Annotated in this window: 42 protein-coding genes and 1 tRNA gene; 23 read left to right on the forward strand and 20 right to left on the reverse strand. The window is 68.2% G+C overall.

Features of this window, described 5'->3' with window-relative positions; translation table 11 throughout:
* Positions 1-937 (reverse strand): BaiN/RdsA family NAD(P)/FAD-dependent oxidoreductase (locus tag CCS01_RS04405; RefSeq protein ID WP_104517614.1); only part of this gene is annotated, 937 nt, incomplete at its 3' end.
* Positions 938-1,031: 94 nt separating this feature from the next.
* Between CCS01_RS04405 and CCS01_RS04410 the strand changes: the two genes are divergently transcribed.
* The 4 genes from CCS01_RS04410 (at position 1,032) to CCS01_RS04425 (ending at position 4,247) form a co-directional block, all read left to right on the forward strand.
* Positions 1,032-2,351: a chloride channel protein gene (locus CCS01_RS04410; protein ID WP_104517615.1), complete on the forward strand. Its 1,320-nt coding sequence runs from the start codon at positions 1,032-1,034 to the stop codon at positions 2,349-2,351.
* 82 nt (positions 2,352-2,433) lie between these two features.
* Positions 2,434-2,706 carry a type II toxin-antitoxin system Phd/YefM family antitoxin gene (locus tag CCS01_RS04415; protein WP_104517616.1) on the forward strand — a complete coding sequence of 91 codons (273 nt, stop codon included), beginning with the start codon at positions 2,434-2,436 and terminating at the stop codon, positions 2,704-2,706.
* 144 nt (positions 2,707-2,850) lie between these two features.
* On the forward strand, positions 2,851-3,417 hold the full coding sequence (gene efp / locus CCS01_RS04420) for an elongation factor P (RefSeq protein ID WP_104517617.1): 567 nt from the start codon (positions 2,851-2,853) through the stop codon (positions 3,415-3,417).
* Positions 3,417-4,247 carry an inositol monophosphatase family protein gene (locus CCS01_RS04425; protein WP_193540102.1) on the forward strand — a complete coding sequence of 277 codons (831 nt, stop codon included), beginning with the start codon at positions 3,417-3,419 and terminating at the stop codon, positions 4,245-4,247. The genes efp and CCS01_RS04425 overlap by 1 nt, the downstream gene beginning before the upstream one ends.
* Positions 4,248-4,641: 394 nt before the next feature.
* On the opposite strand, the gene CCS01_RS04430 is transcribed toward CCS01_RS04425, so the two are convergent.
* The 3 genes from CCS01_RS04430 to CCS01_RS04445 form a co-directional block, all read right to left on the reverse strand.
* On the reverse strand, positions 4,642-5,778 hold the full coding sequence (locus CCS01_RS04430) for an alpha/beta fold hydrolase (RefSeq protein ID WP_104517618.1): 1,137 nt from the start codon (positions 5,776-5,778) through the stop codon (positions 4,642-4,644).
* Between the two features lie 158 nt (positions 5,779-5,936).
* Positions 5,937-8,378, reverse strand: a complete 2,442-nt coding sequence (locus CCS01_RS04440; protein ID WP_239992001.1) for a plasma-membrane proton-efflux P-type ATPase — start codon at positions 8,376-8,378, stop codon at positions 5,937-5,939.
* A 70-nt stretch (positions 8,379-8,448) separates the two neighbouring features.
* Positions 8,449-8,781 (reverse strand): hypothetical protein, encoded by a 333-nt coding sequence (locus CCS01_RS04445; protein WP_104517621.1) that lies wholly within the window; start codon positions 8,779-8,781, stop codon positions 8,449-8,451.
* Positions 8,782-9,472: 691 nt separating this feature from the next.
* On the opposite strand from CCS01_RS04445, the gene CCS01_RS04455 reads away from it, so the two are divergent.
* From CCS01_RS04455 to CCS01_RS34985, 5 genes are all read left to right on the forward strand, one after another.
* On the forward strand, positions 9,473-9,985 hold the full coding sequence (locus tag CCS01_RS04455; RefSeq protein ID WP_104517623.1) for an O-acetyl-ADP-ribose deacetylase: 513 nt from the start codon (positions 9,473-9,475) through the stop codon (positions 9,983-9,985).
* A gap of 1,472 nt (positions 9,986-11,457) precedes the next feature.
* Entirely contained in the window at positions 11,458-12,459 is a 1,002-nt protein-coding gene (locus CCS01_RS04460; protein ID WP_204848138.1) for a hypothetical protein, read from the forward strand.
* A gap of 46 nt (positions 12,460-12,505) precedes the next feature.
* Positions 12,506-13,612: an AAA family ATPase gene (locus CCS01_RS04465; RefSeq protein WP_104517624.1), complete on the forward strand. Its 1,107-nt coding sequence runs from the start codon at positions 12,506-12,508 to the stop codon at positions 13,610-13,612.
* The gene (locus CCS01_RS04470) at positions 13,605-14,978 is read left to right on the forward strand and encodes a vWA domain-containing protein (RefSeq protein WP_104517625.1); all 1,374 of its coding nucleotides are present in this window, start codon (positions 13,605-13,607) and stop codon (positions 14,976-14,978) included. Before CCS01_RS04465 ends, CCS01_RS04470 begins: the two co-directional genes overlap by 8 nt.
* Positions 14,979-15,445: 467 nt before the next feature.
* Positions 15,446-15,673: a hypothetical protein gene (locus tag CCS01_RS34985; RefSeq protein WP_104517653.1), complete on the forward strand. Its 228-nt coding sequence runs from the start codon at positions 15,446-15,448 to the stop codon at positions 15,671-15,673.
* A 7-nt stretch (positions 15,674-15,680) separates the two neighbouring features.
* On the opposite strand, the gene CCS01_RS04480 is transcribed toward CCS01_RS34985, so the two are convergent.
* On the reverse strand, positions 15,681-15,917 hold the full coding sequence (locus CCS01_RS04480; RefSeq protein WP_104517626.1) for a hypothetical protein: 237 nt from the start codon (positions 15,915-15,917) through the stop codon (positions 15,681-15,683).
* Between the two features lie 157 nt (positions 15,918-16,074).
* Positions 16,075-16,461, reverse strand: a complete 387-nt coding sequence (locus CCS01_RS04485) for a hypothetical protein (protein ID WP_104517627.1) — start codon at positions 16,459-16,461, stop codon at positions 16,075-16,077.
* A gap of 197 nt (positions 16,462-16,658) precedes the next feature.
* Between CCS01_RS04485 and CCS01_RS04490 the strand changes: the two genes are divergently transcribed.
* From CCS01_RS04490 to CCS01_RS04505, 4 genes are all read left to right on the forward strand, one after another.
* Positions 16,659-17,309 carry a S24 family peptidase gene (locus CCS01_RS04490; RefSeq protein WP_104517628.1) on the forward strand — a complete coding sequence of 217 codons (651 nt, stop codon included), beginning with the start codon at positions 16,659-16,661 and terminating at the stop codon, positions 17,307-17,309.
* Positions 17,310-17,410: 101 nt separating this feature from the next.
* Positions 17,411-18,139, forward strand: coding sequence for a DUF1194 domain-containing protein (locus CCS01_RS04495; RefSeq protein ID WP_158258229.1), 729 nt, complete (start codon positions 17,411-17,413; stop codon positions 18,137-18,139).
* Positions 18,140-18,155: 16 nt separating this feature from the next.
* On the forward strand, positions 18,156-19,151 hold the full coding sequence (locus CCS01_RS04500) for a glutathione S-transferase family protein (protein ID WP_104517630.1): 996 nt from the start codon (positions 18,156-18,158) through the stop codon (positions 19,149-19,151).
* A gap of 445 nt (positions 19,152-19,596) precedes the next feature.
* Positions 19,597-20,229, forward strand: a complete 633-nt coding sequence (locus CCS01_RS04505; RefSeq protein WP_104517631.1) for a biliverdin-producing heme oxygenase — start codon at positions 19,597-19,599, stop codon at positions 20,227-20,229.
* A 622-nt stretch (positions 20,230-20,851) separates the two neighbouring features.
* Here CCS01_RS04505 and panB read toward each other — a convergent pair.
* Positions 20,852-21,679 carry a 3-methyl-2-oxobutanoate hydroxymethyltransferase gene (gene panB, locus CCS01_RS04510; RefSeq protein WP_456307585.1) on the reverse strand — a complete coding sequence of 276 codons (828 nt, stop codon included), beginning with the start codon at positions 21,677-21,679 and terminating at the stop codon, positions 20,852-20,854.
* Between the two features lie 25 nt (positions 21,680-21,704).
* Positions 21,705-22,769 carry an Ldh family oxidoreductase gene (locus CCS01_RS04515; protein WP_158258230.1) on the reverse strand — a complete coding sequence of 355 codons (1,065 nt, stop codon included), beginning with the start codon at positions 22,767-22,769 and terminating at the stop codon, positions 21,705-21,707.
* 196 nt (positions 22,770-22,965) lie between these two features.
* On the opposite strand from CCS01_RS04515, the gene CCS01_RS04520 reads away from it, so the two are divergent.
* The 3 genes from CCS01_RS04520 to CCS01_RS04530 all read left to right on the forward strand — a co-directional run bounded on the left by CCS01_RS04520 (position 22,966) and on the right by CCS01_RS04530 (position 25,890).
* Entirely contained in the window at positions 22,966-23,790 is an 825-nt protein-coding gene (locus CCS01_RS04520; RefSeq protein ID WP_158258231.1) for a nitroreductase family protein, read from the forward strand.
* Entirely contained in the window at positions 23,783-24,412 is a 630-nt protein-coding gene (locus tag CCS01_RS04525; protein ID WP_239992002.1) for an NUDIX hydrolase, read from the forward strand. The genes CCS01_RS04520 and CCS01_RS04525 overlap by 8 nt, the downstream gene beginning before the upstream one ends.
* An 83-nt stretch (positions 24,413-24,495) precedes the next feature.
* Positions 24,496-25,890 (forward strand): amidase, encoded by a 1,395-nt coding sequence (locus CCS01_RS04530; RefSeq protein WP_104517634.1) that lies wholly within the window; start codon positions 24,496-24,498, stop codon positions 25,888-25,890.
* Between the two features lie 133 nt (positions 25,891-26,023).
* Here CCS01_RS04530 and CCS01_RS04535 read toward each other — a convergent pair whose 3' ends face one another.
* On the reverse strand, positions 26,024-27,667 hold the full coding sequence (locus CCS01_RS04535; RefSeq protein WP_104517635.1) for a long-chain fatty acid--CoA ligase: 1,644 nt from the start codon (positions 27,665-27,667) through the stop codon (positions 26,024-26,026).
* A gap of 206 nt (positions 27,668-27,873) precedes the next feature.
* Between CCS01_RS04535 and CCS01_RS04540 the strand changes: the two genes are divergently transcribed.
* Positions 27,874-29,949, forward strand: coding sequence for a CaiB/BaiF CoA-transferase family protein (locus CCS01_RS04540; RefSeq protein WP_158258232.1), 2,076 nt, complete (start codon positions 27,874-27,876; stop codon positions 29,947-29,949).
* Between the two features lie 646 nt (positions 29,950-30,595).
* On the opposite strand, the gene CCS01_RS04545 is transcribed toward CCS01_RS04540, so the two are convergent.
* Entirely contained in the window at positions 30,596-31,018 is a 423-nt protein-coding gene (locus CCS01_RS04545) for a response regulator (protein ID WP_104517637.1), read from the reverse strand.
* 173 nt (positions 31,019-31,191) lie between these two features.
* Between CCS01_RS04545 and CCS01_RS04550 the strand changes: the two genes are divergently transcribed.
* Positions 31,192-31,812 carry a LuxR C-terminal-related transcriptional regulator gene (locus tag CCS01_RS04550; protein ID WP_104517638.1) on the forward strand — a complete coding sequence of 207 codons (621 nt, stop codon included), beginning with the start codon at positions 31,192-31,194 and terminating at the stop codon, positions 31,810-31,812.
* Positions 31,813-32,631: 819 nt separating this feature from the next.
* Here the strand turns inward: CCS01_RS04550 and CCS01_RS04555 are convergent.
* Entirely contained in the window at positions 32,632-32,913 is a 282-nt protein-coding gene (locus CCS01_RS04555) for a hypothetical protein (protein ID WP_104517639.1), read from the reverse strand.
* A 130-nt stretch (positions 32,914-33,043) separates the two neighbouring features.
* On the opposite strand from CCS01_RS04555, the gene CCS01_RS04560 reads away from it, so the two are divergent.
* Entirely contained in the window at positions 33,044-33,550 is a 507-nt protein-coding gene (locus CCS01_RS04560; protein ID WP_104517640.1) for a Spy/CpxP family protein refolding chaperone, read from the forward strand.
* Between the two features lie 209 nt (positions 33,551-33,759).
* Here CCS01_RS04560 and CCS01_RS04565 read toward each other — a convergent pair whose 3' ends face one another.
* Positions 33,760-34,956, reverse strand: coding sequence for an LLM class flavin-dependent oxidoreductase (locus CCS01_RS04565; protein ID WP_104517641.1), 1,197 nt, complete (start codon positions 34,954-34,956; stop codon positions 33,760-33,762).
* Between the two features lie 923 nt (positions 34,957-35,879).
* On the opposite strand from CCS01_RS04565, the gene CCS01_RS04570 reads away from it, so the two are divergent.
* The 3 genes from CCS01_RS04570 (at position 35,880) to CCS01_RS04580 (ending at position 40,766) form a co-directional block, all read left to right on the forward strand.
* On the forward strand, positions 35,880-38,159 hold the full coding sequence (locus CCS01_RS04570; RefSeq protein WP_104517642.1) for an ATP-binding protein: 2,280 nt from the start codon (positions 35,880-35,882) through the stop codon (positions 38,157-38,159).
* 512 nt (positions 38,160-38,671) lie between these two features.
* Positions 38,672-39,055, forward strand: a complete 384-nt coding sequence (locus tag CCS01_RS04575) for a DUF6394 family protein (protein WP_104517643.1) — start codon at positions 38,672-38,674, stop codon at positions 39,053-39,055.
* A 1-nt stretch (position 39,056) separates the two neighbouring features.
* Positions 39,057-40,766, forward strand: a complete 1,710-nt coding sequence (locus tag CCS01_RS04580; protein WP_104517644.1) for a potassium channel family protein — start codon at positions 39,057-39,059, stop codon at positions 40,764-40,766.
* 12 nt (positions 40,767-40,778) lie between these two features.
* Here CCS01_RS04580 and CCS01_RS04585 read toward each other — a convergent pair whose 3' ends face one another.
* The 6 genes from CCS01_RS04585 to CCS01_RS04610 all read right to left on the reverse strand — a co-directional run bounded on the left by CCS01_RS04585 (position 40,779) and on the right by CCS01_RS04610 (position 47,591).
* Positions 40,779-41,810 (reverse strand): acyltransferase family protein, encoded by a 1,032-nt coding sequence (locus tag CCS01_RS04585; protein WP_158258233.1) that lies wholly within the window; start codon positions 41,808-41,810, stop codon positions 40,779-40,781.
* Between the two features lie 39 nt (positions 41,811-41,849).
* Positions 41,850-43,577 carry an adenylate/guanylate cyclase domain-containing protein gene (locus CCS01_RS04590; protein ID WP_104517646.1) on the reverse strand — a complete coding sequence of 576 codons (1,728 nt, stop codon included), beginning with the start codon at positions 43,575-43,577 and terminating at the stop codon, positions 41,850-41,852.
* Positions 43,577-44,272 (reverse strand): Crp/Fnr family transcriptional regulator, encoded by a 696-nt coding sequence (locus CCS01_RS04595; protein ID WP_104517647.1) that lies wholly within the window; start codon positions 44,270-44,272, stop codon positions 43,577-43,579. The genes CCS01_RS04590 and CCS01_RS04595 overlap by 1 nt, the downstream gene beginning before the upstream one ends.
* A gap of 356 nt (positions 44,273-44,628) precedes the next feature.
* Positions 44,629-45,216, reverse strand: a complete 588-nt coding sequence (locus CCS01_RS04600) for a hypothetical protein (RefSeq protein ID WP_204848139.1) — start codon at positions 45,214-45,216, stop codon at positions 44,629-44,631.
* A 1,244-nt stretch (positions 45,217-46,460) separates the two neighbouring features.
* Positions 46,461-46,534: transfer RNA gene (locus CCS01_RS04605), tRNA-Arg, on the reverse strand.
* A 49-nt stretch (positions 46,535-46,583) separates the two neighbouring features.
* A complete protein-coding gene (locus tag CCS01_RS04610; RefSeq protein ID WP_104517648.1) occupies positions 46,584-47,591 on the reverse strand; it encodes an aldo/keto reductase in 1,008 nt (335 codons plus the stop codon).
* A 46-nt stretch (positions 47,592-47,637) separates the two neighbouring features.
* On the opposite strand from CCS01_RS04610, the gene CCS01_RS04615 reads away from it, so the two are divergent.
* Positions 47,638-48,195 (forward strand): chromate transporter, encoded by a 558-nt coding sequence (locus CCS01_RS04615; protein WP_104517649.1) that lies wholly within the window; start codon positions 47,638-47,640, stop codon positions 48,193-48,195.
* A 107-nt stretch (positions 48,196-48,302) separates the two neighbouring features.
* Here the strand turns inward: CCS01_RS04615 and CCS01_RS04620 are convergent, their stop codons facing one another.
* Together CCS01_RS04620 and CCS01_RS34550 are read right to left on the reverse strand one after the other, a co-directional pair.
* Positions 48,303-48,602: a DUF2934 domain-containing protein gene (locus CCS01_RS04620; protein WP_104517650.1), complete on the reverse strand. Its 300-nt coding sequence runs from the start codon at positions 48,600-48,602 to the stop codon at positions 48,303-48,305.
* 82 nt (positions 48,603-48,684) lie between these two features.
* Positions 48,685-48,957: hypothetical protein (locus CCS01_RS34550; protein WP_204848140.1), on the reverse strand; the 273-nt coding region annotated here is incomplete at its 5' end.

Raw genomic sequence — 48,957 nt, forward strand, 5'->3', positions numbered from 1 at the left:
CCACCGCCGCCAGCGTCCGGTCGGGCACATCCGCAAGCCGCCGCCCGCCCGCCTCGCCGATCCAGGCGGCGGCCAGGCGGGCCGGCAGCGCCTCGGCCAGCACCGTGCGCAGTTCCGCCTTCGGCCGCGTGCGCTTCCGCTCCAGCAAAAACGCCGCCGCGTTCTGTCCGGGCAGCAGGTCCAGCGTCACCGGCCCCTCCTGCCAGTAGGACGAAACCTGCAGCACCGCCGGCCCCGACAGGCCGCGATGCGTAAAAAGCGTCGCCTCGCGGAATGCCCGCTTGCCAACCGACGCCACCGTATCCAGCGACACGCCGCTCAGCGGTTGCATCAGCGCCAGCGTGTCGTCGCCGAAGGTCAGCGGCACCAGCCCCGGCCGGACCGCCGTCAGCCGCAGCCCGAACTGCCGCGCCACGTCATAGGCCAGCCCGGTGGCGCCCAGCTTCGGGATCGACAGCCCGCCGGTCGCCAGCACCAGGCTGCCCGCCGCGAACGCGCCGTGGTCGGTCTCCACCCGGAACCGCTCCGCGCCGCCGATGGCCGTCACCTGGTGCGCCAGGCGCAGATCCACGCCGGCGGCGGCGCACTCGGCCAGCAGCATAGAGACGACCTGCCGTGCCGAGCCGTCGCAGAACAGCTGTCCCAGCGTCTTCTCGTGGAACGCAATGCCATGCTTCCGCACCAGCGCCACGAAATCCGCCGGCCGGTACCGGCTCAACGCCGATCGGCTGAAGTGGGGGTTGTCGGAGAGGAAGCGATCCGGCACGCAGCCGGTGTTGGTGAAGTTGCACCGCCCGCCGCCGGAGATCAGGATCTTGCGCCCCGCCTCCGGCGCATGGTCCAGCAGCAGCACCCGCCGCCCGCGCTGCCCGGCGCGGACCGCGCACATCAGCCCCGCGGCGCCGGCACCCAGGATGATCACGTCGAATTGGCTCATGCGCGGCGTGTAGCAGGCGGGGCGCGGCCAACATAAGTGCGGCAGCCCCCAGACCGGAGGCCCCCGTTCTGCCCGCCGTCCCCGCATCGGCCGCATGAGCTTCACCTGGCACAGAACTGCCGGCTTCTGGCTGGCCCTGCTGCTGACCGGCGTGGGCACCGGCTTCGCCACGGCCGCGCTGACGGAGATCCTGAAGCTGACGCAGCATGCGCTGTGGGGCGGCCCGGGGCTGGACCTGCTGCAGGGCGCCGCCCGCGCGCCGCACTGGATGCACATGGCGGCGCTGACCGGGGCAGGGGTGGTCACCGGCCTCGGGCAGTTGCTGCTGACCCGCCTATCCAGCGGCAACAGCATCGACATCAGCGCCGCCATCTGGTTCCACGCCGGGCGGCTGCCGAAGCTGCGCACCCTGGCCAGCGCCACGCTCTCGGTGATCATCGTCGGCATGGGCACCGCGCTGGGGCGGGAGGGCGCGCCGAAGCAGGCCGGCGCGGTCCTCGGCAACCAGGCGGCCGACTGGCTGCGCCTGACCGACCAGGAGCGCCGCCTGCTGGTCGCCTGCGGCGCCGGCGCCGGCATGGCCGCGGCCTACAGCGTGCCGCTCGGCGGCGCCCTGTTCGCGCTGGAGGTGCTGCGCGGCGTGCTGGCACTGCGCTACGTGCTGCCGGCGGTGGTGACGTCGCTGGCGGCCACCGTAATTTCCCGCGCCCTGATGGGCACCCCGCCGACCTATGTGATACCGGCCTATCCCGATTCGACGTCGATCCTCGCCTGGGCGCTGCTGGCCGGGCCGCTCGTCGGCCTCGCCTCCGTTCTGTTCGTTCGCCTCGTCGCCCGGGCCGATCGGCATAAGCCGCGGGGATGGCTGCGGGTGGTGGTGCCGGTGGGGACGCTGGCAATCCTGGGGGCGGTGTCGATCCCGTTCCCGCAACTGCTCGGCAACGGCCGCGACGTGGCGGAATTGGCGCTGACTGGCGACCTGGCCGCGCCGCTGCTGCTGGCGCTGCTCGGGCTGCGGCCGGCGGCCACGCTGCTGTGCCTGGGCAGCGGCGCCCCGGGCGGCCTGTTCACGCCGACGCTGGCGACGGGGGCGCTGCTGGGCGGCGTGCTCGGCCTGCCGTGGATGTTGGTCTGGCCCGGCGTGCCACCCGGGATGTTTGCCCTGCTCGGCGCCACCGCCCTGGTCGCCGCCACCACCCAGGGGCCGATCTCGGCGACGGTGCTGATGATGGAGATGACAGGGTACGCCCGCGCCGCGGTGCTGCCGATGCTGGTGATGGTGGCGGCGGCGACGCTGATGGCGCGTAGCGTCGAGTTCCGCTCGATCTACGACGCCCGCCTGACCGATGCCGAGGTCGCCGCCCGCCAGCGCGCCCGCGCCCATCCCGAGGAGGGCGTCGCCGGGGCGTCGTGATCGCGGGCACGTGGCCTGGCCGCCAGTTGGATCAGGTGTCCGGCCGGGCTAAAGAGCGGGTCGCGGGACAGGACAGAAAATCATGGCTGCCAGCGAAACCATCGGCATTTCGGCATTCAAGGCCCGGTGCGCCGTCATTTTCGACCGCCTTGCCCGCCGCGAACTGGAACAGGTCATCATCACCCGGCGCGGTCGGCCGGTCGCGGTGCTGACGCCACCCAAGCCGGCAGCGGAGGCAGTGCGCGACATCTATGGCTTCATGCGCGGGTCGGTCACCATTCCCGAAGGCTTCGACCTGACCGAACCGGTGCTCGACGAACCGCTCGACGCGGCCGAGGGCATCCTGCACCGATAGCCGATCATCGCCTGTGCGCAGGCCGGCCATGTCGGCGTGATCCCCTTCTGACCGGGCCAATCCACGCCCCGGGCCGCGCCAGCCTTGCCCGCGCTGCCACCACGGTCTAGAAGCCCGCACTTTCTCACAGATCGGATTGAACTCATGAAGCAGCAGGCGAACCTGATCCGCGCCGGCCAGGTGATCGAGCACGAAGGCCGCCGCTGGACGGTGCTGAAGCAGCAGATCATCACCCCCGGCAAGGGCGGCGCCTTCATCCAGGTCGAGATGCGTGACCTGAAGTCGGGCAACAAGACCAACGAGCGCTGGCGCACCGCCGATACCGTCGAGCGGCTGACCACCGAGGAAAAGGAATACACCTATTCCTACACCGACGGCACCAACCTGGTGCTGATGGACCCGGAGACCTTTGAGGAAGCCCACATCCCGACCGAGCTGCTGGGCGACGCCGCGCCGTTCCTGCAGGACCAGATGACCATCACCGTCGACCTGGTGGAAGGCGAGCCGGTGGCGCTGCACATCCCCGCCACCGTGGTGCTGGAAATCGCCGAGGCCGATCCGGTGGTGAAGGGCCAGACCGCGTCCTCGTCGTACAAGCCGGCGGTGCTGTCGAACGGCGTGAAGACCCTGGTGCCGCCGTTCATCGAGGCCGGCGAGCGGATCGTGGTCCGCACCGAGGACGGCAGCTACGTGGAGCGGGCCAAGGGCTGATGGCATTCCGCCTCTCCCCCCACCTGACCGTCATGGCCAATGCCGCCCATAAGGCCGGGCGGCGGCTGCTGCGTGACTTCGCCGAGGTCGAGCAGCTGCAGGTCAGCGTCAAAGGCCCCTCTGACTTCGTCTCCCAGGCCGACATGCGGGCCGAGCAGACGCTGAAGGAGGAACTGGCCAAGGCGCGCCCCGGCTATGCCTTCCTGATGGAGGAATCCGGCGCCTCCGGGTCCGAGAACTGGACCTGGCGCTGGGTGGTCGATCCGCTGGACGGGACGACCAACTTTCTGCACGGCATGCCGCACTGGGCGATCAGCATCGGCCTGGAGCGCCGCCTGGCCGACGGCACGGTCGAGGTCCATGCCGGGCTGGTGTACGCGCCGGCGGTGGACGAGATGTTCTGGGCGGAAAAGGGCACCGGCGCGTTCATGAACGAACGCCGGCTGCGGGTCTCCGCCCGGCGTGAGATCCACGAGGCGGTGTTCGCCACCGGCATTCCGTTCGCCGCCGCCTCGGCGGCCCGGCGAAACGCGTTCAGCCGCACGCTGGCGGCGCTGATGCCGCAGGTCGCCGGCATCCGCCGCTTCGGCGCCGCGTCGCTGGACCTCGCCTGGGTGGCGCACGGGCGGTTCGACGGCTACTGGGAGCTTAGCATCAAGCCGTGGGACATCTGCGCCGGCCTGATCCTGGTGAAGGAAGCCGGCGGCTATGCCACCGACGTCGAGCAGGGCGATCCGCTGGAAACCGGCAACGTGGTGGCCGCCAACCCGCACCTGCACGCCAAATTGCGGGAGGTCGCGGCCGAGGGCATGTCCCGCGCCGGCGCCTGAGCGCGGTCGTCGCACTATCGTCATGGCCGGGCGTGTCCCGGCCATCTGCGCTTCGACGGCGGGGGGTGGATGGCCGGGACACGCCCTACGGGATGCACACATCTCTGAAACAACCCGGAAACGGCCGCAAAATCAGGGGCTTGACCGGCCGGCGGGAGCGTTCCTACATCGTCATGGCCCGGCTTGTCCGGGCCACCTATTCCAGCACTTGTGCCGCGACAGGTGGCCCGGACAAGCCGGGCCATGACGGAGGGGCAATGGCCACGGCGGACCGTTTCCAAGATCTGTGCATCCCAGAGGGACACGCCCGGCCATGACGGTGAGGGAAGAAGCCCTTCCTCCGCCACTCCGCTTATCCTGACACGCCCGGCCATGACGGTGAAGTAACGCCCCCTCAACCTCCCCGCATCCCCCCATCCTGCGCCGCCAGCCAGCGAGCCACCCGCGGCCAGTGGTTCTTCAGCGTGCCGGCGCCCATGAACAGCCCGATATGCCCGCCCGGCACCGTCTCCTGCACGATGCGGTCCGGCGGCGTGCCGATGTGGCGGGCGGCGTGCAGCACCTGCTCCGGCGTGGTGATGTCGTCCGCCGCGCCGGCCAGCAGGTAGGTGGGGCAGGTGATCGCGCGCAAGTTCAGCCTCCGGCCCAGCGCGACGAACCGCCCCTTGGCCAACTGGTTCTCCTTGAACAGCTTGGTGATCGCCTGCAGGTACCACCGGCCCGGCAGGTCGAGCGGGTTCTCGTACCAGCTTTCGAACGTTTCCTCCTTCTTCACGTAGGCCGGATCGTCGATGTGCTCATACAGCTCGATGTGGTCCTGGATGTAGTGCTGCTCGGGATGCATGTTCTTCCATCCCTGCAGCATGAACGCGCCCTTCATCAGGCCGCCGCCCAGCGCCACCAGTTCCTCGTAGAACGAGATCGGATGCTCGTGCACCATGCGCTTGATCGGCCCGTTGCCGGCGTCGGTGTCGATCGGTGACCCGGCCAGCACCAGGGCGTTGACCTTCTCCGGGAACCGCGCCGCGATCATTGCCGACACCCAGCCGCCCTGGCACAGGCCGACCAGGTTGACCCGGCCGCCCAGATCGTCGATCGCCACCACCATCTCGGCCAGGTAGTTGTCGATCTCCAGGTCCTTCATGTCGTCGGTCGCGGACTTCCAGTCGGTCAGCACGACGTGCCCGAGGCCGTTGCCCAGCAGCGTCTCCACCAGGCTCTGGCCCTTGTGATAGTCGGCGATCATCGCGGTATGGCCGGCGTAGGGCGCGTCGACCAGCGTCGGGATGCCGCCCGGCGTGCCGTACTCGCGCAGCACCATGGTCCGCAGGTCCAGGCGCACGCGGTTGGGCGTCGCCAGCTTCGGCCGCAGTTCCGCCTGGATCTTGATTTCCTCGTCCAGGAACCTGACGTTCCTGGCATACAGTTCCGTCCCTTCCTCGATCATCGCCGTCGCCAGCGCCATCGGCCAGAAGGCCGGCACGCTCAGCAGCGAGACGTCAGAGGATTTGACCGACGATTTGTGGGACATGCAGGCTCCTGTCACTCCAATGAAAATGCGGTCTCGCCGGCGCCGGTCATCTCTCTATCGTCATGGCCGGGCGTGTCCCGGCCATCCGCCCCCCAACCGTCGCAGCGCAGATGGCCGGGACACGCCCGGCCATGACGGTGAGGCAACGGACCGGCCGGTCACGCGGCAACGTGGCTTTCGACCCGCCGCAGGTTATGCGCCGCGTGGTCCTCCAGCAGCCGGTAGGTGGCGATCTTGACGGCGCTCGCCACGCAGAACGAGACCAGCGTATAGGCCCACACCAGCAGCGCCGGCACCCAGCCGGTCGGCGTCATGAACAGGCCGTAGACCACCACCAGCGTGCCGATCACCTGGGTCGCCTCGCACGGCACCACCAGCTTCCAGGCCGGCCACGGGCGCTGCCACACCGCGCCCTTGTTGCGCGTCAGGTAGATCGTCATGTGGCCGGAGACCAGCAGCTTCAGGAAGATCAGCGCCTGCACCATCGGCAGCGGCAATGCCAGGTAGTCGCGCACGATCCAGAACAGCCCGAAGCTCTCGATCACGCCATAGACGCCCAGCACCGAGGCGATGGTCAGCACCCGCTGCATGTCCCAGCGCACCGGGCGCCCGGCAAACGGCGCATTGTCATAGGCGATCATCATGATCGGCAGGTCGTTCAGCAGCGCCAGCAGCACGACCATGATCGCCGTGACGGGATAGAAATTGAAGATCAGGATGCTCGCGGTCATGAACAGCAGCAGCCGGATCGTTTCGGCAATGCGGTAGATGGCGTAGCTGGTCATGCGCTCGAAGATGCGCCGCGCCTCCTCGACCGCGGTGGTGATCACCGACAAGCCGGGCGCGGTCAGCACCAGGTCCGCCGCCGCCCGCGCCGCGTCGGTGGCGCCGGAGACCGCGATGCCGACATCGGCCTGCTTCAGCGCCGGCGCGTCGTTCACCCCGTCGCCGGTCATGCCGACGATGTGGCCGGCATCCTGCAGCGCCTTGACGATTTCGAACTTGTGCTCGGGGAAGACCCGCGCGAACCCGTCGGCCGCCAGGATCGCCGGCAGCCGCCCGGATGCCACACCGTCGTTGAACACCTCGTCGGCGACGACGATGTTCCGGCCCAGTTTCAGTTCGCCGGCGATCTGCCGGGCGATCGCCTCGTGGTCGCCGGTGACCATCTTGATGTTCATGCCCATGGCGCGCGCCGTGGCGATGGTTTCGGCGCTGTCCGCCCGCGGCGGGTCGAACAGTGGCAGCAGTCCGAGGAAGCGCCAGCGTCCCGCCTCGTCCCGCCGCGCGACGCCCAGGGTGCGGTAGCCTTTGGCGGCGTCCCGGTCGACGCCGGCGGCGATCCTGGCACGCTCGGCCGCATCCGGGGCGCACAGATCGGCGATGACCTGCGGCGCGCCTTTGGCGACGGTGAAGCGGCGGCCGTCCTGCTCGATCCCGGCTTCCGCCCGCTTGGCCACCGGATCGAACGGCTGGAATGATCTCGTTACATAATTCCCCGGCACGGCGGGGGCGGCGGCGATGATGGCGGCGTCGATCGCATCCGGCGCGTCGCGGCGCGAGGCCAGCACGGCAGCCAGCAGCAGGTCGTCGCGCGCCACGCCCGGCGCCGGATCGGGCGCGCCCAGCGTCAGTTCGTTGCGAGTCAGCGTGCCGGTCTTGTCGCTGCACAGGATGTCCATCCCGGCCATTTCCTCGATCGACACCAACTTCGAAACGATCGCCTTGAACTTCGTCAGCCGCTCGGCGCCGATGGCCATCGTCACCGACAGCACTGCCGGCAGGGCGACCGGGATCGAGGCGATGGTCAGGATCAGCGCGAATTCCAGGGTCTCGAACAGCGGGTCGCGGCGGAACATCGCCGCCAGGCCGATCAGCAGGACGAGGCCGATGGTGATGAGGATCAGGAAGTTGCCGATGCGCAGGACGGCGCGCTGGAAGTGGGACACCGTGCTGGCCTTCTGCACCAGCCCGGCGGTCTTGCCGAAATACGTGTTCATGCCGGTGGCGGTGACCACGCCGGTCATCTCGCCCTGCCGCGCGATCGATCCGGAATAGGCGGCATCGCCGATCTTCTTGTCCACCGGCAGCGATTCGCCGGTCAGCGCCGACTGGTCGACGCTGAGGTAGTCGCCCTCGGCCAGCGTCACGTCGGCCGGCACGATGTTGCCCAGCTTGATCCGCACCACGTCGCCGGGAACCAGCAGCCTGGCCTCGATATCCTGCCACGCGCCGTCGCGCCGCACCCGCGCCTTCAGCGCCAGGCGCTGTTTCAGCAGCATGATCGCGTTGTCGGCCTTGAACTCCTGCCAGAAGCCGATGCCGGCGTTGATGAACAGCATCGTCAGGATGATGCTCAGGTCGGCCCAGTGGCCCAGCACCGCCGACAGCGCCGCGGCGATCTCGATCATCCACGGGATCGGCCCCCAGAAGAAACGAGCGAGACGTTCCAGCGCGCTGACGTGGTGCTCGGCCAGGGCGTTCTCGCCGAACTGGTGGAGCCGCTTTTCAGCTTCGGCCCCGGTCAGGCCGTCGGTGCCCTCGGGTGCGCGGGGCTGGATCGATTGTGACGTGAGATCGGGGGTAAGCTGGTCCTGCACCGTATCACCCTTTGCCAGTTTGATGCCTGCAAGATACGACTCGCGCTGCCCGGTGGCGTCCGGGCGTGGTTCAGTCCGTGTTCCCGAATCGTCTCGCATAGGGATCGGGATGGCTGCCGGTCTCGATCCACGTCATCAGGTCCTCGCTCATGCCGACAAGATCGTCGGCCATCAGGATGACCTCCGCCTTGATCGACTGCCGCAGGCCCGGGCCCTCCTGCCGGAGCGCGCGAACCTGCTTGTCGAGTGCCGCGAAGCGCCGCTCCAGTTCCGCCAGGGCGGCCGTTGCCTGCACCTTTTCCGCTGGCGGCGCAAGACTCATTGCGCGCCTGATCCCTTCGATACGGTCACGCAGTGTCGCCAGCCGCTTGTCGAGCGCCGGGTGCAAGGAGGTCTCAACCATGGTACGTCTCCTCTGTCTTGATGACCGGGTGACCGTGGCGGGCGCGGACCGGCAGGGCCGCCATCCCGGCGCAGCCGCGAAAGTTGCCGCCCGCTGGCTGGCGATGCCGGCGGTCAGCCCGTTCCCGCGATGTGGCATGATGTGCCTCCCGCTGCTGGCTGGCGCCGACTATCCGCGTTTGCCGGACACAAGGGTTGAGCAAGATCAACTCGCTGCATGAACAATCGGCCATGTTCTGATAACGGGCGCGGCGGAAAGCGGAGGCGCGCGGTCGTCGCCGTATCGTCATGGCCGTGCGCGGTCCCCATCGCTGTCAGGATCAGGCGGTGGCTGGAGGAGAATTTCGCGCGATGGCCGTTCTCTCTCCGTCATGGCCGGGCGCGTCCCGGCCATCTGCGCACGAACGGTTGGGGGGTGGATGGCCGGGACACGCCCGGCCATGGCGGTGGGGCAACGGGCCACCCCTGGACGGTTCCCCTGGGCGGCTTCCCCTGGACGGTTCCCCTGGGCGGCTTCCCCTGGGCGGTTCCCCTGGGCGGCTTCCCCTGGGCGGTTCCCCTGGGCGGCTTCCCCTGGACGGCTTCCCCTGGGCGGCTCCCCCCCGGGCAGCCTTGTATCGCCCCCGGACCGGGTCCACGATCGCCCCAATAGCCGGCCCTGCCGGCGGGAGAGTGGCCAGCGGGAGAACGCAATGTCACGCATCAGTGTCCAGCAGGCGGATATAACCACTCTCGCCGTTGATGCCATCGTCAACGCCGCCAACCAGTCGCTGCTGGGCGGCGGCGGCGTTGACGGCGCCATCCACCGCGCCGCCGGCCCCGATCTGCTGGCCGAGTGCCGCACCCTGGGCGGTTGCCCGACCGGCGAGGCCCGCATCACCAGGGGCTACCGCCTGCCGGCCCGCTACGTCATCCACGCCGTCGGCCCGCGCTACCGCGACGGCCGGCACGGCGAGGCGGGATTGCTGGCGTCCTGCTACCGCCGCAGCCTGGAGCTCGCCATCGCGCATGGCGTGAAGACGATCGCCTTTCCGGCGATCAGTTGCGGCATCTACGGCTACCCGATCCCGGAGGCGGCGCGGATCGCCGTGGACACTGTCTCGGCCGTGCTGGCTGAAGACTGCACCATACGGCAGGTCGTCTTCGCCTGTTTCGGCGCCGATGTCCGCGCCGCGTTCGAGGCCGCGCTGGTGCCGCCGGGCTGACGGCTGGTTGTTCCGCACCGGCGCCGGTCGTCTCTCTATCGTCATGGCCGGGCCGCGGCGCTTTGGCGTGAGCCGCGGATCGGCCGTGGGGTGTGGTGCCGACCGGGATGGGGTGGGGATGTGTTTGCCACCGCAATCAAGCGGACACCGAGTTCCACGGGGTTTGCACGGAGTTTCACGAAGTTGTCCGGGGCGCCCGCAACATGGTCGCCCTTGTGGCGGCGTCCGATGATTTCAGGCGCTTCGCGCGAAGCGCTGTACCCACTTTCTCTGCGGAACTCCGTGCGAACACCGTGTAACTCCGTGTTCGCTTGATTACCGCCGGTGAAACCAGCACCGGCCATGACAGTATGGGCCACGGCTGCGGCCGATCGTTTCCGGGGTCTGTGAATCCGGTAGGGCGTGTCCCGGCCATCTGCGCTTCGACAGTTGGGGGGGGTTGGCGGAGGCCACGCCCTGCCATGATGGCTACGGCGGTCGTGCATCTCCGGAACAATCTGGCTTCGAGGCACCAGAACAGGGACGCATCGCATGTCATCCTTGTCCCCGTACCGCTCGCCGGAGGTTCAGTCTCCATTCCCGTGGCCTGTCTGGTTGAGCGGCATCGGGATCGGCCGTCGTTTTCGCTGGCTTGAGGCGGCGCCGGTGTGTCGATGGCCGATCGGATTTCAACACGGTGTTAGCTAGCCGGCGCGCCGGCACCACGATGGCGGAAAATGGGCGAAGGGTCCGTTGCCCCTCCGTCATGGCCGGGCGTGTCCCGGCCATCCACCCCCCGCCGTTCGTGCGCAGATGGCCGGGACACGCCCGGCCATGACGATAGAGAGACGATGGCGCCTGCTGGTCCGCATTTTCATAGGAGAAAGCGCGGAGGGCCCGCAGGGCCACGGAGTTGGTGCGACCAGGTTGGCTTGTCGCCCGGCCCGGTCCGGTCTCCGTGGCCCTTCGGGCCCTCCGCGCTTTCTCCGTGTTGAAAATCACGGCCGGATCAACAGGCACGGACGTTTCCGGATGGCGGGCGGCACCAAAGCCTCGAGGACGGACTCTATTGCCGCGGGACAGGCTGATGCAGTGAACAAGCGTTGTGAAAACTCATGCCGAAGATGTACAGCCGCCGTAGGCCATGACGAGGGGCCGGGGACCCCCGCTTCGCACGCCAATCGCCCCTTCGCCCTTCACGCGCTTCGTTATTTCACCGCCGACAAGTTGTCGGCGGCCGCAATGTTTGCCGGGGTGACGTACAATATCCCGAGACTGTCCGCGCCGCTCGACACGAGCGCGCAACGATGTCAATCCGGCTTGCCAAGTGTAAACCGATAATTACAAACAAAAAAATGAGTATCCAATTGTCATTTATTTGGCATCATCCTTGCGGCTTCGCCGTTTGCATCCACGTGACGGCGTGGCGCTGCGCTTCTTGCGGGATTGAGCGGACAATGATGCAAGGCACAATGGTAGACCGGCTGGTCGGAATGACACCTGTCGATACGATGCACCCGTTGACGCATCATGAAATCCTCGGCCTGATCGAGCCGTTCGCCCGCGACGGCCGGCATGTCGACCTGGCAAGCAGCGACCGGATCAAGCGCTGCCTGGTGTTCAAGCCCATCGACCACGCCGGCGAGGACGGCCAGCAGGCCGGCATCCGCGAAATACTGCAGCTTGATAACCCACGGTCGGGACATTACCGCCTGACACGGAACCTCACGCTTCCGAGCGGCCTGAAGGCGACGCTGCGGATCGAAGGCCCGCAGCCGCGCGACCTGCTCGCCCACATCGCCACCGTCCCGCCGCACCGGCATTTCCGGTCGGCATCCGGCGTTACGATTGCCGTCAGTTACCGTCTGGCGCCGGCCTCCAAGACCGCCGGCAACGACCCGCCGCCGATGCAGATGGTGTTCACCGGCGGCGAGGCCCGGATCGAGGGCCTCAACCTGACCCTGAACGACACGACCGTGAAGCGCTATCCCGCCAGCATCGAAATCGTCCCTGAAGCCGGCTATGCTTACGAACTGCCCGAGGATTTACTTGCCGTTCTGGGCCGGGACTGGGGCCTGCTTCGCCGGCGCCGGGCGGCCTGGATCGGCAGCGTGCAGGCCCGCGGCAAGACCCTCGACCGCAGCCGGCAGATCGAGGGCAAACTGGAACGGCTGGTCGTGCACCTGGCGACAACGCTCACCGGTCCACCCAGCCAGTTCCACGAGACGCGGCTGCGGGCCCGCTGGGGCGTGGCGCTCCGGCGCGCGACCCCGCTGCTGATTTTCGCCACGCTGATCGCCGGCGCCGGCAGCCTGTGCTTCGTGCACATCCCGGACGGCTCGATCATGCGGTTCGTAACCATGTTCACGCCGGGCGTGCTGATGCTGGGCGCCTTCACCAGGCGCGAAATTCCGTCGATCGAAATTCCCCCGCTACCCCGGCGATCCAAGGCGGCGACATGGCGCCGGCCGTTGGCTGTTCATCAGGCGCCTTGACCATCCCGGACCACCGGCCCGGCCAGAACAACAACAGGATGACCGAATGCTGAGTAACCCGATGAACATTCCGCCGATCTCGATCTCCGGCGCCAAGGCCGCCCTGGTCGAGCAATACGCCGATCCGGTCCTGCGGCGGCGCGCCTCGATGCTGTGGGGGACGAGGGGCGTCGGCAAGTCCTCGATCGTGCGCCAGGTCGCGGCGCAGTACGACGTTCCCCTGATCGACCTGCGCCTGACCACGATCGAGCCGGTCGACATCCGCGGCGCCATCTACGCCGACGACGCGCTGGCGAAGACCGTGTGGTTCCCGCCGGAATTCCTGCCCACGCCGGACCAGCCGCAGGGCATCCTGTTCCTGGATGAGCTGACCGCGGCGGATCAGCGGCTGCAGATCTCGGCCTATTCGCTGATCCTCGACCGTCGCGTCGGCAACTACCAGCTGCCGGACGGCTGGCAGGTGGTGGCCGCCGGCAACGCCAGCTTCCATGGCGCGATCAGCCACGACATGGGCACGGCGCTGGCCGACCGCATGTTTCATTTCAACGTGGAAACGGTGATCGAGGCGTTCCTGGCCTACGCCATCGAAATGGATTTTGCGCCCGAGGTGATGGCCTACCTGAAGATCCGCCCCGACAAACTGGACGACACCCACGCGCAGCTCGCCAACGAGCACCTGATCGGCGCCAGCCCGCGCGGGTGGGAGGATGTTTCGAATGTACTGAAGTCCGGCCTGTCCGATTCCGCCAAGCGCGTGTTCGTCCAGGGCCGCATCGGCGCCGCCAACGCCGCCGAGTTCTTCGGCGTGCTGCGCGAGATCCAGGCCGGCGCCGACGTCATGCGCCTGCTCGCCGCCGCGCCCGGCGCCGAAACCGCCGCGCTGCTGCCGCGCACGCTGGACGGGCTGTACGGCATGACCTATGGCCTCGTCGCCGCCGCCACCGACCCCCAAACCCTGGCGCGGGCGCTGGCGATCATCGAGCAACTGCCCGACATCCGCGGCCTGATCCCGCTGCCGGTGCGCGAGACGCAGACACTGGCAATGGAACTGCTGATGCAGAAGGCGCTGGCATGCGGGCTGGAGACCGCGATCCTCGACAGCGCGTCGTTCCGACGCTATAACGAAAGCCGCCAGGAAGCGCAGTATGCCTGACACCGGCGCGCTCTATCAGCATCGCGCCACGCGTGCGATCCAGCGCATGGTAGAGTTCGCGCCGTCCACCGGCGGCCTCGCGCTATGGATCCGGCACGAGGACTCGCCCGCCACCGAGGGGGCCGCGCCGGCCTGGACCGACGGCACCACCATCTACTACGCCCCCGCGTTCGAGGACCTGTCGCTGGCGGAGCAGACCGGCGTGGTGGCGCACGAGGTGTTGCACGTCGCCTTGCGGCATCCGCAACGTTTTCTCGATTTGCGGCGCCTGTTGGGCGACGTCGACCTGCGGCTGTTCAATATTTGCGCGGATGCCATCGTCAACAGCACGCTCGGGCATCTCAGCTGGCTGTCGTTGCCGCCGAAAGCGGTTCAACTGAACCATTTGCTTGCCACCGCGCTGGACGTGCGGGAGACGGTCGAGGTGTCGCTGCTGCACTGGGACGTCGAGCGGCTGTATCGCGCGGTTGACGACCGCCGGATGCCGGACGAGGACAAGCCGCAGAAGGGCGCCAGCAGCAAGCAATCGGGCGGCAAGTCCAGCAGCGCGCAGTCAGACGACCAGGCGACGCAGCAGGGGGCCTCCGACCAGCAGTCCTCCGACCGCACGCGTGAGGACGGCGCGCGCTCGGCGAAGGCTCGGTCGCTTGGCGCGTCGAGCCATGCCGATCTGGCCCCAAGTGAAGAAGCGCAGGGGTCACCGGAGGCCGAGGCCGAACAGGCGCGCGAGCAGAGCGAACGGCTGCTGCGCGGCCATGCCAGCGACGGCGCCTTTTCCATGCTGCGGGCCCTGATCGCCGATCTGCCGCAGAGCCGCACGCCGTGGGAGCAGGTGTTGCGCACCCGCCTGGCGCGGGCGCTGGCGCGCAAGCCGGCGGTTTCCTGGTCGCGGCCGACCCGCTCCTACATCGCCAACCAGGGCCGTGCCGGCGCCGATCGGCGGCTGCCGTTCGAACCGGGGTTCAGCCCGACGAAGGCGGTGCCGCGGCTGGTTGTCATCGTTGATGTCTCGGGCTCGATCAGCACGCATTTGCTGGAACGGTTCTGCGGGGAGATCGAGGCGATCGCGCGGCGGCAGGAGGCCGGCCTTGCGCTGATCATCGGCGACGAGCGGGTGCGGCGGGTGGAGGTCTTCCCGCCCGGCCGGATCGACCTGCGCAAGATCGACTTCCACGGCGGCGGCGGCACCGACTTCACGCCGTTGCTGGAGGAAGCCGAGAAGCATCGGCCGGATATCGCGGTGGTGCTGACCGACCTGGAGGGGCCGGCGCGTCACCGTCCCCGCTGGCCGGTGATCTGGGCGGTCCCGAAGGCGTATGCGGATGCCGACCCGCCGTTCGGGCGGAAGTTGGTTCTCGACGAGTAGCCGGGCGGTGCGGCCGGGCAGGCGTCATGCAACGAGCCGCAGAAAGGTTGAGACAAACGCGCCGGATCGGCAGCGATAGCCGGCGGGGCAGGGGTGTCCTCTCCGGGACAACAAGCGTCCCCCCGAGCGGTGGATAGCCGGGACACGCCCCATAGGCGCTAACTTAGGCGACGGGACACGGCGCACCGTCCTGTCGTCATGGCGGCTACCCGGGACAAGAGCCAGGGCACAGGCTCCGGGCCGCCATCCCCGCCTTGCGTTGCTGGTATCGGCAAAAGGCGTGGATGGTGGGTCTGCGCCCACCATGACGGGGTAGCAACGGCCGTGCCGTTCGTCGCCAAAGTCAGCGCCCATGCGACGCCTCCGCGGCATTCAGCCGCACCGTCCCGGGAGCCGGATGCCGCGACGGCGTGGCCGTACCGGCACCCGGGGTTGCCCTGCGCCGGCGTTTGGCCGAGGTTCGCGTCATGTGGAACCAGCCGTACCTCGAAACCTGCTGCCGCGCGGCCTTGCACCGGTTACACCTGTGCGGGGCGGCAGGGCGGCCGCCCGGACTGGCCGATGACCCGTGCCTCGTCAGGCTCGCGGCCATGGGGCTGTGCCGGCGCCGTCCGGATGGACGCTTCGCCATCACCCCGGACGGAACGGCACGCCATGCGACGGAGATCCTGGGAACCGCCGCGGACACGCCGTGACGCCGGGTCAGGACAGCGGCGCCGTGACCACCGTTTCCACGTCGGCCAGCGTCACGCACAGGATGCGGGCGCCGTCGGCGGCGGTGACCATGATCAGGTCGCCCGGCGTCAGCATGTCGGCGGCGTCGGCCAGGTAATTGTTGCCGCTGATCGCCTCCAGCCGATCCTTGCCGGACTTGTAGTGCCAGAGCGTGAAGCCGTTTGCATAAGCCAGAACCGACAGGTTGCGGACGGCGAAGGCCATGGGAACGATCCTTCCACAAAAAAAGCCGCCGCCCGGACGGGCAGCGGCTGCGCAGGTTTGGGGGGAGACGAATGTCAGTGGACGCACCTCGCCCGCTGACATCAGAACATTACGTGAATCCCAACAGGAGAGTCAATGATATTTTTCCTAAAATGCCTCAGGTAGCGACAATCCCCTTGATCCGAAGCGGCCACGCGAGGCGCTCAAGCGCCTCGATCCACAACCCATAGTCGTGACGCTCCGCCGCGATCGCGGAACTGGGCGGCGTCTGCCGCTCGCCCCACAGCCGCAGCACCCGGGCATGGGCGAGGTCGATCCGCCGCTGGCGATACAAGGTATCGAGACACTTGATGACGTCGTCGGGCTCGCAGGGCCGCGGCAACCGTCCCTCATTGGTCGAATGGCGGGCGCCCTCGCGGCGGGCGATCAACGCCGCCATCGTCCATAGCCAGGCATCTTCGGCGCTGGCGAAGGGTTGGCTGAGCGGTCCCGGGCAGGCATGATGGCGAAGCGCGGTACAGGCTTGGCGAGCGGCAAGTGGCATGAACAATGATCCCAATAACGTGATAGCGCCGTGTGGCGGATATCGCCAATGTAACCATAGGTTGCATACAAATGCAAGAAGAATGGTGGATTTTCCTATTTCATTTGGCAGTCATTCCTAGAATAATGCCCCGCGGCTGAGACGCCGCCCCGCCCCAGGCGTCCCCCGGGGCGCCATCGAACTACCGGAGCCGCTTGATGAAACACGAGGATGTCTGGCGCGCGATCGACACGCTGGCCGCGGAGAATGGTCTCTCCGCGTCGGGCCTGGCGAAGCGCTCCGGGCTGGACGCCACCACCTTCAACCCGTCCAAGCGGCGGATGCCGGATGGCCGCGCCCGCTGGCCCAGCACCGAAAGCGTCGCCAAGGTGCTGGACGCGACCGGCGCCTCGCTGGAAAGCTTCACCGCGCTGGTTTCCGGCGCCCGGGCGCTGGCCAGCACCGCCCCGCCCCGCGGCGTCGCCCGCCGCATCCCGCTGATCGGCCTGGCGCAGGCCGGCGGCGACGGCTACTTCGACGACGGCGGCTATCCCGTCGGCGGCGGCTGGGATGAGGTCAGCCTGCCCGAGGTGGCCGATACCAACGCCTATGCGCTGGAGATCAGCGGCGATTCGATGGAGCCGGTGTTTCGCGACGGCGACCAGGTGATCGTCTCGCCCGCCGCCCCGATCCGCCGCGGCGACCGCGTCGTGGTCCGCACCCTGGCCGGGGAGGTTATGGCCAAGCAGCTGGCCCGCCGCTCCGCCCGCCGGGTCGAGCTCAAGAGCCTGAACCCCGAGCATCCCGACTACAGCTTCGACCTGACCGAGGTGGCGTGGATCCACCGCATCGTCTGGGCCAGCCAGTAGCGTAACGTTACCGCACGGCATACCAGCGAATTTCCTTTGACGTGAAGACCTCCACAGCGTCAGATCGGAGGCTGGAGGGCCGTGCGATGGGTCGGATAGGCTTGGCGTCGGTTTTTGTGCTGCTGGCGGCGTTACTCGCGGTGACGCCGGTCCGTGCGGAAGACGTGGACGTGGCGCTGGTGCTGGTCAGCGACGTCTCCCGCAGCATCGATGACAGCGAGTTCAAGCTGGAGAAGGACGGCTACAGCAACGCCTTGACCAACGACAAGGTGCTGGAGGCCATCAAGGACGGCCCCATCGGCAAGATCGCCGTCGCCTATGTCGAGTTCGCCAGCAGCTTCGAGGTCCGCACCGTGCTGGATTGGACGGTGATCAAGGACCGGGCGACCGCCAAGGCTTTCGTCGACAACCTGACCACGGCGCCGCGCTCGTTCTGGGGCCGCACCGCGATCAGCGCCGGCATCGATCAGGCGGTGCAGCTCCTGGCCGAGAGCGGGCTGACGGCGACGCGGCGCGTCATCGACGTCTGCGGCGACGGCACCAACAATGCCGGGCGCGAGGCGGCGGACGCCCGCGACGACGCGGTGAAGGCCGGCATCACCATCAACGGCCTGGCCATCATCAACGACCATCCGGTGTCCTGGACCTTCGCCCATGTCCAGCCGCCGGGCGGGCTGGCCAAGTACTACCGTGAGAATGTCGCCGGCGGCCCTGGCAATTTCGTCCTGGAAGTGCATGACTTCCACAGCTTCGGCGAGGCCATGACTCGCAAGCTGGTGGATGAGATCGCCAGCGTCCCGGTCGGGGCCAGGTTCGCGACCGAACGATGAGCCTTGGAGACCATCGATGGGATTGCTGATCAACGGTGAGTGGCAGGAGCACGAGTCGGACATCACCAGGGACGGTCATTTCGAACGGCAGGAAAGCGCCTTCCGGGACTGGGTGACCCCCGACGGCCGCCCCGGGCCGACCGGCCAGGACGGATTCCGCGCCATGGCGGGGCGCTATCACCTGTATGTCTCCCTCGCCTGTCCCTGGGCGCACCGGACGCTGATCGTGCGGGCGCTGAAGGGCCTGCAGGACATCGTCTCGATCTCGGTGACGCACTGGCTGATGGGGGACCAGGGCTGGACCTTCGCGCCCGGCGACGGCGTCATCCCCGACCCGCTGTACAACTGCCGCTACCTGCACGAGCTGTACAGCCGCGCCGACGAGCAATACTCCGGCCGCGCGACGGTGCCGATCCTGTGGGACCATCATACACAGACCATCGTCAACAACGAGTCCGCGGACATCATGCGGATGCTGGGCAGCGCCTTCGACATGGTCGGCGCCAGGCCAGGCGACTTCTACCCGCAGGCGTTGCGGGAGGAGATCGATGCGGTCAACCACCGCGTCTATGAGACGCTGAACAACGGGGTGTACAAGGCCGGCTTCGCCACCACGCAGCATGCCTACGAAGCCGCGGTGGCCCCGCTGTTCGAGACCCTGGACTGGCTGGAGGAACGCCTGGCCCGGTCGCGCTTCCTGTGCGGCGATACGCTGACCGAGGCGGACATCCGGCTGTTCACCACGCTGGTGCGCTTCGATACCGTCTATTTCGGCCACTTCAAGTGCAACATCCGGCGGATCGTCGACTACCGCCACCTGTGGGCCTACACGCGCGACATCTACCAGATCCCGGGCATCGCCGAGACGGTCGATTTCGGCCATATCAAGCGGCACTATTACCTCAGCCACCGCCGCATCAACCCGACCGGGATCGTGCCGGTTGGCCCGGCGATCAACTTCGACGCCCCGTCGGAGCGAGTGCGCGGGGTGGACGACCTGATCGTGTTCTGAGGTCCTGCAACCATGCCCGGCCGGGGCGCCTGGGCTTGGCAGGCGCCGTGAGTCGTCGCACTGGTAAGGAAATACGGTTCCGCAGGGTCCTCGCCCTATCGTCATGGCCCATGCGTATCAGGATAAGACGACGGCCGGAGAAGGATTGGGCGCCGCGGCCGTTCTCTCTCCGTCATGGCCGGGCGTGTCCCGGCCATCTACCCCGCGCCGTCGAAGCGCGGATGGCCGGGACAGCCGCCCGGCCATGACGGAGAGGCACCGATCTCGCCCGTTTTCATCCATCGTAGTGCCCGCACGCGGGCCGGGGGACCGCTACCGGTCGCCGGCCTGCGTCGCTTGTTCCATCCGTGATGAAGTTGCGGTATGGTGACAGCCACCACGGCCGCAGTCCCGCAAGCGCCGGTCGCGGATCGCAGACCAGCCTTCGGACAGGAACCGCTTTCTGATGGATCACGCTGCATCGGCCGCCTCGGGGGATCCCGCATCCGCCCCCGGCGGCCTGCGTACCGCCTTGCGCCTGGCGACGCTGCCGGCCCACACCCGGTTGCACGGCCATCCCGGCCTGGGCGCCGTCCAGGCCGGAACGATCGGCCGCGGCGCCTATCGGGCGCTGCTGTCGCGCCTCTACGGCTTCCACGTCCCGTTTGAAGCCGCCGCGGGCATCGAGCCCGAGCGCAGCCGCTGGCTGGCAGCCGACTTGCAGACGCTCGGGCTGGATGAGGCTGCGGTCGCCGCCTTGCCGCGGTGCGGGTATGTGCCTCGCCTGGAGACGGAAGCGCGCCGGCTGGGCGCGGCGTACGTCGTCGAGGGCTCGACGCTCGGCGGGCGGGAACTGGCGAAGCGGCTGGATCACCTGTTCGGCCCGGGCGCGATCGAAGGCCGCCGCTTCTTCAGCGGGCGTGCCACCGATACCGGGCGGGCGTGGCGGGCTTTCGTCGAGCGCCTGGAGCGGACCGGGACTGATGAAGCGACCAGCGCGGCGGTGATCGCCGCCGCCCAGGAGACTTTCGCGGCGTTCGAGCGCTGGGTTGAAGACTGGGACGGGGCCGACCGGCAGCGCCGGCAAGCCGCCTTGTAGTTGGCCAACCGGCGGTGCCCAGTCCGTTACTCCACCGTCATGGCCGGACGTGTCCCGGCCATCCACCCCCCAACCGTCGAAGCGCAGATGGCCGGGACACGCCCGCACTGGCGCTAAAATAGCGTGGCGGCGGCACGATGCTTGCCATTCCGTCATGGCCCGGCTTGTCCGGGCCACCTATTCCAGCACTGTGCCGCGACAGGTGGCCCGGACAAGCCCTACGGGATGCACACATCCCGGAAACGAGTTGGAAATGACCGTAAAATCAAATGCTTGCCTGGGCGCCGAGAGCGTTCCCCCATCGTCATGGCCCGGCTTGTCCGGGCCACCTATTCCAGCACTTGTGCCGCGACAGGTGGCCCGGACAAGCCGGGCCATGACGAAAGGGAAACGCCGCGGCGGACCGTTTCCGAGATGTGTGCATTGCGTAGGGACAAGCCGGGCCATGACGAGGAGGCAACAGCCAGCCCTATTTTAACGCCAATGGGGACACGCCCGGCCATGACGGTGAGGGAGAAGACCTTGCTCCGCCAGTCCGCTTATCCTGATACGCATGGGGCGTGTCCCGGCCATGACGGTAAGAGAATGGCCGCGACGCCGAATCCTTCTCCAACTCCAGCGGTTATGACCCCTTCGGCTTGAAGCGATACACCTCCGCCTCCCCCGGGAACGCCGCCGCCCGGACGTCCGCGGCGTAGCGGGCCACGGCGTCGTTGATGGTCGTGCGGATGTCGGCATAGCGGCGGACGAATTTCGGCGTCCATTCGAACAGGCCCAGCATGTCGTCGGTGACGAGAACCTGGCCGTCACAGGCGGCCGAGGCACCAATGCCGACCGTGGGGGCGCGCACCCCGGCGGTGATCTCCCGGGCCAGGGTCTCCGCCACGCCTTCCAGGACGATCGAGAAGCAGCCCGCTTCGTCGGCGGCGCGGGCCTCGGCGATGACGCGGGCGCGTTCCTCGTCGCTGCGGCCCTTGGCACGGAAGCCGCCATCGACGTGCACCGCCTGCGGGCGCAGGCCGACATGGCCCATCACCGGCACGCCGCGCTCGACCAGGAAGGCGATGGTGGGGGCCAGCGCCTCGCCGGCCTCGATCTTCACCGCCTGGCAGCCGGTTTCCTTCAGCACCCGCACGGAGGCCAGGTAGGCCTGCTCGGGCGACGCCTCGAAGCTGCCGAACGGCAGGTCAACCACGACCAGCGCATGTGACGAGGCGCGCACCACCGCTTGGCCATGCAGGATCATCATGTCCAGCGTCACCGCCGTCGGCGTCGGCAGGCCGTGCACCACCATGCCCAGGCTGTCGCCGACCAGCAGCAGATCGACGTGCGGATCGAGCAGCGCCGCCATCGGGGCGGTGTAGGCCGTCAGGCAGACGATCTTCTCGCGGCCTTTCAGCGCGCGGATGTCCGGCACGGTCATGCGCCGCGAGGCGACCTGTTTAGACACGGCTCTGGTTCTCCTGTGACGCGGCCTAGTCCAGCAGCCAGGGCGCCGCCGCCGCCTGGGCGATCTGCCGCACCTGGTTCAGCAGGCCCGGGCCAACCGGGATCCCGTCCCTTCTGCGAGCCTCGGCATACTGCCGCTGCGGATCGCCCGCAACCATCACCGGCCGGGCCGGGTCCATCGGCGTGGTCGCCCGCAGCGCGCCCAGGAATGCGGCGACGTCGGCCTGGAAGTCGCCGGACTCGCGGAAGATGGACGGATCGATGGCCATGAAGAAGTGGCCGATATCCATGCCGATGGGCTTCTTCGTGTGCATCGGGTCAGTGACCAGCGTCGCGCCCGACAGGCAGGATGCCAGGATGTTGACCATCACCGCCAGGCCGTAGCCCTTGTATGACGAATTCTCCGGCGAGCCGCCCAGCGAAGTCAGGAACCCGCCCTTCTGCTTCGCCACCAGCGGATCGTTCGACGGCCGGCCCTCGGAATCCAGCAGCCAGCCATCGGGCGCGGGCAGGCCCTCGTTCGCCTTGTTGCGGATGCGGCCGGCGGCCACGGTGGTGGTCGCCATGTCCAGCAGGAACGGCACGCCGTCGGCGCTGGGCGCCGCGAACGACCACGGATCGGTGCCGAGCCGCGCCTGCTTGCCGAACGTCGGCGCCACCTGGATGCCGGAGGCCGAGGTGCAGGCGATGCCAATCAGTCCCTGCTCCGCCGCCATCAGCGTGTAGTAGCCGGCGGCGCCGAAATGCGCCGAATGGTGCACGACGACAGCCGCCATCCCCGCCGCCTTGGCCTTGCCGATCGCCGTGGCCATGGCGAAATGCGCCGGCACATGGCCCAGCCCGCCGCCGCCGTCCACCACGGCCGAAACCGGCGTCTCGCGCACGATGATCGGCTGCGCGTCCATCCGGGCACGGCCGGCGCGGCGCAGGCCGTCATAGCCGGGGATCATCGAAATCCCGTGGCTGTCTACCCCGTGCAGATCGGCCCAGGACAAAATTGCAGATGTAGTCTCGGCGTTTTCCTCCGGCATGCCCCAGGCGAGCAGGATGGATTTCAACTGGGCACGGTGGCTGGCATAGGATGCGGGCATGGCGGTTTCCTCCTGTCGCATTGGGCGTTGCGGCCGAAGCTTGCGCGTCGGGGGCATTCCGGCAAGGGTAGCGGGCTGGCGGCGCAGGATCGTCTCTTTCCGGCCATGCCGGAAAGAGAACGGTCCGGCCTCGCCTCGTCCTGATGCGCATGGTGCCCACGCCGGCCACGGACAAGACACCGGGAGGAAACACAGAATGACCGACAGCCAGGCGTTGTTGCAGGCCCGCTTCGGGATCGGCCTGCCCGGGGTCGAGGTCCCGGACGCGATCTCGGCCCTGATCGATCGCCGCGTCACCCGCCGCTATACGGATCAGGACGTGCCGGACCCACTGCTCGACGCGCTGCTCGCCGCCGCGCAGTCGGCGCCGGCGAAATCCGATCTGCAGCAGTATTCCGTCATCGTCCTGCGCGACCGCGCCCGCATCAAGCGGATCGCCGACTGGATCGGCACGATGGACTGGATCGCCACCGCGCCAGTGTTCCTGGTCTGGTGCGGCGACATGCGGCGCGGGCAGCGCCTGTGCGCGCTGCACGACATGCCGCACGCCAACAACAACCTGGACACCTTCCTCAACACCGCCGTCGATTGCACCCTGGCGATGGGCCAGTTCATGGCCGCCGCCGATGCCATCGGCCTGGGGACCTGCCCGATCAGCTATGTGCGCAGCCATATCGAGCGGGTCTCGCCGCTGCTCGGCCTGCCCGACGGCGTCTATCCCGTGGCGGGCCTGACCGTCGGCTGGCCGGTGTTCCGCCGCCCGGTGTCGATGCGCCTGCCGCCGCGCGTCGTCGTCCACCGGGAACATTACGATGACAGTGCGCTGGCTGATGCCATCACGGATTACGACGAACGCCGCCGCGCCCGCGAGCCGGTCGCGCCCGGCAGCCTGAAGAACACCGACGTCTATCCGCCGCGCGAGGGCGTGGGCTGGAGCGAGAATGTCGCCCGCCAGCTTTCGGTGCCCGAGCGGTTCGGCTTCGCCGCCTACCTGAAGACCAAAGGATTTGACCTTGCCTGACGATGCCGCCCTGGCCGTTCGCCCGAAGACCGTCCGCGCCAGACACGCCGCCAGCCTGATCGTCGTGCGGCTCCGCGGCAAGGAGCCGCACATGCTGATGGGGATGCGCGGCGCGCGGCATCGCTTCATGCCCAACCGGCTGGTGTTTCCCGGCGGCCGGGTCGATCCCGCCGACATGACCGCGCCCTGCGCCGCCCCGCTGTCGCCGCACACAGAGGCCGCGCTGCGGCGGAAAGCCACCGTCAGGCTGGCGCACGGCCTGGGCGCCGCGGCGGCGCGGGAGCTGCTGGAGGAGACCGGCCTGTCGCTCGGCTCGCCGCCCCGGCTGGATGTGCTGCACTACCTGGCGCGCGCGGTGACGCCGCCGGCCTCGCCGATCCGCTTCAACGCCAGGTTCCTCGTAGTGGAGGAACAATACGTCAGCGGCACGCTCGGCGGCGACGGCGAACTGGAGGAACTCCGTTTCTACGGCATGCAGGAGGTGCTGGCGCTGGACCTCGCGACGCCGACACGGCGGGTGCTGGAGCGGCTGGCGATCTGGCTCGGCATGACGGAGGCGGAGCGGAATTGCCCGGAAAAGACGCCGGTGCTGCTGCGGGATCGTGGCTGGTTGATGGAGTAGCGGAACGGGCGGCCGGATCGCTCGGCGGTGGTATCGGTTTTGCCTTTCTGGAGACTGCGCACCGCAACCAGAAGGCGTCACTGATGACCGATCTGCACTGTCTGACCATTGCCCAGGCATCTGCCCTGATCAGGGCCAGGAAATTGTCGCCGATCGACCTGACCAGGGCCTGCCTGGCGCGGACCCGGATGCTGGACCACAGGCTGAACAGCCATCTTCTGCTGCTGGACGAGCAGGCCATGGCCGATGCCCGGCGCGCCGAGGCGGACATTGCGGCGGGAAACTGGAAGGGACCGCTGCACGGCATTCCCATCGGCCTGAAGGACATCTTCGCGACCGCCGGCATCCGGACGACCGCTCATTCCGCGCTGATGCAGGACCATGTCCCGGCCGAGGATGCCTTCACCGTCAGCCTGCTGCGCAACGCCGGTGCCGTCATAACAGGCAAACTCGCGGCCTGGGAGTTCGCCATCGGCGGTTCGTCCTTCGACCTGCCCTGGCCGCCGGCGCGCAACCCCTGGGATGTCGCGCTGGATCCGTCGGGGTCATCGTCCGGGTCCGCCGTCGCGGTGGCGGCGGGGCTGTGCCTGGGGGCGATGGGCAGCGACACCGGCGGGTCGATCCGCGGACCGGCCGCGTGGTGCGGCATTGCCGGACTGAAGCCGACCTATGGGCTGGTGAGCCGGCGGGGGATTTTTCCGCTGTCGTTCTCGCTGGATCATGCCGGCCCGATGGGCTGGACCAGCGAGGACTGCGCGCTGATGATGCAGGTGCTGGCCTGCCACGACCCGCAGGACTCGAGCAGCGTGGCCGTTCCGCCGGTTGACTACCCCGCGGCCATCGGCGCGCCGCTGTCCGGGCTGCGCGTCGGCGTGGTGCGGCATTTCTTCGAGAAGGACCTGGTGACCGATCCCGAAACCATCGCCGCGCTGGAAACCAGTTTGCTGGCGTTGCAGGACATGGGGGCCTCGGTCGCCGATGTGCGGCTGTCGCCGTTCGGCACCTATACCGATGTCGGCAGCCTGATTGCCCGCAGCGAGTCCTATGCGATCCACCAGCACTGGTTGCGCACGACGCCCGATTCCTATGGCGCCTATGCGCGGCACCGGCTGATGGCGGGCGCGTTCGTTTCGGCTGCCGACTACATCAATGCGCTGCGGGAACGCACGCGGCTGATCGCGGAACTGGCCGAGGTGATGAAGACCGTCGATGTTGTCGTGTTCCCGACGGCCCGCTGTCCGGCGCGGCCCCTCGGCGAGGACTCGATGGCGTCGGGCTTCCAGCCGTTCTTCAACCGCGCCTTCAACGTCACCGGCGGCCCGGCGTTGTCGATCTGCAACGGCTACAGCCACACCGGGCTGCCGCTGGCGTTGCAGATTGGCGGACGGCCGTTCGAGGATGCCTTGGTCCTGGGGGTCGGGCACGCGCTGGAGCGCGCGCTGGGCACGCGGCGGCGGCGGCCGGTGGTGAAGCCGTAGAAAGCCGGCGGCCGTTCTCTCACCGTCATGGCCGGGCGGTAGTCCTGGCCATCCACCCCCCGCCGTCGAAGCGCAGATGGCCGGGATTGCCGCCATACCATGACGATAAAGAAATGACAGCGGTTCGCCTCGGCTACCCGCTGACCGCGAGATGACCATGGTAGCGCTCCCGCAGCGCGGTCTTCAGCAGCTTGCCGGTGGCGGTGTGCGGCAGGCTGTCAACGAACACGACATCATCCGGCAGCCACCACTTGGCGATCCGCGCCGCCAGAAAATCGAGGATCTCCTGCTTCGTCGGCGGCGCCCGCCCCGGCTTCGGCTGCACCAGCAGCAGCGGGCGTTCCTGCCAGACCGGATGCTGCACGGCAATGACGGCCGCCTCATACACGTCCGGATGCGAGACGGTCAGGTTCTCGATCTCGATCGAGGAAATCCATTCGCCACCCGACTTGATCACGTCCTTCAGCCGATCGGTCAGTTGCACGTAGCCGTCGGGATCGATCGTCGCGACGTCGCCGGTGCTCAGCCAGCCATCGGCGTCGAGCGTCTTGCCGCCTTCACCCTTGTAGTAACCCGAGATCACCCAGTTGCCGCGCACTTTCAGTTCGCCGACGGATCGGCCGTCATGTGGCAGGGCATTGCCGTCCGGATCGACCAGCTTCAGTTCGACGCCGTAAACCTGCCGCCCCTGCTTCACCTGCATGTCGACCAGCGCCTCCGGGCCCGCGCCGTCGTGTTTCGGCAGCGGCGAGCCGACGGTCACCAGCGGGCTGGTTTCCGTCATCCCCCAGGCGTGCAGCAGGAAGACGCCCAGCCAGTCGCGGAATTTCTCGATCATCGCGCGCGGCGGCGCGGTGCCGCCGGAAAACACCCGCTTCAGCTTCAGCCGCGACAAATCCAGCGTCTTCCGTTGCGGCTCCAGCCAGGCAAGAAAGTTCAGCCACACCGTGGGAACGCCGCCGGAGGTGGTGCAGCCTTCCTGCTCCAGCAGCATGAAGATGCTCTCCGGGTCGAGCTTCGGCCCCGGCAGCACCATCTTGGCGCCGCTCATCGCGGCCGCGAACGGGATGCTCCAGGCATTGGCGTGGAACAGCGGCACCACCACCAGGATCGAGTCCCGTGCCGTGAACGCGAACGAGTCCGCGGCACACGCGGCGAAGGCGTGCAGCACCATCGAGCGGTGCGAATACAGCACGCCCTTCGGATTCCCGGTCGTGCCGGAGGTATAACAGAGCGTCGCGGCGGTGTTCTCGTCGAATTCCGGCCAGGCCGCCAGCGGGTCGGCGGCGGCGAGCAGGTCCTCATAGCACAGCAGGTTGCCCACCTTCACCGCCGGCATGTTGGCCGCGTCGCACAGCGCCACCCAGCCGCGCACCTGCGGCAGCGACGGCGCGATCTGCTCGACCAGCGGCACGAAGGCGGGATCGAAGAAGACATAGCCATCTTCGGCGTGGTTGATAATGTACAGGATCTGCTCGGGGAACAGCCGCGGATTGACCGTGTGCAGGACGCGGCCGGAGCACGTTACCCCGTAGTAAAGTTCAAGATGTCGGTCGCTGTTCCAGGCCAGGGTGGCAACCGGCTGGCCGAATGCCACGCCCAGCGCCGCCAGCGCGCCCGCCAGCCGTTTGGCGCGCTCGGCGACGGCGGCGTAGGTCGAGCGGTGGATCACGCCGTTCGGATCGCGCGAGACGATCTCCCGCTCGCCGTGCTGCGCCGCAGCGTAATCGACCAGCGTGGAAATCAGCAACGGACGGTTCTGCATCAGGCCCAGCACGAGGTTTCTCCCTGTTTTGTTGGTAAAGAGCATTTATGGGCGCGCACCTGGCGGTGGCAAGCGTCCTGACCGGACGGCACGACGTTTCATCGATACGGCTCCCTTGCACGACGGCTATCCATGCCAGCGCCCGCCCGAACGAGAGGGTCCTCGATTTGTCATCAGCGACATCCCTGTGCAACGTGCCCACGGGGAGGACCGCCAGGATGCCGCTGCTGACCGGATTTCGCGCCGTGCAACTCGGCCCCGGCCTCGCCGCCGCCGTGTGCGGCCGGCTGCTGGCGGACGTTGGCGCCGCGGTCAGGCGCATCGGCGCCGATGGGTCCTCGCCGCTGGGTGCATACCTCAACCGCGGCGGCGCCGATGTCCCGCCCGATATCCCATTGGCCGCCGCCGACATGATCATCGCCGAGGGCAGCCCGGAGACGCTGCGCCGCGCCGGGCACGATCCGGCGGCCCTGCGCCAGGCGAACCCGCGGGCGGCGCTCGTGTTGATCGCGCCGTTCGGCCAGGCCGGCCCGCGCGCCGAGGCGCCGGCGACCGACCTGACCCTGTTCTTCGCCAGCGGCATCGCCGCGATGCTGACCGGCCAGGTGGACGACCTGGACGAGCCGCCGATGCGCCCGGCGGGCCAGCAATCGGCGTTCATCGGCGGCCTTGCCGCGGCCTGCGCCGGGATGCACGCGGCTCTGCTGGGCCAGCCCGCCGTGGTCGACGTCTCGATCCAGGAGGCGCTGGCGACGCTGGCGATGACCGAGCTGACCCGCGCCGGCCTGGGCGGGGCAGGCTGGTCCCGCAAGCGGGTCGCCGACGGCAACGGCGCCACGGTCTGCATCCTGCCCGCCAGCGACGGCTATGCCGCCATCTCGCCGCGGGAGGAGCGGCAATGGGCGTCGTGGCTGCGCGCCATGGGCTCGCCGGCGTGGGGCGGCGATCCCCGTTTCGCCACGCTGGCGCAACGGCGGGAGAACTGGGACGCGCTGCACGCGCTGATGGCGGCCTGGAGCCGCGGCCACGGCAAGCAATGGATCGCCGAAACCGCCCAGGCCGCGCACGTGCCCAGTTTTCCGCTGCGGCAGCCGGCGGAACACCTGGATTCCGCCCAGCTTCGGCACCGCGGTTTCTTCCGTGTGGAGACGGTGGCGGGACGCGCCGTCGCGGTGCCGGGATCGCCGTTCGGACTCAGCTTCACGGCCGCGCCGGCGATTCCCGCCGCGGAACCGGCGGCGCCCCTGCCGCTGGCCGGCATCCGCGTGCTGGACTTCAGCTGGGTGATTGCCGGGCCGACCACGACGCGCACTCTGGCGGCGATGGGTGCCGACGTCATCAAGATCGAGGCGCCCGGGCGCGGCGACCCCGGCCGGGCGTCGGAACTGCATACGGTGCTGGGCCAGGCGAAGCGGGCGATCACCCTGGACCTGAAGCAGCCCGAGGCCGTGGCGGTGGCGAAAGCCCTGGCGCGGCGGTCCGATGTGCTGGTGGAGAACTTCGCGACCGGCGTGATGGATCGCCTGGGACTGGGGGCCGAGGCGCTGGCGGCGGTCAATCCGCGGCTGGTCTACGTGTCCGCCTCGGGCCTTGGCCGCACCGGGCCGGAAGCGCAGGCCGTGGCGTATGGCACGCTGCTGCAGTGCTATGCCGGGTTCGCCGGGCTGAACCGGCATCCGGACGTGCCGCCGCGCGTCGGCATGGCGTGGCTCGATCCGATGTGCGGCCTGATGCTGGCCTTCGCCGTCGCGGCCAGCCTGTGGCGGCGCCGCAGCGGCATGGTGGCGCGGGTGGATTTCTCGATGCTGGAAGCGATGCTGTGGACGATGGCGGAGCCGCTGCTGGCGCCCTCGCCGCGATCGGATGCGGTGTATCGCTGCGCCGGCGCCGATGCCTGGATCGCCGTGGACGCGCGGGCCGAGGCCGAGCGGCGGGCGCTTGCCGCCGTGGCCGTGCCCAATGGATCGACGACTGGATCGGCCGCTGGATTGCCCGTCTGGGCGCGCCGGCGCAGTGCCTCGGAGGCGGCGGCGATCCTGGCACAGGCCGGCGTGCCGGCCGCGGCGCTGGCGCGACCGCATGACCTGGTGGCGGATGCGCACCTGCGGGCGCGCGGCTTCTGGGATCCGCACCCGGACGGCGTGACGCCCGGGCTGCCCTGGCAGGCATCGTTCGGCCGCAGGCGCGGGCCCGCGCCGGAGTCCGGCGCCGATACAGATGCCGTTCTGCGGGAGGTCCTGGGCATGACGACAGCGGACGTACTGCATCTGCGGCAGTGCGGCGCGCTGGGATAGGCACGTCGTCGCAGCCGGCGTCGGCCGATCGATACCGGGGCGCCCCGATGATGGCGCCGGCGGCTTTGCCGGATGCCGGAGAGCCCGAAGACGTTTCTCCTGCTATGGAAATACGGTTCCGCAGGGTCATCGCCCCACCGTCATGGCCGGGCGTGTCCCTACGCAATGCACACATCCTGGAAGCGAGTCGGAAATGACCGTAAAATCAAGTGCTTGCCTGGGCGCCGAGAGCGTTCCTCCATCGTCATGGCCCGGCTTGTCCGGGCCACCTGTCGCGGCACAAGTGCTGGAATAGGTGGCCCGGACAAGCCGGGCCACCTATTCCAGCANCCGGGCCACCTGTCGCGGCACAAGTGCTGGAATAGGTGGCCCGGACAAGCCGGGCCATGACGAAAGGGAAACGCAGCGGCGGACCGTTTCCAAGATGTGTGCATCCCGTAGGGCGTGTCCCGGCCATGACGATAGGGCAACGGGCCTCGTCCATTTTCGTCCATCGTGGTGGCCGCGGGCGGGCTGGGGGACTGCTTAAGAATCAGCGTCCGCGGCGGCATCATGCCACCTCGGCGATACATTCCTCTGACGGAATGCAGGCTTTCGCGGCCATCTGCGTACCGGGGCATGCCCGCGCGGCAGCGCCACTATGGTTTCATTCCAAATGGTCTGTTGTCCGGACCGCGGATTCCGAAAGCCTCTTTTTCACGACACCAGCGAGATACTCGAGTTTCACCGGCTTGTTCAGGAACGTCACGCCGAGGCCGGAAGCCTCGGCAGCGAGGTCGTCGCTGATCATGCCGGTTATGAGGATGGTCGGAACGGCGCGTCCGGCCGCCGCCGTCAGTTGACGGTAGACCTTGATGCCGTCGAGGCCCGCCAACACATAATCGAGGATCATCAGGTCGGGCACGCCGTATTCCTGCAGTGCCGCCATCGCCTCCTCGCCGGTCGCGGCGGGTACGACCTGATGGCTGTCCGAGCTCAGGAATTCGCAGATTATTTCACGAACCGTGGGCTCGTCATCGAGCACCAGAAGGTATTTCGCGCCACGCGGCATCGGCCAGGCATTCGACAAGTCCGGATCTTCCTGTCCATTTGCGGTTGATACAGCCAGTCTCGCGTTGTTGTGAGCTTTTATAAGGACGGCAGGCCGTGCGCGCGATATGGGAAATTCCTATATGCCAGCCCGAGTTCACAGCTGAGATAGAATCTGACACGCAACATACCTGCCGGGACGGTGACCTCGCCTTGTGCGCCACGCGCTTCCATGAACAGCTATGGCTGCCGTTCGCAGCGGCCCCGCAGCCCTATCTGCTGCTGTCGCCGAAACTGAAGATCCTGGAGGTCAACCGGCCGTTCATCACCACGAGCCAGACGAGACGGAACGAAATCCTCGGCTGCGCCATGTTCGACGTGTTTCCCGACAATCCGGCGGCCGCCGAATCGGATGGCCCGTTGCTGCTGAGCGCCTCGCTCGGACGCGTGCTCGACCAGGGTCTCCCCGACGACCTGCCCCCCATGCGCTACGATCTGCGCGATCCAGACGGCAGTTTCCAGGCGCGCTGGTGGAAGGTGGTCAACATCCCGGTGTTCGACGAAGGCCGGTTGGTTTCGATCCTGCACCACCCCCTGGATGTGACGTCGCGGGAACGCCGGATCAATGAGGCAATGGCCTTGTGGGCCACGCTTTCGCAGCGGGAACGTGACGTTCTCAGCGGTTTCTCCAGCGGACTGACTACCAAGCAGGTGGCGGCGGAACTCGGCATCAGCGCCAAGACCGTCGAACTCTACCGCCTGCGCCTGTTCGAGAAATGCGGCGTCAATACACTGGGCGCGCTGGTGCGCATCGGCGTGCTGGCAACGCTTTGATGCCAGCGGCGCTGCCCATCGGCCGCCCTCGTTCAGTGGGGCCGCCGGCAGCCTGTTTATACGGTTCCCGGGAAACGGTGTCGGTTTGGGGACTCTTCAGGCCAACACGTCAGGCCAGCGCGGGCCGCGCCAACTGTCGCGGGGAAAACGGCCAGAATTCCCCGGGCTCCGTATTATTTCGCATACGCTGATGCGCCTCTTGGCGACACGCGTACAGGTCACGGACGGCCAGTCCGGCCCCGTCTGAAGGCGAGCGGCTCCACGTCCCGGGCCGCCATCAGCGACTGGCCCATGGCCTGACCCGCCGGCCGAGCCATCCCAGACAGCGCGGGCTGCCGGGCATCCCGCTCCGGTCCACCGGCTGCGCAATCCCGGACCCACGCGCCCGATGCCCCCGGGGCATACCGACGCTGACGGCGCAGGCCTGCCATCCACGCCTTTGCCGCGATCAGCACCGCATGGCGTGGATGGTCCGCCTTCGCGGACCATGACACGGAGAGGACGGTGCCCCATTGGCGTTAAAATAGGGCTGGCTGTTGCCTCCTCGTCATGGCCCGGCTCGTCCGGGCCACCTGTCGCGGCACAGTGCTGGAACAGGTGGCCCGGACAAGCCGGGCCATGACGATGGGGGAACGCTCTCGGCCGTGAGGTAAGCACTTGATTTTACGGTAATTTCTGACTCGTTTCCGGGATGTGTGCATCCCGTAGGGACAAGCCGGGCCATGACGGAATGGCAAGCATCGTGCCGCCGCCACGCTATTTTAACGCCAATGGGACGGTGCCCCATGCCCAATGGCGCAGCAATTCCCTCACAATCCATCAGCCGCCGGTCTTTTCCACGACGTAGCCCTTCTGCGTCATGCACGCCCGGATGGCGGCCCGCACCGCCGGCGGTCCGGTGAACGGCGACATGATCCAGGTCGTCGGCGTGTCGGCATTCCTGAGCCGCACGGTCTCCCGCGACGACGTGCGGCAGGCTTCGAGATCGGCCTTGTACCGATCCGAATTGTGATCGCCCCGGATCGGTGGATCATAAGCAGAGCATCCTGTAAGACCGAGCAGCAGGACAACAGCGGACAGGCAGGCGGCAAGTGATCGCATGACGCCGATTGTAAACGCACGGCAGGCTTGCGCCAGTAGCCAAAACGATGCGTTTTGTTCATCAAGGGTCCGTCGCGGCCCGGTTCGCCGCCGCGGATACCCGAGTCGGTCCAAGATAGAGGATATCACCATGCCATTGTCTTCTCTGGTCACGCCCATCCGGCGCTCGCTGGCACTCACGGCGCTGCTGGGCGTCATCGTGATCGCCGGGCCGCTCGCCCCGGCCCGGGCCGAGACGCCGGCGCAGCCGACCGCGCCGCAGGGCCGGGCCGCGCCGCAGGGCCGGGCGGCGCGGCACGCGGAAACGGTGGAGCAGCGGATCGCCGACCTGCACGCCGCTTTGAAGATCACCCCCGACGAGGAAACCGACTGGCAGGCCGTCGCCCAGGCGATGCGCGACAACGCCGCGGCGCTGCAGAAGCTCGCCACGGACAAGGCCGCCCAGATGCGGCAGGGCAACGTGACGGCGGTCCAGGACATGCAGATCTACCTGCAGTTCGCCCAGGCCCATGTCGATGGACTGAAAAACCTGATCACCACCTTCCAGACACTGTACAAGGCGATGCCCGACCAGCAGAAGAAGCTGGCGGATGACGTCTTCCGTCATTACCGGCAGCGGCACGCCGGGCGGATGTGACCAGGCGGCAGCCCCCGTCGCGGACGCGCATGGACGCGCCGCACGGGGAGACTGCTGCCACGAACACCACCGTGCGGCCCCTGCCGCCGGAATGCCAGCCGGCGATTGCCCGCCGCTCGGTTCGCAGCGTCGTGGGGCCTTCCCGACGATAACCGGGCGGGCCGCGAGGCTCGCCTCACCACTCGCGAATGGCGTGCGCCCCCGTGACGCTATGCGCTCTTGCCGGTGTGCAGCCGCATGCGCATATGGTCCGGCACCTCCTGGCCGGCATCGACGAACGCCTTGCGGATCGCCCCCATCGACGGCCCGAAGATCCCGCTGCGGTTCTCGCTGCACCATTCGCGGGAGGCATGGGTCGTTTCCACGCTGCCCTGGAACCGCGGCATCACCCAGCGGGCGAACTGCTCATAGCTGCGCAGCGTCTGCTCCCGGTTGGCCCATTCATGCGAGCGGAACAGCACGGCCCCGGCGCCGCCGCCGGTGAACCCGAGCAGCCGCTCGATCCCCGCCACGATCGTCTCCGGCGAGCCGACCAGCGTCGATCCCGCGGCCAGTCCCTCGGCCAGGGGGTTCTCGCTGCGCATCGGCGGGCGCCCCAGCGTGTCGCTGAAATAGGACAGGGTCTCGATCCGCTCGCCCTTGCGCACCTCCGCCATCGCCTGCTCGTCCGTTTCGGCGCAATGCATGTTCACTACAAGACGCCAGTCGTCACGTGAGACGGTCTTGCCGTATTTCGCCGCCTCGGCCTCGCACATCCGCCAGTACTCGGCGAGCTTGGCCGAACCGCCCGGCAGCCCGGCGCCCAGCGACAGCATGCCCACGCCGTGCTTCCCCGCCGCCAGGGCGCCGGACGGCGTCGTCGCGCTGGCGACGGCGATCGGGAAGCCGCCCTTGGTGTAGGGCTTCAGGTGCAGCCGCGCGTCGCGCAGCTCGAACCAGTCGGTCTTCAGCGTGACCGGTTCCTTGCAGGCCAGCAGCGCCATGATCGCGCCGAGCGATTCGTCCATCATGCGGCGCTGCGCCTCGGCGTCGATGCCCATCATGTAGGCATCGGAAACCAGCGCGCCCGGGCCGCAGCCCAGCATCGCCCGGCCGCGCGTCATGTGGTCGAGCTGGACGAAGCGTTGCGCCACCAGCAGGGGATGATGGTACGGCAGGCTGGTGACGCCCGAGCCCAGCATGATGCTGCGGGTCCTCTCCGCCGCCACGCCGATGAAGATTTCCGGCGCCGCAATGATCTCCCAGCCGGCGGAGTGGTGCTCGCCGATCCAGGCCTCGTCGTAGCCCAGGTGGTCGAGCCACTGGATCAGTTCGAGATCGCGGCCCAGCGCCAGCGTCGGGTTGTCGCCCACGCGATGGAACGGGGCGAGGAAAATGCCGAAGCGCAGGCCCTCGTGCGTCGCCATGCAAATGTCCTTTTCAAATAGACCGGACGACGGTGGGCGACGGGGGCGGGATGGTCAAGACCGGCCGGTAACCACAGGGAGGCTTATACCGGACGCCTGGAATTCCGACACGTTTCCATCAGCCTCCCGTCGTCATGCCGGGCGCGGGCCCGGTTGGCGTTGAAACAAGCGGGTTGGCGGCACAGTCGTTGCTGCATCGTCATGGCGGGCGAAGGCCCACCATCCATGCCTTCTGCTGATATCGGCACCGCAAGGCTTGGATGGCGTCCCGAAGCCTTTGCCCGGGCTTGTCCCGTAAGCGTTATGGACCCGGCCCTCATTGTCTTGAATGCCAGGCCGCGCTTTGCAACGGGAACAGCCTGCCCGCGTTCGAGCCATTGCGGCCGCAGGCCATCCGAATCCCTTCTCTGCGTGCTCTGCGCCCCGCTCTGCGATCTCTGCGTTGCATCGCGGTGGCCGGGGCGCCACCGGCGTTGATGGTCGGCCGACTCACCGGAAACGCCGCTCTTTGTGGCAGCACCGCATTTTTGCAACGCAGAGACCGCAGAGCGGCGCGCAGAGCACGCAGAGAAGGAATTTGGGGGGCCTGCGGCCGCGATCGCTGCGCGTTGATCACCGCGCCTTGTTCGTCATGCCGGCCCTGCGGCCGCCATGACGAGGGGTGTCGTGGCCGTGCCGGCCTGGCGGAAATTCGGGCGCCTGCTGTCAGGCGTTCGATGACGCGACGGCTTTCCACTCCCCGCCTCGCAAGTTGCGAATCAGTATCACAATACCGGCGCCGATTGCACATCCTTGGCCCGGAACGACCGGCCCGGCCCGTCGCCTTTGCCAGCGTGGCGCCGGACGTGACAATCGGATAACCTTCCACCCGGCCACCGATACGCAGCAGTCCCTTCGCGCGACGTCACAAGGAACCGACCAGGATGGACCCGACCGCCACCCCCAGGGCCGATGACATCATCACCGCCAGGAACGTCGACCTGTCGAGCTGCGACCGCGAACTCATCCAGTACCCGGAGGCGATCCAGCCGCACGGCGTGATGCTCACGGTGGACGAGCAGTCGAACCTGATCCTGCACGCGAGCGCGAATTGTGCCCGCCTGCTCGGCGCCGAGCCGGGCGCAATCATCGGCAAGACCGCCACCAGCGTCCTGGGACGCACCGGGCACGACCTGCTCGGGCCACTGCGGCGCATGAGCCTGGACAGCGGCCCCATCCACCTGGCGCGCGAGTCCTTTGTCGGCTCGGACCGGGGCTTTCACCTGTTCGCCCACCGCTGCGGCGGCCTGATCATCCTGGAACTGGAGATCGCCGCAACAGCAGCGGACGAAGCGCCGACGCGCCTCTATTCCGACCTGCGGGCCGACATCGCCCGGCTGCAGGAGACCAGAAGCCTGGCCGAATTCTTCGATCTCGCCGTGCAGCGGATCCGTGACTTCACCGGCTACGACCGGGTCATGGCCTACCGGTTCGACGAGGACGGCAGCGGCGAGGTCGTCGCCGAATCGAAACGCGACGAACTCGAGACGTATCTCGGGCTGCACTACCCGGCCAGCGACATCCCCGCCCCGGCGCGGCGGCTGTTCTCCCTGAGCTGGGTCCGCCACCTGCCGGATGTGGACTACGTCCCGGTGCCGCTTGTCGGCGCGGGCGGCCCCATGATCACAGGTCCCGTGGACATGAGCTTCGCCAGCCTCCGCAGCGTCTCGGTCATGTACACCGGCTACCTCCGGAACATGGGCGTCCGCTCGTCCATGGTGATGCCGCTGATGAAAGAGGGGCGGCTGTGGGGGCTCATCTCCGCGATGCATCACGCGGGGCCACGCCACATCCCGCACGAAACCCGCATGGCGGCGGAGTTCCTGGCGCACACGCTGTCGCTGCTGATGTCGGCCAAGGAGGATGCCGAAAACTTCGAGCGGGTCCTCGCCATGCGCACCACCACGGATCGGCTGGTCCAGAGCCTCACGGTCGCGCCCGATTTCGCCGCCGCGCTGGGCTCCGCCGAGATCCTTCCGCTCGTGCTGGGCCTCGTCGAGGCCGGCGGCGCGGCGGTCGCTTCCGGCGCGACGATCGCGTTGACTGGGGGCACGCCTTCGGAGCAGGCGGTGCGCGACCTCGTGCAGTGGATCGGCGCGCGCGAGGAGCCGCTGTTCGCGACCGACCGCCTGGCCGCGCTCCATCCGCCCGCCGAGGCCTATGCTGCCGTCGCAAGCGGCGTGCTGGCCGTGCGCATCGCCCCCGGTGGGAACGAATTCCTGCTCTGGTTCCGCCCGGAGCAGGTCGCGGAGGTGACCTGGGCCGGCGACCCGCACAAGCCGGTGGACGTCACCGAAACCGACGGGACCGTGCGGCTGCGGCCAAGGACCTCATTCGCATTGTGGAAGGAGAGCGTGCGCAACCGCTCCACCCGCTGGCAGGAAGACGAAAAGGACGCTGTCCTCAAGCTGCGCCAGGCGATCAACGAGGTTGTCCATGGCCGCAGCGAGAAAATCGACCGGATCAGCCACGAGCTTGAGGCGTCCCGGGCCGAGACGGACAGTTTCGCCCAGGCCGCCTCGTCGGAGCTGAAGGACCAGGTCCGCGGCATCTACCATCTGGCGACCCTGCTCCGCCGGCACCAGGGCGAGGGCCTGGACGAGGAGGGCCGCCGGCAGCTTGCCACCATCCTCAGGATCACCCAGCGCATGGACAGTCTCGCGGACGCCCTGATGCAGCACGCGCGGATCGGGCACACCGCGATGGAGATCGAGACCGTCGATCTCGACGCGGTGGTTGACGAGGCGCTGCAGGCCGTGCGCCCTGTCCTCGGGCCCGATGTCGAGGTGCGCCGGCCAACTCGCCTCGGCACCGCGGCCTGCAACCGCGCGTGGGTCGCCGAGGTTTTCGGCAGCCTGATCGACAACGCCATCCGCTACAACGACAAGCCGGCCCGATGGGTCGAGATTGGCGCCGTGCCGGGACAGCCGGCGCGTTACTACGTGCGCGACAACGGCATCGGCATCGCGGAAGCGGATCGGGAGCTGATTTTCCAGGTGTTCCACCGCCTGCACGAGCACGCGGCATACGGCGGCGGCGCCGGGATCGGCCTTGCCTTCGCGCGCAAGATCGTCGAGCGCCACGGCGGCCGCATGTGGGTCGATTCGACGCCGGGCGAGGGATCGACGTTCTCCTTCACCCTGGCGCCGCAGGCAGGCGGCTGAGTCCGCGGTGATGGTCATGAAGAGGCCGTCTGGCAGTCCCACGGACCCGCAGGCGGCGACCGTCTCTCCTTCGCCATGGCTGGGCGTGTCCCCATACGTATCAGGTTTAGACGACGGCCGGAGAAGGATTTGCCGCCTGGTCCGCTGCCTCACCGTCATGGCCGGGCGTGTCCCTACGGGATGCACACACCTCGGAAACGGTCCGCCGTGGCGTTTCCCTTTCGTCATGGCCCGGCTTGTCCGGGCCATGACGATGGGGGAACGCTCTCGGAGCCCAGGCAAACACTTGATTTTACGGTCATTTCCGACTCGTTTCAGAGATCTGTGCATCCCGTAGGGCGTGTCCCGGCCATCCACCCCCCACCGTCGAAGCGCAGATGGCCGGGGCACGCCCGGCCATGACGGAGAGGCAAGGACCGCTCCTGGATGCCCAAGTACACTTGACCCATCGCAAGGCCGGGCAATGCCAGCCAGCGTAGGCTTTCACCGTCTTGGTAGGTCGGGAACGATCAATGAACCTGGAAAAGGTTGTCTTCGCCTTCGTCATCCTGCTGGCTGCCACGCTGAACTTCGGGTTCGTCTATGGCGGCATCGACAACCCGGCGCATCACCACCTGTGGGAGCTGTTCGCGGCAACGACCGTCAACCTGATCGCCGTCGTCCTGAAGTTCGGCGACCGCACCCACATCGGCGCGGTGCAGCAGGCGGCCAGCCTGGTCGCCCTGTTGCAGTTGTTCGCCGCCGCGCTGGTCTGGTTCTTCATGGCGCCGAAGGACGGCGGCCCGCCAGACGTGGACGCGCTCAGCAGCATCGTTTCGCTCGCCGCCGGAGCGCTGCTCGCCAACGGCGTCTCGGTCGTCATCCTGATCGCCGATACGACCATCCAGAGGCGCTGACGTGCAAAGCGTCTTCCTGATCACGATCCGGCGGCTGCGGGGACCGCTGATCCTGATCATCCTGGTCTTCGCGGTTTCCACGGTCGGCATGGCGCTGATCCCGGGCGTCGATGCCCAGGGCCAGCCGTGGCACATGACGATCTTCCAGGCCTTCTACTTCGTGACCTACACCGCCACGACCATCGGCTTCGGCGAGATCCCGTACGCCTTCACCGACCAGCAGCGGCTGTTCGCCACCCTGATCATCTATTTGCTGGTCATCGGCTGGGCCTATCTGCTCGGCGCGATCCTGAGCCTGACCCAGGACAGGACCTTCCAGCAGGCCCTGGTCGGCGCGCGGTTCCGGCGCGCGGTCGCCGGGCTGCGCGAACCGTTCTATCTCGTGTGCGGCCTTGGCGAGACCGGCGTCACGGTCGTGGGCATGCTGGACAGCCTCGGCTACCGGTTCACCGCCATCGACCGGGACGAGCGGCGCGTGCAGGCGCTGGAAATCGAGGCGCTCTCGCTCGACGCGCCCCTGCTGGCGGCCGACGTGCGCTCGCCCGAGACGCTCTCGATCGCCGGACTGCTGAAACCGGAATGCAAAGCCGTGCTCGCGCTGTGCAGCGACGACGAGACCAACCTTGCCGTCGCCATCACGGCGTGCCTGCTGCGGCCGGGCCTGCCGATCATCGGCCGGGCGGGTTCGCCGGCGGTCGCGGCCTCGATGACGGCCCTCGGCACCTACCGGGTGATCAGCCCGTTCCGCGAGTTCGGCGAGCGCGTCGCGCTGGCGATGCGGGCACCTGACACGTACCGGCTGCTGGCCTGGCTGACCGGCACGCCCGGCTCCTACCTGTCGCCCAGCCGCCCGCCGCGGATGCCGACGCCGCCCGGGCATTGGATCATCTGCGGCTACGGCCGCTACGGCAGCGAGGTCGTGGCGGCGGTGCAACGCGCGGGCTTCAATGCCACGATCATCGACCCGGCCGGCCTGCAGGTCCCCGGGCTGCGCTGCGTGCAGGGACTGGGCACGGGAACGCCGGAACTGCACGAGGCAGGGATCGAAGCCGCATGCGGACTGTTCGGCGGCACCGACGACGACACCACGAACCTCGCGATCGCCATCGCGGCCCGCCGGCTGAACCCGGCTATCTTCATCATCCTGCGGCAGAACCTGCAGTCCAGCGAGATCCTGTTCACCAGGTTCGGGGCCGACATGACGATGGTCACCAGCCAGATCATCGCCACCGAGTGCATCGCCGTCCTGCGCACCCCGCTGCTGGCGGAATTCCTGGATCTGGTCCGCCGCAAGGGCGACCTGTGGGCCTACTCCCTGGTGGAGAGCCTGCGCACTCTCGTCGGCGAGGAAGCGCCGAGCTTCTGGAGCTTCGCCATCGAGCCGGGCGAGGCGCCCGGATTGCTGGATGCCATGGATCGCCTGGATGGGCCGATCCGCGTCGGCGACCTGACCCGCAGCGCGCAGTCCCGCCAGGACCGGATCCCATGCCTGGCGCTGCTGCTCGTGCGCGGCACGCAGACGATCGAACTGCCCGACGACGATGTCGCGGTTGCCGCGAATGACCGGCTGCTGTTCGCGGGGCGGCGGGCCGCCGGCGACAACCAGTCCCTGATGCTGCGGAATGCCAACGCTGCCGCATATGTCCTGGGCAACCGGCGCGAGGCCGAAAGCTGGGTCTGGCGGGCGATCGGGCGGGCAATGGCCCGTTGACCGCGGCGCCTTCTACCGGGCGGATATCGGCCAGTACCGGGAGCGGCGCGATCCCCACGGCAAGGCCGCCGCAAGGCGAAGCCCTGGCCGTTCCACCAGCAGATGATAGGCAACACCGAACGCCGTCCCGGCCGCGGCACAGATGATCAGCGCCGGGACCCAGGCGTGCAGCACCGCCGCGGCACGGATGACAACCGACACCACCGGGTCGTGCACCAGGTAGATCGCGTAGGAGGCATTGCCGAGAAGCAGCAGCCAGCTCACCGGCGCCAAGGGCCGGGACCGTTCCAGCAGCGCCAGCCCGACGATCAGCGGCGCCAGCGCGACGCCGAACCAGACGCGGTGCGCCTCGGGCGTCAGGGTCAGGAACAGGGCGACAAGGGCCGCCAGCGCAAGCATGATCCAGACGGGCCACGAGCGTGGCGGCAGGCGGCGACAGGCCCAGGCGGCCGCCATGCCGGCAATGAATTCCAGGTTCAGCGGCGACAGCAGGTACTGCACGACCGCGATACCGGGCGACCAGCCAAGCGCCGGGGCCGCAAGGATGGCGGCCGCCCACGCCAGCACGAACGCGATGCCGAAGCGGCTGAAATACCGGACGAGGAACAGGCTGTAGAACAGGATCTCGTGGCTCAAGGTCCACGCCACGACCAGGGCCGGCGAACGGTAGGTGGGAAACAGCGTCAGCGATGTGAGGACGCCCCAGTCGTGATTGGCTCTGGAGACCCCCGGAAACAGCAGGTACAAGGCGATCATGCCGAGCGAAACCGGCAGGTACGGCACATAGATTCGTCGCACGCGCCTGCCGGCATAGCGCAGCGCGGCCGCGGGCGTGCGGGCGTCATCCATGTGGGCATGCATGATGATGAAGCCCGATAGAACGAAGAAGAAATCGACGCCGAGGAAGCCTCTCATGGCGACCGCACGCACCATTTGCGGCAGTGGCCCGACGAACGCGGCCGTGGCGATCGCCGCGTGCAGGAACACGACGGCCATGGCCGCCACGGCCCGGCAGTATTGCAGAGTGTTGATCTGCTTATGCATCAACATGGCCCCTCGTCGGGTGGCGCCGGCCGTGCGGGCTCATGCGCCGGGCGTGCGCTGGATTTCCTGGACCGGGCCGTCCGAGACGAAGACCGCCAGGTGCTCGACCCGCTCGATCGGGTGGACCAGCAGCGTGGCTTGGCGGCCGCGCAGCGATGCCTCGCGTTCCGGCAGCCGGACCATGGAGAAGCCGGCGGTCCTCCAGACGTCGTTGGAAATCACCGCCTCGCAATGGAATTCCTTGCACAGCGACTCCAGCCGGGCCGCGGCGTTGGCGGCGTCGCCCAGGGTGGTGAAGGTCCGCATGGCGCCTTCGCCGATGTCGCCGACCACCGCCGAACCGCAATGCACGCCGACGCCGTAACGGATTCTGTCCCCGGTTTGCGCGTGCAGCACGCCGTTCAGCGCCTCGATGTTGCGGCCGATGGCGACCAGGGCGGACAGCGCCTGGAAGCAGGCCTCGCGCGGCTCGGCTTCCAGGCCGAAGGTGGCCATTAGCCCGTCGCCCAGGAAGTGGCTGATGCGCCCGCCGCTGGCAGTCAGCGCCGCGCCGACGCTGGTGACGAAGCGGTCGACGATGAAGACGGCGTCGAACGGCAGCCGCGTCTCGGCCAGGCGGGTGGAATCGCGCATGTCGACGGTCAGCACGACGATGAAGCGTTCCTGCCCCGGCATCGGCCATTCCCGCCGGCGCAGGGCCGTCACCGGCCAGTTCGCCGGCAGCAGCGGCACGACGCTGACGTCCCCCGAGGGACGCGCCTGGCAGGCCAGCCGCACCATCGGCGCCGCGGCGATCCGCCGCAGCACCGCCTGCTCGCCGGTCGACGGCGGCGGAATGCAGGTGGCGCCGACGACGATCCGGACGCGGCAGGTGGAGCAGCGGCCGCGTCCGCCGCAAATGCAGGCATGCGGCACCCTGGCGCTGCGGCTTGCCTCCAGCACGCTGAAGCCCATGGGCACGCGCACCGAGCGGCCGTCGGGATAGGTCACGCGGACCGCCGCGCCGCGCCATTCCCGCAGGGCGCGCACGGCCCGCGCCAGCAGCACGAAGCCCAGCGCCCCCAGCGCCCCCAGCAGGCTGTCGTTGCGCCAGGCGGTCAGTTGCGCGTTGTGCGCCGGCACGCCGACCTGGCCCGGATTGAGGTTGGCGGCGCGCCAGGCGGGATCGTGTGCCAGGGTCAGCATCGTCCGGCCGCCCTGGAAGAAGCCCAGCAGCGCCAGCACCGGCACCAGCACGGCGACGGCGGCCAGCCACGGCATGGCGCGGCTGAACATCGGCTTCAGCCGCAGCCAGTGGAACAGGCCGATGCAGCCGTGGATCCAGGCGACCACCAGCAGCACGGCCTGAACCACCCCGAAGAACCGGCCGGCGACCCAGAAGGAATAGAGTTCCTGGTTGTAGCCTTTCTCGGTACCGTACAGCGCCAGCGAGATGCGGGTGACGAACAGGTGGTTCATCAGCAGGAACGGAATGCTCAGGCCGAGGATCAGCTGCACGACCTCGGTCGCCGTCCAGCCGAAGTGGCGCCGTTCATAGAACGCCCACAGGCCCAGCAGGTAATGCGTGGACAGCGCGCTGTACAGGATGACCGTGCCGACGATGCCCTGCCACAGCCATTTCTGCACGACCAGCCCGGCTTCCATCGCCGGGATGGAGATATTGCCCAGCGAATGGTTCAGCAGGTGCGTGGTGACGTAGAAGAACAGCGTCAGGCCGGTGCACAGCCGCAGATTGCGCACCCAGATGCGCCCGACGTTCGTCGTCATCAGTGCAGCGGCGCCAGCGCCTGCGCGTTCACCACGACCATGCGGCCGCTGTCCTTGGCCAGCACGCCGTCATCCTCCCATTGCCGGATCTGCCGGTTGACCTTCTCGCGTGAGGCGCCGACGAGCGTGCTGAGGTCCTTCTGCGACAGCTTGACCTCGATCCGCGTGCCGGCGCGGACCGGCACGCCGTAGTCGCTGGCCAGCCGCGCCAGCAGCCGCCCCAGGCGGGCCGGCAGGTCGAGCAGCGCCATGTCCTCCAGCGCGGCGTTGGCGCGGCGCAGGCGGCGGGTCAGCAGGGTCATCAGGTGCAGGCACAGGGCGCTGTTGCCGCGCAGCAGGGCCAGGAACTGGCTGCGCTCGATCACCAGCAGGACGCAGTCCTCCTGCGCGGTGACGTCGGCGCTGCACGGCTCGCCATCCAGCAGCGACATCTCGCCCAGAACCTCGCCGGCGCCGAGGACGGTGAGCGTGACTTCCTTGCCGTCTTCGGAAATGACGCTGACGCGGACGCGGCCCGACATGATGACGACCATGCCGCTGCCGGGGTCGCCGCGGCGCAGCACGGCGGTGCCGCGGGTGACGCGGCGGACCGTCGCGCGGGCCAGGATCAGGTCGATGTCGGCCGGCTGCAGCGCCTGGAAGATCTGCGTCCGGGCGAGCGCTGCACGCCGGGCATTAACGTCTATTGTCTTCACGGAATAAACGTCCCCACGGAGATTCGCCGCCCGCGAATTGATGGGTCAAGCCGGGCTGCATGGGAAGCAGGCCCGGTCACAGCTATCGGAAACTTGTAATGCAGGCTTGATGGCAGCGGCAGACGTCTCATCAGGCAAGCGGTGGCAACCGGGGCTTGGTTGACGCGGCCGGCTTCCATTACCGGCAGTTTCTGGCATCAATTTTCCGGGATGACGATCGTTGCGACGTCGTGGTGAGGGCGGCGCGGGAAGTTCCCGGGCGCAGTACGATGCGATCCCGCATCAGTCTGGATGTCGTGTCACGGCCGCGTGAGTGCCTGGGCGAGCATCACGCGGCCAGGGTGGAAACCTCCGGATCAGGCGTTGGTTCGCCGCTCGGCCACCGCCCAGGCCAGTCCGCCCAGGATGATAACCACGGCCGAGACGCCGACCAGGAAAATGAGCGACTGGTTGATCCAGCCAATTCCCGGCACCGCGAGGAACAGCACGATGCCGACGGCGCAGGTCTGCCAGAGCCGCGCCTGAACGCCGGCGACAAAGGTGCCCAGCGCCAGCAGCGTGACCAGGGCGAGCGGATTGGCGTTGGGGTTGAAGGTCAGGCCCTGGACGCCGCTGCTGTAGAGCACGTAGATCGCCACCAGCAGAGCGCACCAGATCAGAATCTGGGACCAGATAAGGTGCATGCGGCTGCCGGCGGTCGCAAAGTTCCGCCAGCCGGCGACGATGCAGACGAGGCCGAAGAACGGCGTCAGGGCAAGCCAGTACAGGATCGGCAGGTGCAGGATTGCCCCCCCAAGCCCCAGAATCAGCATCAGGATATAGGGAAATTCATAGGCGATCGAGCGCCGCAGGGCGGACCGGCGCACCGCGGGCTTGTCGGCCGCAGCGGCAACATACGGCTCGGCCGGCGTCGCCGCCTGGGTCTGCATAAGGCTATCGGACATGGCAAGGCGTCCTTTATCGAAAAGATATCATGGAGCCGCTTCCGTAAAGCTCATCCCTACGAAAATGGCCCAGGGATGGCAAATGCGCATGACACCCGAATGACCGGTAGATGTCATCCGCACAATCTGAGGCTACAGGCTGTAAACGAGGCGTGATAGACTCGGAAATTACTTAGGCTTGCGCAAAACAGGAGGGTCTTCCCGCCAGCCGCCGGGACCGGCTGATCATCATGGCGTGAAGATGTTCCAACCGGTCCGAATAGACCGGATCGAGCCGCCGCCGATGCGCGAACTGTGCCAGCAACCTGTGCGCGATGACGCAGTCCGAGGTCACTTTCCGCTGTCCTGGAGCGCCTGCTTCACTGCACGGGTCCGGTTGCCGTCATGTTCAGTAAGCTCTACGATCAGGCGGCACTTGCTGGAATAATCCGGAATTGCACCTTTCCTGGCCGCGAATGGACCCGCTGCGGGCTGCCGCGGTATTTCGTTATGAAAGATTATCTTTTCCGTGGACTGGCAGCCGGGGGGGCGCCTTAAGGCCAGCGGCAGCACACCGCAGGTAAGTTGGGACGCACAGGCGGCCTGTCTTGATCGTCATGGCCCGGCTTGTCCGCATGGCCGCTAACTTGAAGGGGAACGGTGCGCGGTCGTCACCCTATCGTCATGGCCGGGCGTGTCCCGGCCATCCGCCCCCGACCGTTGAAGCGCGGATGGCCGGGACTGCCGCCCGGCCATGACGGTGAGGGAGAAGCCCTTGCTCCGCCAGTCCGCTTATCCTGATACGTATGGAGCGTGTCCCGGCCATCCGCGCTGCGACGGCGGGGGGTAGATGGCCGGGACACGCCCTACGCAATGCACACATCCTGGAAACGAGTGGGAAATGACCGTAAAATCAAGTGCTTGCCTGGGCGCCAAGAGCGTTCCACCATCGTCATGGCCCGGCTTGTCCGGGCCACCATTCCAGCACTTGTGCCGCGACAGGTGGCCCGGACAAGCCGGGCCATGACAAAAGGGAAACGCCGCGGCGGACCGTTTCCGAGATGTGTGCATTGCGTAGGGACGAGCCCGGCCATGACGGAGAGGCAATGGACCCAGCCCTGCCTCTCGATGTCAGCGCCCATGCGGCTCATACGGGCCACCTGTCATGGCACATGGGCTTGAACAGGTGGCTCGGACGCGGCCACATCGCGGCGGCTTCCGGGAGGAGCGCAACCCATTGCAAATAATGGAAAAGCTGAGGCGAATGTCCCCGGCGGGATTCGAACCCACGGCCCCCAGATTAGGAATCTGGTGCTCTATCCGGCTGAGCTACGGAGACGCGCCACCTCCCTATACCAGACTCCGCCGCCGGTACAAAGCCCCCTGTATCACCCCCGCGCAACCCGCCCCTCGATCGGATACGCCGGATCGTTGTACCCCGGCGTGGACGGATGCCCCGGCGAGACCAGGCGATCGACCAGCGCCTCGTCCGCCGCATCCAGGCGGCAGGACAGCGCGCCCAGGTAGTCCTCCCACTGCGCCTCGGTCCGCGGACCGCCGATGGCCGCGGTGACGAAGCGGTTGTTCAGCACCCAGGCCATCGCGAACTGCCCGGGCGTCACCCCCTTCGCCTGCGCATGATCGGCGATTTCGCGGGCGATGCGCAGGCTTTCCGGCCGCCACTCCGACTCCATCATGCGGCGATCCTGCCTTCCGGCGCGGGTTTCGGCGGGCGGCGCGGAATCGGGCCGGTATTTCCCGGTCAGCACGCCGCGGGCCAGAGGGCTGTACGGCACCACGCCCAACCCGTAGTAGCCGCAGGCCGGCAGGTGCTCGGTTTCCACCTCCCGGTTCAGCAGGTTGTACAGCGGCTGGCTCGCCACCGGGCGGTCGATGCCGGCCTCGTCGCACAGGCGGCAGATCTCGGCCACCCGCCAGCTGCGGTAATTGGACACGCCGAAGTGGCGCAGCTTGCCGGCGCGGACCAGGTCGGCCAGGGCGCGCACCGTCTCGCCCAGCGGAGTCGTGTGGTCCTCCTTGTGCAGGTACAGCACGTCGATCGCCTCCACGCCCAGCCGGCGCAGGCTGGCCTCCACCGCGTGCTGCACATGCCGCCGCGACAGGCCGCGGGCGTTCGGCCCAGGGCCGGTCGGGTTGGCGCATTTCGTCGCCACGATCCACCAGGCGCGGTGCTCGCGGATGGTCCGGCCGACCACCTCCTCGGAGCGTCCGCCGGTATAGGCGTCGGCGGTGTCGATGAAGTTCACGCCCTGGTCCCGGGCGCGATCGACGATGCGCTGCGCCGTCGCCTCGTCCGTGGGGCCGCCGAACATCATCGTGCCCAGGCACAAGGGCGAGACCTTCAGGCCGCTGTGCCCCAATCCGCGATACTCCATCCTCCGCCTCCTTCCGTTCCCCTCGTTCAGCCGCCACACTGGCCGGATGACAGCACCGACCGTCCGGCCATCCCTTGCCGCCCTGTTCCTCAGCTTCGCCGGCATCGGCCTGATGAGCGTCGGCGGCGGCCTGACCGCCTGGACGCGGCGCGAGGTCGTGCAGAAGCGCGGCTGGCTGGACGATCGGCAGTTCCTGTCGGGCTATGCTTTGTCCCAGCTTGTGCCCGGCGCGACCAACGTCAACCTCGCGGTGTTCATTGGCACGCAGATGCGCGGCACCCTCGGCGCCATCGCCTGCTTCTGCGGGCTGACGGCCCTGCCGCTGGTGATCGTGCTGCTGGTTGGGCTTGCCTATCTGCGCGGCCCCGCCGGTGCCGGCGGCGCCTGGCTCGGCACCGCGCTGGCGGGCATGGGCGCGTCGGCCATCGGCCTGAACCTGGGCACCGGCGTCCGCCTGGCGCGCGGCAGCATCAGGGGAGTCGTGCCGGTGCTGATCGCCGCCACCACGGCACTGTCCATCGGACTGCTCGGCTTCACCCTGGCGCATGTCCTGCTGGTGATGCTGCCGATCAGCCTGCTGGCCGCGTGGCTGACCCGGCCATGACGGTGGGGGAACGGACCGGGCGCCAGATCCTTCTCCAACTGTCGCCGTGTCCCGATACGCATGGGGACACGCCCGGCCATGACGATAGAGCGACGACGTCGCGCTGCTCAGGCCGGCTTTTTCGGCTTCGCGGGCGATTTGCGCTTTGGCGCCGCGTCCGGCTTCGCACCCGCCGGTTCCGGCGGACTGCCGGCCGCCTGGGCACCGGCCGCCGGAGCGGCCTGCTTGCGCGGTGCCTTGGGTTTGGCCGCCGGCGGCGCCTCGGCCGCGGCGGTTGCCTCGGCCGCCACCAGCGAACGGGCGCGTTCCCAGAATTCGACGTCGCGCCCGTGTGGCTTGCCTTCGGCTTCCCATAGCTGATAGGCGCGCTCGCGAACACGCTGTTCGTAATCCGGATCGGCGGTCATGGGTTTGGCAAGTGACTGGGAGACAGGCGGATGGACCATGGGACCTCTCGTAACGCTCCGACGCGTCCACAACGGACCGCGACTATTCGTGTTGCACGCCGAGGCCGGAGGCAGCATCCCCCACCTGCGTGATGGCGCAGCCTATGCCGTTGCGGTGATCGGTTGCCAGCGTTGGACCGGATAACGCGAGCACGTTTGGCCGGGGCAGATACCTGATTGCCACAATGAACCCAAACCACGAGTTTTCGAGTGACAGGCTGACCGGCCTCGGCGGCAAGGTGAGGGTGGTGTGCAAAGAAATGGGCGATTCCTTGGGTTGTGCAACACCACCAAGGGAGATCGCCCATGGACCAGG

Source organism: Rhodopila globiformis (assembly GCF_002937115.1).
GTDB lineage: Bacteria > Pseudomonadota > Alphaproteobacteria > Acetobacterales > Acetobacteraceae > Rhodopila > Rhodopila globiformis.

Coding starts and splice junctions, on each gene's coding strand:
- CCS01_RS04585 (WP_158258233.1), bottom strand. CDS start 41,810: ATGCATAAGCAGATCAACACTCTGCAATACTGCCGGGCCGTGGCGGCC.
- CCS01_RS04570 (WP_104517642.1), top strand. CDS start 35,880: ATGGACCCGACCGCCACCCCCAGGGCCGATGACATCATCACCGCCAGG.
- CCS01_RS04505 (WP_104517631.1), top strand. CDS start 19,597: ATGGATCACGCTGCATCGGCCGCCTCGGGGGATCCCGCATCCGCCCCC.
- CCS01_RS04575 (WP_104517643.1), top strand. CDS start 38,672: ATGAACCTGGAAAAGGTTGTCTTCGCCTTCGTCATCCTGCTGGCTGCC.
- CCS01_RS04455 (WP_104517623.1), top strand. CDS start 9,473: ATGTCACGCATCAGTGTCCAGCAGGCGGATATAACCACTCTCGCCGTT.
- CCS01_RS04485 (WP_104517627.1), bottom strand. CDS start 16,461: ATGCCACTTGCCGCTCGCCAAGCCTGTACCGCGCTTCGCCATCATGCC.
- CCS01_RS04620 (WP_104517650.1), bottom strand. CDS start 48,602: ATGACCGCCGATCCGGATTACGAACAGCGTGTTCGCGAGCGCGCCTAT.
- CCS01_RS04430 (WP_104517618.1), bottom strand. CDS start 5,778: ATGTCCCACAAATCGTCGGTCAAATCCTCTGACGTCTCGCTGCTGAGC.
- CCS01_RS04460 (WP_204848138.1), top strand. CDS start 11,458: ATGACACCTGTCGATACGATGCACCCGTTGACGCATCATGAAATCCTC.
- CCS01_RS04555 (WP_104517639.1), bottom strand. CDS start 32,913: ATGCGATCACTTGCCGCCTGCCTGTCCGCTGTTGTCCTGCTGCTCGGT.
- CCS01_RS04445 (WP_104517621.1), bottom strand. CDS start 8,781: ATGGTTGAGACCTCCTTGCACCCGGCGCTCGACAAGCGGCTGGCGACA.
- CCS01_RS04410 (WP_104517615.1), top strand. CDS start 1,032: ATGAGCTTCACCTGGCACAGAACTGCCGGCTTCTGGCTGGCCCTGCTG.
- CCS01_RS04565 (WP_104517641.1), bottom strand. CDS start 34,956: ATGGCGACGCACGAGGGCCTGCGCTTCGGCATTTTCCTCGCCCCGTTC.
- CCS01_RS04530 (WP_104517634.1), top strand. CDS start 24,496: ATGACCGATCTGCACTGTCTGACCATTGCCCAGGCATCTGCCCTGATC.
- CCS01_RS04470 (WP_104517625.1), top strand. CDS start 13,605: ATGCCTGACACCGGCGCGCTCTATCAGCATCGCGCCACGCGTGCGATC.
- CCS01_RS04490 (WP_104517628.1), top strand. CDS start 16,659: ATGAAACACGAGGATGTCTGGCGCGCGATCGACACGCTGGCCGCGGAG.
- CCS01_RS04465 (WP_104517624.1), top strand. CDS start 12,506: ATGCTGAGTAACCCGATGAACATTCCGCCGATCTCGATCTCCGGCGCC.
- CCS01_RS04610 (WP_104517648.1), bottom strand. CDS start 47,591: ATGGAGTATCGCGGATTGGGGCACAGCGGCCTGAAGGTCTCGCCCTTG.
- CCS01_RS04425 (WP_193540102.1), top strand. CDS start 3,417: ATGGCATTCCGCCTCTCCCCCCACCTGACCGTCATGGCCAATGCCGCC.
- CCS01_RS04590 (WP_104517646.1), bottom strand. CDS start 43,577: ATGACGACGAACGTCGGGCGCATCTGGGTGCGCAATCTGCGGCTGTGC.
- CCS01_RS04540 (WP_158258232.1), top strand. CDS start 27,874: ATGCCGCTGCTGACCGGATTTCGCGCCGTGCAACTCGGCCCCGGCCTC.
- CCS01_RS04600 (WP_204848139.1), bottom strand. CDS start 45,216: ATGTCCGATAGCCTTATGCAGACCCAGGCGGCGACGCCGGCCGAGCCG.
- CCS01_RS04500 (WP_104517630.1), top strand. CDS start 18,156: ATGGGATTGCTGATCAACGGTGAGTGGCAGGAGCACGAGTCGGACATC.
- CCS01_RS04515 (WP_158258230.1), bottom strand. CDS start 22,769: ATGCCCGCATCCTATGCCAGCCACCGTGCCCAGTTGAAATCCATCCTG.
- CCS01_RS04480 (WP_104517626.1), bottom strand. CDS start 15,917: ATGGCCTTCGCCGTCCGCAACCTGTCGGTTCTGGCTTATGCAAACGGC.
- CCS01_RS34985 (WP_104517653.1), top strand. CDS start 15,446: ATGTGGAACCAGCCGTACCTCGAAACCTGCTGCCGCGCGGCCTTGCAC.
- CCS01_RS04520 (WP_158258231.1), top strand. CDS start 22,966: ATGACCGACAGCCAGGCGTTGTTGCAGGCCCGCTTCGGGATCGGCCTG.
- CCS01_RS04415 (WP_104517616.1), top strand. CDS start 2,434: ATGGCTGCCAGCGAAACCATCGGCATTTCGGCATTCAAGGCCCGGTGC.
- CCS01_RS04560 (WP_104517640.1), top strand. CDS start 33,044: ATGCCATTGTCTTCTCTGGTCACGCCCATCCGGCGCTCGCTGGCACTC.
- efp (WP_104517617.1), top strand. CDS start 2,851: ATGAAGCAGCAGGCGAACCTGATCCGCGCCGGCCAGGTGATCGAGCAC.
- CCS01_RS04615 (WP_104517649.1), top strand. CDS start 47,638: ATGACAGCACCGACCGTCCGGCCATCCCTTGCCGCCCTGTTCCTCAGC.